The organism is Mesorhizobium sp. M0047, from assembly GCF_040323315.1.
Lineage (GTDB): Bacteria > Pseudomonadota > Alphaproteobacteria > Rhizobiales > Rhizobiaceae > Mesorhizobium.
In genome coordinates, this window is record NZ_JAMYUW010000039.1 from 1 (window position 1) to 56,598 (window position 56,598).

Genomic DNA, 56,598 nt, shown 5'->3' on the forward strand with positions numbered 1-56,598 from the left:
TAAAACTCCGTCTCCCGCGCGGGGCGGGGGGGTTTTGGTGGGGTGTGGTGTTTTTTGGCTGGGTGGTCTCTTTTGTTCGCTTAATCAACTCCCGGGCGGGGTGTTTTCTGCGCCGGGGCCCCCCCAGGGCCGGCTTTTCCAGCTTACTTCCCTGTTTCAGCACGTCTCTTTTGGAGGAGGGTACCATGGCTTCATCTGCCTTGATCGGCATCCTGATCACCTTTCTGGTGATCATCCTGGTTCTCTACCTTGTCCAGCGCTTGCCATTGGATGGCAGGACGCGGCAGATCGTCCGGATCATCGTCACCATCATCGGCATCATTTCGCTGCTCAAATATCTCGCGGTGTTTTAGGCCGAGAATGCGCGATTGTCACCTTTTGAAGGCCGGTGCGGTCCACAGCAACCGGGCGGATTTCCTCGCAGGTTGCAGTTTAATCGATTGATGTTACTATCTTTTCGACAAAACTATTGGCAGGTCTTGCCGTTGTCATGCTCGTTTGACAAAACAGGCCCGCCTCCGGCGGGAGGCTGCATTGCCAACGAGGAAATCACCAGATGAATGTGGCCCAGAACATCGTCGCCGGTCTCGATCGGATACTCACCATGGAACTGGTGCGCGTCACCGAACGGGCAGCAGTCGCCGCCGCCAAGCTACGCGGGCGCGGCGACGAATTGGCGGCTGACCAGGTCGCCGTGGATGCCATGCGCCAGGAGCTCAACCGGCTTGCCATCAAGGGCACGGTGGTGATCGGCGAGGGCGAACGGGATGAGGCGCCGATGCTCTATATCGGCGAGGAGGTCGGCACCGGGAAAGGTCCGGCCGTCGATATCGCGCTCGATCCGCTGGAAGGCACGACGATCTGCGCCAAGAACCTGCCCAATGCGCTCGCCGTTATCGCAATCGCCGAGAAGGGTAGCCTGCTGTTCGCGCCCGACGTCTACATGGAAAAGATCGCTATCGGTCCGGGCTACGCCGACGGCATCATCGACATCGATGCCTCGCCGGCCGAAAACATCGCCAATCTCGCCCGGGCCAAGGGCGTCGCCGTGTCGGACATCACTGCCTGTATCCTCGACCGGCCGCGTCATGCCAAGCTGATCGATGACGTGCGCGCCACGGGTGCTGCGATCCGGCTGATCGGCGACGGCGATGTCGCCGGCGTAATCCACACCACCGATCCCGAGGAAACCGGCATCGACATCTATCTCGGCACTGGCGGCGCACCCGAGGGCGTGCTGGCCGCGGCCGCGCTGCGTTGCACCGGTGGCCAGATGCAGGGCCGGCTGATCCTCGACACGCCGGAAAAGGTCGCACGCGCGGCAAAGATGGGTATTTCCAATCCGAAGCGGGTCTATCGAGCCGAAGAGATGGCGCGCGGCGACGTGTTGTTCGCGGCCACCGGCGTCACCGACGGCAACATGCTGGCAGGCGTCAAGTTTGGCCGCAACTATATCACCACCCACACGGTCGTGCTGCGCTCGTCGTCGCGGACGGTGCGCGAGATCAAGGCCCGCCATCAGGATCTGGACAAGTTCTGACGCCCGCTTACGCAGCCACCTTGCAATTGTTAGCCAGTTGGGCGCATCCGATGCCGGCTGCAAGGATTTGACGATGAACCCGTTCGACTGGCACGCGGATCCGATTTCGCGCGCCACCGCCATCACGAAGTCCTATCGCAGTACCCAGAACGTGCGCCGCTTTCTCATCCGGGAATGCGGCGATGCGTTCAGGTTCGACCGGCCTTTCATGGCCTGGCTCAAGGACGGTGCGGAAAAGACGATGGGCGATGCGGCCGACGAATGGCTGCGGGCGCCAGGCTGAAAAGCGGAAAGCGTAGTTTTCTTGAAATCTCCCGGGACGGCGCATCACCGCGCACCACTTGGCCTTGCCTGTCTTTGGCCTAATGCGCGTCGCGTTCACGCGACGCGCATTAGGTTGTTGTTTATGCATGTCGTTGTCCCAAAACCGCTGCATACTTTTGGGCGACATGCATTATCGTGCGGCCAACCATGAGTTGGCAAAACGTATGACCGGCGAAAAACGCCTCTTCCTCGATGTCAGGCAGTCGGTATCCGGGGTTTCCTGGGAACACCGGCTGACCGAACGCCAGGACATGATCGCGCTTGCCATCGCGCAAGGCCATGGCGTGCCCGACATCGTCGCACGGGTGCTTGCCGGGCGCAGTGTCACCGCCGAGCAGACCGAGCGGTTTCTCGACCCGACGATCCGCGATCTTCTGCCGGATCCGGCATCGCTGACCGACATGGACAGGGCGGCGGCCCGCATCGCCGCTGCGGTGATGGCCAGGGAAAAGGTGGCGATCTTCGGCGACTATGATGTCGACGGCGCCGCTTCGTCGGCCTTGCTGAAGCGGTTCCTTGCGCATTTCTCGGTGCCTTCGGAAATCTACATTCCGGATCGCATTTTCGAGGGCTATGGTCCCAATCCAGACGCCATGCGTGAATTGGTCTCGCGTGGCGCGACACTGATCGTCACGGTCGATTGCGGCACCAACAGCGCCGTTTCCATCGATGCCGCCAACGAGGCTGGCGCCGATGTCGTGGTGCTCGACCATCACCAGGTCGGTGGTGCCTTGCCGGCGGCAATTGCCGTCGTCAATCCCAACCGGGACGACGACCTTTCCGGGCAGGGCCATCTCTGTGCCGCCGGCGTGGTCTTCCTCGCCCTTGTGCAGACGGCCAGGATCCTGCGTGGCCGGATGGCCGATGCCACGCCGCCCGACCTGCTTTCGCTGCTCGATCTCGTCGCCCTTGCCACCGTCTGCGACGTGGTACCGCTGACCGGCGTCAACCGCGCCTTCGTGGTCAAGGGACTGCAGATGGCGCGCCAGCAGAAGAACGAAGGGCTTGCTGCGCTCGCACGGGTCTCGCGTATCGGCGAGCCGGTCAGCACCTTCCATCTGGCCTATCTGATCGGTCCGCGCATCAATGCCGGCGGACGCATCGGCGATGCCGCGCTCGGCAGCCGCCTGCTTGCGACCGACGACCCGGTCGAGGCGCGCAGTATTGCCGAGACGCTCGACCGGCTCAACCAGGAACGGCAGCTGATGGAGCAGGAGATGCTCGCGGCGGCACGTGTCGAGGCCGATGCCGAGCTTGCCGGCGGCAATGGCCCTGCCATCGTCGTCACCGCCAGCAACACCTGGCATCCTGGCATTGTCGGTCTGCTTGCTTCACGGCTGAAGGATCATGCGCGGCGGCCTGCCTTCGCCATTGCCTTCAACGCCAATGGCACCGGCACCGGCTCGGGCCGCTCGGTGTCGGGCTTCGACCTCGGCCGGCTGGTGCGCGAGGCGGCCGATGCCGGGCTGATCGTCAAGGGCGGCGGCCACGGCATGGCGGCGGGTATCACAGTGGAGCGGGCGAAGCTCGGCGAACTCAGGGCGTTTTTCGAAGAGCGGGCGGCCGCCGACGTGTTCCGCCTGCAGGGCGAGGAAAGCCTGGCGATCGACGGTGCGCTTGCCGCCGAAGGCGCGACGCTCGGCCTTCTCGACGCACTGGAAAAGGCCGGACCCTTCGGTGCCGGGCATGTGGCACCCGTTTTCGTGCTGCCGCGTCACCGACTGGCCGATGCGCGGCCGGTAGGCACCAACCACATTCGCGTCGAGCTACAGTCGGAAAGCGGCGGCCGCATCCAGGCGATCGCCTTTCGCGCCGTCGATACCGCACTAGGCGAATTCCTGTTCAAGAACCGCGGCAAGACAATCCACGTCGCCGGTTCGTTGTCGGGCAATTACTGGAACGGCAACCGCACTGTGCAATTTCGCATCACCGATGCGGCGCGGGCATGACGTCGATCAGGCGAGAACCGTTTGCAGCCGGGTCAGTTCGCCGATCTGCGCCATCGTCGCCTGATAGCCGAGGCTGATCGCCTCGTCGGCGCGATGGAATTCGGTCAGGCCGATATGGCTGAGCTTCGGCTGCAGCGACATGTCTGGCGGATCGCCGGCAAGCCTGGCGCGCGAAATCCGGTCCTGGATGATGTTGAAAGCCTCGACCATGACGCCGGTGATGCCGAGCCGCGTCTGGTGCGACTGGCGCTCGGTGTCGACCTGGCCGGGCTTGGGCGCGTCCTTTTCTACGACCAATTCGCCGGCACTATGCTTGATGACGGCGGCGCGACCGAACAGATCGTAGTGAAGGTTGACCGCCACGACGAGCGGCTGCTCATAGGCGCGGCAGACCGAAACCGGAACCGGGTTGACCAGCGCGCCATCGACTAGCACGCGGCCGTTGCAATTCACGGGCTCGAACACGCCGGGCAGCGCATACGAGGCGCGCATGGCGGTGATCAGCGAGCCACTTGAAAGCCAGATTTCATGCCCCGTGCGGATTTCGGATGTGACGGCGACGAATGGCCTGGCCAGGTCCTCGAAACGAATGCCGGCCATGTGCTCGCGCAGCCGGGCGTCGAGCTTCATGCCACCGAAAAGGCCGCTGCCGCGCAGGTTGAGATCGAGCAGGCCGAAGATACGTCGCTTGGTCAGGCTGCGGGCGAATTCTTCGAGTTCGTCCAGTTTGCCGGCGAGATAGCAACCGCCGACCAGCGCGCCAATCGAGGTGCCGGCGATCATCGAGACTTCGATGCCGGCTTCGTCAAGCGCACGCAGCACGCCGATATGCGCCCAGCCGCGGGCGCAACCACCGCCCAAGGCGAGCGAAATGCCGGTTTGACTTGCTGTTTCCGATGCGCCGCCGGAGGAGGACAGGCCGTTGGCCTCCCTGACATCTGGTCTGTTACGCAATGACGCCCACTCGAGCATCAAGATCTCCCTTGTCCCGGGGCTAATATACAGGCGGGCCGTATCGAAATCATGAATTTGTGTCGCTGGTGTCAGGCAGAAGGTTCAAACTGGTGGTTTCCGATATGTGTTTTCCGCATCGAACAGCGGCTTGTTGCCGTCGTCGGCAAGCGTCCCCTTGCCATCGACAAGCCTCACCGTCCGATAAAAGCATGAACGCCGGCCGGTGTGACAAGTTGCGTCGTGGCCCAACACTTTGACGCGCAACCATATGGCGTCCTGGTCACAATCCGTGAGCACGTCGACAACCTGCTGGAAATTGCCTGATGTTTCGCCCTTTTTCCACAGCGCATTGCGCGAGCGCGACCAGTAGTGAGCGATGCCGCTCTCCAGCGTCAGTGCCAGCGCCTGCGCATTCATGTGAGCCACCATCAACAGCATGCCGTCTGCGGCATCGGTGACGACGACGGTGACCAGGCCGGCTGCGTCGAAGCGCGGTGAAAACACCGCGCCTTCCTCCAACGCCTTCTTGTCTGACGGAGCTTTCGGAAATTCCAGTGCCGACATCGCCGGTCCTTGTTCTTGGTGGCCGGCGAGGGCCATTTAGACCCCGCCGCCGCGCACCATGGTGACGAAACGAACCTGCTCCTCGGGCGTGTCCTTGAAGACACCAGTGAAGGTCGAGGTCAGGGTGGTCGAACCTTGCTTGCGGATGCCGCGCATAGCCATGCACATGTGCTCTGCCTCGATCATCACGGCGACGCCGCGCGGATTGAGCACATCCTGGATGACGCCGGCGATCTGGGCCGTTAGGGCCTCCTGCGTCTGCAGGCGATGGGCGAAGATATCGACCACGCGTGCGATCTTGGACAGGCCGACGACCTTGCCGTCCGGCAGATAGCCGACATGCGCTTTGCCGATGATCGGCACCATGTGGTGCTCGCAATGCGAATGGAATGTTATGTCCTTGACGATGACCAGGTCGTCGTAACCGGCGACCTCTTCGAAGGTGCGGCCGAGTTCCTCGGCCGGGCACATGTCGTAGCCACCGAACATTTCGCGAAAGGCCTTGGCCACCCGCTTTGGCGTGTCGACCAGCCCTTCGCGGTCCGGATTGTCGCCGGTCCAACGCAAAAGCGTGCGCACGGCGGCCTCGACTTCGGCTTCGCTCGGCCGGTCGGTAACCGGCTTCTCCATATAGGCCGACTGGGGCATGAGTTTCTTAATAACGGCATCCATAAAGGCGTCTCCCGTAGTCCCTCTCGGCGGAGGAACGAGTTGAACGGACCACGACCTTTCGGTGTCGGAAACTCGCCCCGTTTCCAGCCCCGCAAGTGGCGTGAACTTTCCGGCTAGGACACTGACTTTCGTTGTCTTGTCGATACCGGACTGCCAGCATTATATAAGGTCATGACGAGCGAAAGGAAGACACGGCAGCGGCAATCGCTGTTCGCTTGGCGGCGACGGATTGGAAAATAATGATAAACGACGTCTATAATGCGAAAATTCTCGGTTTTGCCGGAAACATCGCCCGCATCGGTCGCCTGGAACATCCCGACGCGACCGCCAAGGCGCATTCCAAGCTGTGCGGCTCGACCGTCACCGTCGACCTCAAGATGCAAGACGGCGTGGTCACGGATTTCGCACATGACGTGAAGGCCTGCGCGCTCGGCCAGGCATCGTCCTCGATCATGGCGCAGCATGTCGTCGGCGCGAACGCCGAAGAACTGCGTGCGGTGCGTGAGGCCATGCTGAAGATGCTGAAGGAAAATGGCGCGCCGCCTGACGGCCGCTTCGCGGATCTGAAATATCTGGAGCCGGTGCGCGACTACAAGGCGCGGCATGCCTCGACCATGCTGACTTTCGACGCCGTGGTCGATGCGATCGGCCAGATCGAGAGGAAGCGCGCCGAAGAAGCGGCCTCAGGGCCGATAACCGACGAGGAACGAATTATGGTGCGGCCGGCGGAATGAAGCTTGACCCCACCATAACGGGCGGCACATCGAAACCGAATACGGTAAAAGATTGTGCCCCCGGCCAGCAGACCGGCAGCGCACAGTCCTCGGCGGCTGGTCAGGCGACAGTCGACGCGAAGGGCGCCGCCCTTATCCAGATGAAAAAGACAACTGCGGGCTGTTGAATCATCGCCGCCCGCTTCGCCAAGCGGTATCTGAGTCTTGACGCCCCGTCATGTGGAGGGGCGTTAAGCCTTCGCCTTCCGCTTCGCGGGCGCCTTCTCAACAGGTCCAGCCTTGCGGCCGAGACCGCTAGCATCCGTGTCGCGGCGTAGTTTGGCGCCACTATCGGAAAGTCGGAAGGCAGGCTTCACTTAGCGATATTCTTTTGGCGTCATGCCAAGCAAACCAGGTGGCGTTTCAAGTGGAAAGGCCAGGTTTCCGAACACAGTTTTCGATGGGTAGATCACCGGGAACTAGAACACCTGCGCGATGTTACGGTCAGCCGTCCTGACGCGCGTGACATCCCGGTCGCCAAGCACGACACGTCCGTCCGACGGGAACAGCAATCCCGACATGATGTTCAGCATCGTGGCCTTGCCACAGCCGGACGGACCGAGCAACGCGTAGTCTTGCCGTCCTCGAACAGAATGTCCGACTTCTCAAGTGCATAGGGGGCAGCGCCATAGCGGTGGTCGAGGCCATCGAGGTAGACGGGCCATCAGGATTGCCCTCCCATGGACGGCTCCGGCGCGGCCATCAGGACGCCGTCGCTGTCGGCGGCGAAGCATTAGAAGCGATCGGGGTTGATCGCGACTGCAATGTCGTCACCGAGAGTTACGCTGTGCACACCCTCGACTTGGATCACCGCCGACCCGAAAGGCGCATCGAAATAGAGGAAGGTCTCGGAGCCTGAGACCTCGGAGAAAGTCACGCGGCCGGTCGTCCCCGTTACCGCCAAGGAGAGTTCGTTGGCCCGGATACCAAACCGGTAGCGGCCCGGTTTCAAGGTTTCCAAATGACGCGCGCGCAGCACCGCGATGCTACCGGCCAGGCGGATGTGCCACCGGCGCCGCCGAACAGACTGCGCCAACCGACGGATCCGCGTCTGTCGACGGCGCCAGCGATCCAATATCCACGCCGTCGCGGAGTTTGCCGGTATTCTGGCCGCTCCTCTAGGGCGCGCCTCCTTGTCGAGGGAGTGGGCCGCCAGCATTGCCTGCAACGTCGACGGCGTACGGAGAGGCAACTTATGTGACCGATTTTTTTCATTCTTAATTATACCCTTAACTATACATTCTATGCTGCGGTTTAGGCTCAGAACTGGGGCCGGTCCAATAGGCGAGTGAGGGCAACATGAAGGGTATGGTATTCACCGAACTGCTGGGCTTCGTGGAACAGACCTATGGGGCTGATGCGGTGGATGACCTCATAGAGGCTTCCGATCTGCCGAGCGGTGGCGCCTACACCGCGGTGGGAACTTATGACCACAAGGAGATGCAATCTCTCGTCACCACATTGGCCGCGCAAAGCCACACGCCGCCAGACGAGTTGCTGGGTTTATTCGGCCAGCATTTGATCGGGCGTTTCAAGGCTTCGTTCCCCGACTTCTTCAAGACGGCAGCCACCCTCTTTGATTTCCTCGAAAGTATCGATAGGCATATCCACGTGGAGGTGCGTAAGCTCTACCCCGATGCCGAGCTGCCGGAATTTCGGGCCGAGCGCGTCGGTCATGGGGCAATGAACCTTGATTATCGCAGCAGCCGTCCCTTCGAGGCGCTTGCCTCCGGCCTCATTCTTGGAGCGGCTCAGATCTACGCTGAGACTGTGCGAATAGAGCGAAGCTCCCACGAAAACGGCGGCGAGAAATTCGTTCGTTTTTCGATCCAGAAGACAGGTGCGATAGCTTAAATGCTCTCGGAAGCCAGCCATTCCGAGGATCGCGTTGCGCGTCTCGAACGGCGTCTCCAACGCGAACGGCGAGCACGTGAAGCGGCCGAATGGCTGCTCGAGGCGAAGTCGCTTGAGCTCTACAACGCCAACAGCCACCTGACTGTGCTGGCCAACGATCTCGAAATGCGCGTCCTCGATCGCACTCACGAGTTGGAGGTCTCCCGTCAGCAGGCCCTGTTCCTTGCGGAGCGCGATCCTCTGACCACGCTCGCCAATCGGGGCAGTTTCGCTCGCGATCTGGACGCGGCCATCAATGCGGCCCATGTTCAAGGTGGCTGGGTACAACTTCTGTTTGTAGATCTCGACCGGTTCAAGGAAATCAACGACAATTACGGCCATGCCGTAGGAGACGCGGTGCTGCTGGCGGTTGCCGACCGGTTGCGGGCAATTTGCAAGGAGCAGGAGGTGGCAGGCCGGCTGGGTGGTGATGAGTTCGGTGTTATCTGCGTGACGCCAATTCACAGCGAACGTGCCCGCGAGATCGCGGCGAAGGTCATGGAGGCCATGAGCAGGCCTATCGCTTGTGGCCGCCTGCAGTTGATCGTCAGTTGCTCGGTCGGTTTTGCAAGCTTCCCCGGCAATGCCACGGATTCGCCAACGCTGCAGCGCTTCGCCGATATAGCTCTGTACCGCTCCAAGTCGGCGGGGCGCTCGACATGGACGGAATTTGACGAAACGATGGCGGCAGAGCTTGAGCACCTCCAGGGATTGGAAGCAGAATTGCGCAGCGCCGTGGCGGCGCGAGAGATCGAGCCCTGGTATCAGCCGATTATCTCCACCCAGAGCAACAGGATCGTCGGGGTGGAGGCGCTTGCACGATGGCAGCATGCCGAGCGCGGGCTCATTCTTCCCGGGCTGTTCATCCCGCTGGCCGAGGAAAGTTCGTTGATCATCGAACTCGGCCTGGCGATGATCGACCGCTGCTGCCAGGAGATGTATCCGCTCATCCGCGAAGGTCGTCTCAACTATGTGTCGATCAATCTATCGACGCGCCACTTGCGTTCGCCCTCGGTGGTCGAGCAGATCGCCGCGACGTTGGCTCGTCATCGCTTTCCGCCCTCGGCGCTTCAGCTTGAAATCACGGAAAGCCGGCTGCTCATTGATTTCGAACAGGCTGAGGAGCGGCTTTCACACTTTCGCGCGCTCGGCATCCGAATTGCCCTCGACGATTTCGGAGCGGGCTATTCAAGCCTTTCATACATCAGGCGATTGCCGTTGGACGTTATCAAGATCGATCGCTCGTTTGCCAGGGACATCAGCTCCGACGGGCAGGCCGAAGCGGTGGTCAAAGCGATCGTTCAACTCGCACAGGCCCTGGACCTGCATATCATCGCAGAAGGCATTGAAACCGAAAGCCAGGCGCTCCGGCTGACCAGCTGCGGCTGTTTCGTCCAACAGGGATATTTGTTTGGCAGGCCGATGCCCTTGAGGAAAATCACGCAATATCTTGAGGCCGGTGCGAATCCGATGCATGCCACCCAAAGATAGGATGACGTTTTCTTGCGTCCCTGAGGCGGCGCCCACAGGAGTGGCGCGACCACGAATGCGTCCCACAGCACCACGACGAGATATTTCAACGCCTTCATCGGGTGGGGTCCGCGCGGCCAGACCGTGCCAACGACGATGAAGGGCCTCCCAGCTGGTTCATATCCCCCGCGCTGTTACCGAGTGCGGCGTTACACCTCGCACCCCAGTTTGGAACCGCAGGAGGGAAGCGGTCCCCGACAAGAGCAGCGAAACGACGGCCATTCCCGTGCTCTTGCAGCGGCTGGGAGCAAATGAGGGCTTGAAAGGCGCGCTGGTCTCGATCGACGCCATCGCCACCAATGCCACGATCGCCCAAGCCATCCGCGATCAAGGGGGGCGACTATCTGTTGGCCGTCAAGGCCAACCAACCCACACTCAGAGCCGAGATCGAGCACTATTTCGACGACGCTCCCGCCGATTGCCTCGACAGCGCCGTCGATCTCGACAAGGTCCATGGCCGCATCGAGGAGCGCATCGTCACCGTCAGCCACGAGGCCGGCTGGCGCAAGGGCCAGCGTCGCTTTCCCGGTGAACTGCCCGTGATGCTCTGCCGCTGCCGCCGAACCACCCCTGGCGCATCCGCGCAAGCTGCCGGTGGTCCTGAGCCGCGACGAGGTTGCCCCGGCTGCTCAACGCCACCACCTGCCTCAAGCACCAGGCCGCGCTGTCGGTCGCTTATGGCGCCACACACCGTCCGTGACGGCGGGAGGCGCACAAGGAGTGGGATTGCGTTCTCCTGACGAAGCCCACATCTATCGCGTGGGAGCGCGATACGGAGACCGCAGTGGGCGACCAGCATGGACATGCGCATAGCGCCGGACCGCCAAGGCGTGGGCGCAACTGGCCCGGCCCGTGGCGCAAGACGCCCGGCCGTGTCCTAGGCACGACGCTCGTGCGCATTTACCAACTGACACTGTCCGGCTTTGTCGGCAATTCCTGCCGGCATTTGCCGACCTGTTCCGAATACGCGCACGAGGCGATCGCCCGCCATGGCTTGTGGGCCGGCGGCTGGATGGGCTTTTTTCGGGTGCTGCGTTGCGGCCCATTCGGCACGCATGGCATCGACCGCGTGCCGGAAACCCTGGCTAAGCGCTATGTCTGGTTCACGCCCTGGCGCTACTGGCGGATCGGCAGCAAGCCGGGCGAAGAGCAGGGGTGACGGCGCCAGCGAAATCTCGGCCGTATTGCGAGTTTACGATCCGGTAGGGTTAACGCCAGGCTGCACAGAGACTGCGCATTTGAGACAAAATCGAGACAAGAGACCTCGCTAAGCCGCTCGCGAACCCCCTCTGGAGCGAGCATCAAATGCGTAACATAGACCGTCTTCCCTTCATCTTTGCCGGCGGCCTGTTTCTGCTCGCCTGGCTGCTGGGATTTCCGATGCGCGCGCAATCGGCGCCGCTGATGGACGTGCAATGCACGCTGATCGCCGATGCGGCGAGCGGCAAGACGCTCTACCAGAATGGCGTGTGCGATCAGCGGTTCAGCCCGGCCTCGACGTTCAAGGTGCCGGTGTCGCTGATCGGTTATGACAGTGGAATCTTGGGCGACGAGCACACACCGAGCTGGGATTACAAGCCGGAGTTCAAGGCCTTGAAGCGGGACCAGAAGACCGTCGATCCGATGATCTGGGAAAGGGATTCGATCCTCTGGTATTCGCGTGAAATCACCCGCCGGCTTGGGCCGCAAAGCTTTGCCGGCTATGTCTCGAAATTCGACTACGGCAATGCCGATGTTTCCGGCAATCCCGGCAAGAATGATGGCCTGACCCAATCCTGGGTGAGTTCCTCCCTGAAGATCACGCCGGTCGAGCAGGTCGATTTCCTGCGCAGGTTTCTGGCCCGCAAGCTGCCGGTCTCGGCCAAAGCGTACGACATGACATCAGCCATCATCCCGACCTTCCAGGCAGGAGGCTGGACGGTGCGAGGCAAGACCGGCAGCACCACGCTGGCTAACGATGCCGACAAGGTCAGGGATAAGCGCTCGCTAGGCTGGTTCGTCGGCTGGGCGAACAAGGACGGCCGCCAGATCGTCTTTGCGCGGCTGGTCGTCGATACCAACCGCACCGACATGCCCAAGGGCCTCAAGACCCGGGTCGCGTTCCTGAAGGACCTGCCGCTGCTCATCAAATGAACGCCTGACATGAGCCGGGCTTTACGGCGGCGGAATCTGTCCATAAAAGACAGCCGCCGCCGGACGCGTCCGGCTTGACCCACGACCACCCGCGCTCGTTTGCGGGACTGGATAGGAGATACATGATGCTGAATTCCGTTTCCCTGACATTTCCCGATGGCTCCGTCCGCGAATACGACGCGGCGATGACCGGTGCTGGCTTGGCCGAATCGATATCGAAATCGCTGGCCAAGAAGGCCGTCGCTTACGCCATCGATGGCACCGTGCGCGACCTCAGCGATCCGCTCGGCAAGTCCGGCAAGGTCGAGATCGTCACCCGCGACGATCCGCGCGCGCTGGAACTGATTCGCCATGACGCGGCGCATGTGCTTGCGGAAGCCGTGCAGGAATTGTGGCCGGGAACGCAGGTGACCATCGGGCCGGTGATCGAGAACGGCTTCTATTACGACTTTGCTCGCAACGAGCCGTTCACGCCGGATGATTTCCCGGTGATCGAGAAGAAGATGCGCGAGATCATTGCGCGCAACAAGCCGTTCACCAAGGAAGTCTGGTCGCGCGACAAGGCGAAGAAAGTGTTTGCCGACAAGGGCGAGCAGTACAAGCTGGAGCTGATCGACGCCATTCCCGAGGATCAGGATCTCAAGATCTATGCGCAAGGCGACTGGTTCGACCTCTGCCGCGGCCCGCACATGGCTTCGACCGGGCAGATCGGCAGTTCCTTCAAATTGATGAAGGTGGCTGGTGCGTATTGGCGCGGTGACTCGAACAACCCGATGCTGACCCGCATCTATGGCACGGCCTGGGCCGACCAGGCGCAGCTCGAAGCCTATCAGATGATGCTCGACGAGGCAGAGAAGCGCGACCATCGGAAGCTCGGCCGCGAGATGGACCTGTTCCATTTCCAGGAAGAGGGCCCGGGCGTCGTCTTCTGGCACGCCAAGGGCTGGAAGATGTTCCAGAACCTGGTCAACTACATGCGCCGCCGCCTCGACGAGCAGGGCTACCAGGAAGTCAACGCGCCGCAGGTACTCGACAAGAGCCTGTGGGAGACGTCAGGCCACTGGGGCTGGTATCGCGACGCCATGTTCAAGGTGACGGTCGCCGGCGACGATACCGATGACGATCGGGTCTTCGCGCTGAAGCCGATGAACTGTCCGGGCCATGTGCAGATTTTCAAGCATGGGTTGAAGTCTTATCGCGATCTGCCCGTAAAGCTTGCAGAATTCGGCAATGTGCATCGCTATGAGCCATCTGGCGCGCTGCATGGGCTCATGCGCGTGCGCGGCTTCACGCAGGACGATGCGCATATCTTCTGCACCGAGGAGCAGCTGGCGTCGGAGTGCCTGCGCATCAACGACCTAATTCTGTCGACCTATGCCGACTTTGGTTTTGACGAGATCAGCGTCAAGCTGTCGACACGGCCGGACAAGCGTGTCGGCACCGACGAAGCGTGGGACCACGCCGAAGCGATCATGGGCAGCGTGCTGGAAACCATCAGGACGCGGTCCGGCAATCGTATCAAGACCTCGATCAATCCGGGTGAGGGCGCCTTCTACGGGCCGAAATTCGAGTATGTGCTGAAGGACGCCATCGGCCGCGAATGGCAGTGCGGCACGACGCAGGTCGATTTCAACCTGCCGGAACGGTTCGGCGCCTTCTATATCGGCTCGGATTCGGAGAAGAAGCAGCCGGTGATGGTGCACCGCGCCATCTGTGGCTCGATGGAGCGCTTCCTCGGCATCCTGATCGAGAACTATTCCGGCCATTTCCCGCTGTGGTTCGCGCCGCTGCAGGTAGTGGTGGCGACGATCACGTCGGATGCCGACGGCTATGCGACCGAAGTGGTGGCAAAGCTGAAGGCCGCAGGGCTGCTGGCGGAAGCGGATCTGCGCAACGAAAAGATCAACTACAAGGTCCGCGAGCACAGCCTGGCCAAGGTTCCCGTCATCCTCGTCTGCGGTAAGCGCGAGGCGGAGGAGCAGACGGTCAATATGCGCCGGTTGGGCTCACGCGACCAGGAATCGCTTGGCCTTGACCAGGCGATCGCGAAACTGACCGAAGAGGTTGTTACGCCCGACCGCAAGCGCAAACGCGCGGCCTGATCGGCATAGTTCCGGCCAAATGGCGGTGGAGCGATCCACCGCCATTTCATATCCTTGTCACGCCGACCTTGTAACGAGCCCATATGCTCAAGCTGAAATTGCGCGAACGACCCTTTCCCGAGCTTTCCTATGCCAATCCGCGCCAGCCGGCGCTGGCGCGCTGGTTCATCCATTCGGTCGAAGGCCTGTCGGGCCGTGACCGCTACACCGCGCTTTATGATTTCTGGCGCCGTCAGGTCGTGCCGACAGGCGAGCGCGTGTTCGGTCGCATGCGCGACCTGATCGATGTACGCGTGCGGACATCAGACCAATGGCCACCCGCACGATTGCCGGATACGCCGCTGGTGATCGTCGCCAATCATCCGTTCGGCATCGGTGACGGCATTGCCGTGCTGTCATTGGCCGAGCAGCTCGGACGCCCGTTCCGGGTGATGATCCACAAGGATCTGCTCAAGATCCGCGAGATGGAGCCTTACTCGCTGCCGATCGACTTTTCCGAGACCAAGGACGCGCTCAAGAACAACATGGCCGTGCGCCACGAGGCGGTGCGGCTGCTCAAGGAAGGCGTCACCATCGTGGTGTTTCCCGCCGGTGGCGTCGCCACCGCGCCAAAAGGTTTTGGCCAGGCGCGCGACTTGCCGTGGAAGATGTTTCCGGCGCGCCTCATTCAGGAGGCAAAGGCATCGGTCATCCCGATGCATTTTTCCGAGCAGAATGGCAGGCTTTTCCATCTGGTCAGCGGGCCGATGAACATGGCCGAGCGTGACGGCCGCCTGGCGAAGTTCGTCGGCAAGGCGTCGCTGACATTGCGTACGTCCCTGCTCATCCACGAATTCGCGCGGCTGTCCGGCAAGGCTATCGACGTGCGTGTCGGCGAGGTGCTGAGTTGGAGCGAACTGGAGCCATTACGCGACCGCAAGGCATTGCTTCACCGGCTTTATCGCGGCGTGTTCGACCTGGCGCCGACCTTGCCGCGCCGGCGGATACCGTTCTTGCCGGCGCGGACCAAGCTGGCTGCTTGAAGTCAGTTGAAGGTCAGTCCGCACCTTCTTCGGGATCCATCGCCGCCGCTTCGGTGGCCAGAACCTCGATCTCCTGGTTCTGCCCGGCCACGACCGTGAAATCTTTCTGATAGATGCGGTCGCGGTTCTTGGCGATGATGGTGTAGTCGCCCTCGGCCAGGACCATCGAGGCGAAGGCGCCGACGGTTTCCTTGATCGGATCGCCGGATTCGTTGAGCAGCGACCATGACGTGTCGGCGATCGCCTCGCCACCGGTCTCGCGCACCAACTTCATCGTGATCTCGGCGGCGTGGTGCTCGACGGTAGCTTCGGTCAGCTTGCCGGCCTCGACGCGGATGTCGGAGCGGATGACCGCATTGACCGCGCCATAGGTCGAGACGACATGGTAGATGCCGGCGTTGAGCCGTACGACACTGTTGGGCTCGACATCGGGAATGATCAGCGCGCGGTCGCCATTGGCCTCTGCCGTGCCCTCGTAGATCGAAAAGCGCAGCTTCTTCGGCGGAATGCGCACGCCGCCGGACAGCACGGCGTCCAGCTTGAGCCCGCCAGCATCGAGCACGAGGCTTTCGCGCTTGGCGTCCTTGCCGACGGTGATGCGCTTGGTGGCGCCGGCCCGACCGTAGGAGGCATGAACCAGATAGCTGCCGGGTTCGAGCTGGAAGACGGCGGTGCCGCCATGCGCCGAGGCGACCATCGGCAATTTTCCGTTGATGGCTTCGGGCTTGAAGACCCGCCAGACGATGCCGCGGGTGATGTCGGAACCCTTGTCGGTCAACTGCGCGGAAAGCGTGATGGCGCCGCCACCGCTCAGCGCCAGCGACCTCTCGCCTTTCGGCGTCGCATAGCTTGAGATTCCGGGAAGCTTCAGGTCGCTTACGCCATCGACGTTCTGCGCCATGGCGAACGAAACCGGCGCCATGAACAGCAGGGCGCTGAGCCAGACCAGGAAAAGACGGATAGTCCCCTCAAACATGCCTTGCGTTGAAGCCCATGGCGGTGGCAATTTCAAGGCTTAAGAGTCCGATCGATACGACTCTTCCATCCGGCGTATATTCCGCGCCAATGCCCGAGCCGCCCGAATTCCCGATGGTGCGCTTCAGCTCAAGACAGACTGTTCAGGAGACTTGCGCCCATGGCGTCGCCGATCATCGACTTTCTGCTGAGCCGAAACTCCGCACCGATCCCTGATTTGAAGGAGCCGGCGCCGAGCGATGTGGAGATCGCGACGATGATCGCCGCCGCCTCGCGAGTGCCCGATCATGGCCGATTGGAGCCTTGGCGCTTTATCCTCTATCGTGGCGATGCTCGTATCGAGATCGGCAGACAACTGGCAGCACTTGCCGAGCAGCGGGAGGGTCCATTGCCGGAAGGCCGCCGCAACCAGGAACTGGCGCGGTTCTCGCGCGCGCCGCTGGTGATAGGCGTGATATCGATCCCAAGGGAGAACCCAAAAATCCCGCAATGGGAAATGTTCCTGTCGGGCGGTATGGCGGCGATGAACCTGATGATTGCAGCCAACGCGCTGGGTTATGGCACCAATATGATCAGCAACTGGTATTCGGATGTGCCGGAGGGTAGGGCGCTGCTCGGGCTGGCACCGCTGGAGCGCGTCGTCGGTTTCATTCATATCGGCTCTTATGCGGGCCCGGCGCCGGAGCGGCCGCGGCCAGATCCGGCAAAGCTTTACGGTGACTATTCGGGGCCGTGGGCGGGCTGAATGTTCTACGAACCTTCAAAGGGCCACGGCCTGCCGCACGACCCTTCGAAGGCAATCGTCGCGCCGCGCCCGATCGGCTGGATTTCGACGCTGAACGGAGCCGGCGAGGTCAATCTCGCGCCGTACTCCTTCTTCAATGCCGTTTCGACGCGGCCCTTCATCGTCTGGTTCTCCTCAGAGGGCGAGAAGGACAGCGCCTCCTTCGCGCAGGAAACCGGTGAGTTTGTCGCCAATCTGGTCAGCCGCGATCTTGCCGACAAGATGAACCGAACATCGGTCAATGCACCGCGCGGCGTCAATGAGTTCATCTATGCCGATCTTGCGATGGCGCCGTCGCGCCTGGTCGCGCCACCACGTGTGGCGGCAGCGCCGGCAGCACTCGAATGCCGGGTGACGGAGGTCTTTCGGCCAAAGGCGCTGGACGGATCGCCGACAAGCGCTGTCGTTGTCGCCGGCGAAGTGGTCGGCGTATACATCGATGACGCCTTCCTGACAGACGGTCTGTTCGACATCACCAAGGCAGGCAACGTCGCTCGCCTCGGCTATATGGAGTATGCCAGCGTCGACGAGGTGTTTTCGATGCGCCGGCCGCGCTGGGACAAGGACTAATCCTTGGGTCGAACCGCCGTCCGCCGCGTCGGCGGGTTCCCTGGCCGTGGGCACGCGAAAGCGATTCCCCTTTATTTGAACACAGGCTAAGAGAGCGGCTTCGGCGATGCGCTGGAGTCGGCGCATCGACCTTGGGGATATTGCGGGGCATCGGCTAAATGAAGAAACGAGACTCGCTGGGAATCCGGCTGCGCTACGGGTTTGACAAGAGCATGGCCGCCGGCCCGATCGCGCTGATCGGCTGGCTTGCCGTCGTTTCGCTGCTGATCATCGTCGTCGCCGCGAGTTTCCTTGCGGTGACCCGCATCGCGCCCGAAGGCGGCGAGCCGCTGAACTTTGTCGAAGCGTTCTGGGAATCGCTGATGCGCACGCTCGATTCGGGCACGATGGGCGGCGACACTGGCTGGGCCTTTCGTCTCGTCATGCTGTTCGTCACGCTTGCCGGCATCTTCGTCGTTTCGGCGCTCATCGGCGTGCTGAGCGCCGGCGTCGACAGCAAGCTCGATGAATTGCGCAAGGGCCGTTCGCGGGTGCTGGAGACGGATCACACGGTCATCCTCAACTGGTCGCCGTCGATCTTCGACGTCATCTCCGAACTCGTCATTGCCAATGCCAGCCGCCGACGTCCGCGCATTGTGGTCATGGCCAATATGGACAAGGTCGAGATGGAGGACGAGATCGCGGCCAAGGTCGGCAAGCTGGGCAATACGCGCATCATCTGCCGCAGCGGCGACCCGACCGATCTCTACGACCTTGCCATCGTCAATCCGCAGACCTCGCGGTCTGTCATCGTGCTGTCGCCGGACGGCGACGATCCGGATTCACAGGTCATCAAGACGGTGCTGGCGCTGGTCAACGACCCGAACCGGCGCACCGGCCCCTACAACATCGCCGCCGAGATCCGCGATGGCAAGAACGCCGAGGTCGCGCGCGTCGTCGGCGGAGCCGAGGTGCAGCTCGTGCTGGCCGACCAGTTGATCTCGCGCATCGTCGTGCATTCAAGCCGGCAGTCGGGCCTCAGCGGCGTCTATTCGGAGCTGCTCGATTTCGACGGCTGCGAAATCTATACGACCGAGCAGCCGGACCTCACCGGCAAGACCTTCGGCGAGGCGGTGATGGCGTATGAACACTGCGCGCTGATCGGGCTTTGTGACCAAGAGGGACGCGTCAATCTCAACCCGCCGTCGGACCTGGTGATCGGCAAGGACATGCGCGCCATCATCGTCGCCGAGGACGATGCGGCGATAAAGCTGGGGAGCGCTGGCATCAAGATCGACGCGGCGGCGATCCTCGAGCCGCGGCCCGTCGAGACGAAGCCGGAGCGCACGCTTGTCCTAGGCTGGAACCGGCGCGGCCCGATCATAACCTACGAACTGTCGCGCTACGTCGCGCCTGGTTCGATCCTGACCATAGCGGCCGATACGCCCGACCTCGAGCAGGAGGTTGCCGGCCTGCCGGTCGCCAGTGACAATCTGTCGGTCTACTGTCGCGTCACGGACACGTCGAGCAGCTCCGCTCTGGCAAGCCTGGACGTGCCTTCCTACGACCATGTGCTCGTCCTCGGCTATAGCGAGACCATGGCAGCGCAGCCCGCCGATACGCGCACGCTGGTAACGCTGCTGCATCTGCGCAAGATCGCGGTTGACGCCGGTATGCACATCAGCATCGTCAGCGAGATGATCGACGTGCGCAACCGAGATCTTGCGGCAGTCACCAAGGCCGATGATTTCGTCGTCAGCAACAGGCTGGTCAGCCTGATGCTGGCGCAGGCGTCCGAGAACCAGCACCTTGCCGCGATCTTCGACGACCTGCTCGACGAGAAGGGCTCCGAAATCTACATGCGTCCCGTCGCCGACTATGTCGCCGTCGACCAGCCGGTGACCTTCTGGACGATCGCGGAATCGGCGCGGTTGCGCGGCGAGATCGCCTTGGGTTACCGGCGCATTCGCGCCGGAGAAGCCGACCAGCGGGCGCTGGGCGGCGTCACCGTCAACCCGCTAAAGTCCGAGGCGTTGGCCTATCTGCCGGAGGACCGGATCATCGTGCTGGCGCGGGACTGAGAGCAGGGCGATCCACATCGTTTCACGAAAACGCCAAACCGGTCGAATGCCCTGTTTTGACGCAACTCGGAAAGACCGTTTCACACTTTTCCTGAAAATCGCTCTAAGCGGAAACGCCGGCCGCCCTGGCACGCGCCAGAAGCCGCTCGGCCAGCCGCAGATGCGGGCGGTCGTACATCTTGCCGTCGATGCCGACGACGCCGGGATTTCCCGCCGCCTGGAACGCCGCGACGATTGCCGTCGATTGCCTCACCGCCTCGACCGACGGCGTGAAGGCGGCGTTGATGACCGGCACCTGATCGGGGTGGATCGCCATCTTGCCGGTGAAGCCGTCGCGCTCGGCTTCAGTGCATTCCGCTTTGAAGGCGGCCATGTCGCGAAAATTCGGGAAGACGGTGTCGATCGCCGCAACCTCCGCCGCGGCAGCGGCGAGTATGGTCATGACACGAGCGTGGCGGAAAACGTCGGTGTAGCGGCCATGCTCGTCGCGGACCGCACGTGCACCAATCGCCGCCGACAGATCTTCCGCTCCCCAGGTGAGACCGGCAAGCCGCGCGCTGGTTTCGGCATAGGTCGCGGCCGCCAGCACGCCTGCCGGCGTTTCGGTGATGATCGGCAGGATCTTGATCGCGCCATCGGCCAGGCCGTTTTCGGCCTCGTGCACCCTGAGCTTTGCCGAGAGATGCTGCACATCCTGGCCGCTGTTCGACTTGGGCAGCATGATGCCGTCGGGTCTTGCCGGCACCAATGCCGCCAGGTCGTCATCGGTCAGCCCGGTCGACAGATCGTTGACCCTGACATAGATGACCGAGCTGGTTTGCGCCCAGCGTTCGACGATGAAACGCGCCGCCACTTCGCGCGCCAGCGCCTTGTTGTGCGGCGCCACGGAATCCTCAAGGTCGACGATGACCACGTCGGCACCGGCTCCCAAACCCTTTTCCAGCTTCTTCTGGGAATCGCTGGGGACAAATAGCAGCGAACGCATGTTTCAGGTCGCCTTCTTCAGCATCATCGCTTGCCGCGTGCATTTGGCGACGAGATCGCCGTGTTGGTTGTAGGCGCGATGCTCGAATTCGACGATGCCGCGATCGGGTTTCGACCTGGACTCGCGCACCGAGATGACTGTTGTCTCGACCCGGATGGTGTCGCCATGGAAGACCGGATGCGGAAACACGGTTTCCTTCATGCCGAGATTGGCGACCGTTGTGCCGACTGTGATGTCGTTGACCGAAATGCCGATCATCAGGCCGAGCGTGAACAGCGAGTTGACCAGCGGCTTGCCCCACTCGCTCTTGGCAGCAAAATCGAAGTCGATGTGCAGCGGCTGCGGGTTCAGCGTCATGACCGAAAACAGCATGTTGTCGCTTTCGGTGACGGTCTTGCGCAGCGTGTGCTGGAAGACGTGGCCGACAACGAACTCCTGGAGATAAAGCCCGGCCATTTTCTCTCGCCTCCACTAGCTGACGGTTGATATGCGCTGCACCCAGCGCTCGCAAGCCAGTTAATGAACATGGTGAACCGTTCGTAAACCATTTCTGCCTACCGTCTCCACGGGGCCAGGAGCGTTCTGGCAAGGGGCGTAAGCAGGCGGCATGGTTGTTTCGCATTTTTTGAGATGGATTTGCACGGCCAGGGTGACAGAGCGCGCCGCCGCGGCAAGCGCACTTGCCCGAGCCTACGTCAATTCCGATCTGCCGTTCGAGGACCGTTGCGCCGCGGAGGCGGCGCTGACGCTGTTGCTCGACGATGCTTCGTCGAAGGTGCGTCTGGCGATGGCCGAGGCACTGTCGATGAGCCACCACGCGCCATTGCAGATCATCAGTGTGCTGGCCTCCGACCAGCCGGAAGTCGCCGGCATGGTGCTGGCGCGTTCGCCGTTGCTTACCGACGCCGATCTGATCAACCGCGTGGCCTCAAGTCCGAAGGCGACGCAGAAACTGATCGCCGACCGGCCGGTGGTCTCGATGGCGCTGTCGGCGGCCATCGCCGAGATCGGCGAGGCCGAAGCTTGCGCCGTGTTGCTGGCCAACAGCGGTGCGGACATCGCCTCGCTCAGCTTCCGCCGCATGGCTGAACGCTACGGCCATCTGCCTCTGGTTCGTGAGGCGCTGATCTCGGATGCCCGGCTGCCTGCCGACTGTCGGCATATGCTGCTCGTCAAGCTCGGCGAGATGCTGAAAACGTCGCCGTTGGTCATGGCAATGATGGGCGCGGCGCGCGCCGACCGCGTCATGCGCGATGCCTGCGTCAAGGCTTCGGTAACTCTGATCGAGGGCACGCGCCAGGAAGAACATGCCGCACTAATCGAGCATCTCAGGCTGCGCGGCGATCTCACCGCCAGCTTCCTCATCCGCACCATCGCGCATGGCAAGGTCGATTTCTTCGGCTCGGCGCTGGTCGCACTCAGCCAGCAGTCCGAACAAAGGGTGAGGGCGCTGCTTGCGGGCGGGCACGATGTCGCCTTGCAGGCGTTGTTCCGCAGCGCCGGCCTCGCCGCCGCCACACACGCCATCATCCTGCGCGCATTGAAGATCTGGCGCGAGGTCGCCAACGGCAAGCGCGTCGCCGGTGTGCAGGAGGTCAGCTGGCTGATGCTCAAGGAAGTGGGTGGACAGTCGGCGGAAGGCGATCTGGCCGCGCTGGTCAAGTCGATCCATCTCGACGCGCTGCGCGAGAACGCGCGGGGTCATGCGCTGGCGATCGCCGCCGCCTAAAGTGTATCGATATTCAGGTGATGCCGGCCTGACCTGAATATCGATACACTTGAGCACGCTAGCTTCTATTTCTCGTGAAGAAATCCGGGAAATCCTCCATCGCCGCGGCGATGATGCGCAGCGATACCGCTATCTGCAGCAATTCGCCGGTGCCGTTTCGCTGGGCGATGTTTGCCGCATATTGGCGGGCGACGGCGACGGTCGACGTCTGCGGATCGCCGAGGGCGCGAAAGAGCAGTTCGCGCGCCAGCGCCCGCAGGAAGTTGGTGATCGAAACTGCGGTCTCCGATGGGATGGCATGGCTTTGGCTTGCTCCGCGCAGCCGGAGGATCTCCAAGCCGACGGTGACGGCGGCGACGCCGCCGCCTAAGACAGCATCGCCCCTGCTGCCGGCATTCTGCACCAGAGGCATCAACTGGTTGATGCGATCATAGGCGAGGCTCTCGAAGGCCGAGCGCCTCGGCACACGCTCATGCAGGCAAAGCCGCGCCAAATCCTCGCGCATGGCGCGCACGATGCGGTTGGCCGCGAGCCACGGATCGGCGGGCAACACGACGATGAAGACGCCGATCGCCAGCAGAATGCCGACCAGGATCGATGCCGAACCGGCGAAGAAGGGGCCGGGATCGTAGGTCATCGCCTGATGCGGACTGAGGAAGGCGAGGAAGTTGATGGCGAAGGCCGTCGCCACGCCGACATAGCGTGGATTGGCCATCGCCAGCGCCGTGGGCACCAGGATCGGCACGACAAACAGCATGAACCAGCCGAAGCCGGGCAAGGCGGGCAACGCGATCTGGCCGACAAGAAAGGCAAAGGGCAAAGCGAGCAACGTTCCCTTGAAGAACCCCCAGGCGACCTGCACAGGGTCGGGACGGGCCGCAAACAGGCTGGATACGACGGCAACGAGAATGACCGTGCCGGCCGCTTCCGACCATTTCGTCGTCAGCCAGAAGGCGGCGACCAGCAAGGTGGCCAAGGCAGCGCGCACGGCATTGCGCGATGCGCCGGAGTAGTCGCGATGCACCACCAGCGCGGGCTGCCTGCTGCCCCGGACCGGGCGCGTGGCGGGCGCGCGCAAGGCATCGAGGCCGCGCAGCACCTGCTTGAACGCCTCGGCGAAATCGGCGGCGATAGTAAGGCGGGTGATGGTGCCGACCCAGTCGTCGCCCTGATCGGTCGGGGCATCGGGCATTTGCCGGGCCTTGGCTGAAATGGCGTCAAGTCGCGTCATCCAGGGCGCGGTGTCGTCCAGCGCGCCGGGTTTCGCAGCCAGTTCGCTGACAAGGGCGTGCAATTCCGATCGCACCGGGATGAGTGCGGCGTTCTTAGGGGCAGCGTGCGAATGCAGCGCGCGTGCCGCCGAGAGGGCCGAGAGCAGCTGTCCGATGGTGCGTCGGACCGGATGGGAGCGCGGCGCAAAGCTCGGCGCTTCCAGCCTGGCATAGGCGCGCATCTCGCCGAGCGTCTGGGTGTCGGCGACCAGCTTTCGGTGCAGGCCGGACAGCGTTGCCGGATCGCCGCCGGAGAATGCGCCGCCGGCGTAAGTCGCAAGATCGAGAATGCAGCGTTTCAGCCGCGAGACGATGGCGTCGCTGGCCAGTCTTGGCAGGATCAGCCGGCTGGTCAGGCCGGCGCAGATGATGCCGAGCACGATCTCGGCACAGCGCGCGACTGCGAGGTCGACGACGAGGTGCGGCTGTCCGAAGGCGGGCAGGCCGATGATCATCGCGGTGTAGCCGGCAAGGGCGGCACCGTAGGCTTCGGGATTGCGCAGCAGCGACGAGACGAAGGTGCAGATGCCTATCCAGAGGGCAAGCACCGTCACCAATACCCAGGGGCCGGTGCCGAACACCGTCGTGATGCCTATCGCAGCCATGCCGCCGACCAGCGTGCCGAGCAACCGGTAGAAGCCCTTCGCCAGCACCATGCCGGCAACCGGCTGGGCGACGATGAACACCGTCATCATGGCCCATTGCGGGTGGTCGAGCTTCAACGCATAGGCGGCCAGCAGCGCGATCAGGCCGGCCGAAACGGTGCGCAGGGCAAAAATCCAATCCGAGCGCGTAGGTTGCGCCAACCCGGAAAACCTTGCCTCGAAATAGCTCGTCAGCCGCGCCCAGATCACACACTGGTCTCCGTATGAGAAGCGCAGGCTAAACCGGCTGGCGGCTAGATATCCAGCACTTCCGTCTCGGCGAATTCGGCGCGTTCCTGGATGAAGCGGAAGCGCGCTTCCGGCTTGGTGCCCATCAGCGCATCGACGGCATCCTTGGTCGCCGTCTCGGCGTCGATCACATCGATCCGAAGCAGCGTGCGCTTCCTCGGGTCCATGGTGGTTTCCTTGAGCTGCGCGGCCATCATCTCGCCCAGACCCTTGAAACGGCCAAGCTCGACCTTGCCGCGCCCGGTGAATTCGGTGCGCAGCAGTTCGTCCTTGTGCGCGTCGTCCCGAGCATAGGCGACCTTGCCGCCTTGCCTGATCGAGTAAAGCGGTGGCACCGCCAGATAAAGGTGGCCGCCACGCACCAGCGCCGGCATTTCCTGGTAGAAAAAGGTGATCAGCAACGAGGCGATGTGGGCGCCGTCGACGTCGGCGTCCGTCATGATGATGACGCGGTCGTAGCGCAAATCCTCATCGCGGTATTTCGACCGCGTGCCGCAGCCGAGCGCCTGAATCAGGTCCGAGATCTGCTGGTTGCCGGCGAGCTTGTCGTTGCCGGCGCTGGCGACGTTGAGGATCTTGCCGCGCAGTGGCAGCACCGCTTGGCTGGCGCGGTCGCGCGCCTGCTTGGCCGAGCCGCCCGCCGAGTCACCTTCGACGATGAAGAGTTCGGCACCGGCCGCGGCATTCTGCGTGCAGTCGGCGAGCTTGCCGGGCAGCCGCAATTTGCGCACCGCGCTCTTGCGCGAAACTTCCTTTTCCTGGCGCCGGCGCACCCGTTCGTCGGCGCGCGCGATTACCCATTCGAGCAGCTTCGATGCTTCCTGCGGATTGTCGGCCAGCCAATGATCGAACGGATCGCGGATGGCGGTCTCGACAATCCGAATCGCCTCTATCGTCGCCAGCCTGTCCTTTGTCTGGCCGACGAATTCCGGCTCGCGGATGAACACCGACAGCATGCCCGCCGCCGAGATCATGACGTCTTCTGAGGTGACGATGGATGCGCGTTTGTTGCCGACGAGATCGGCATAAGCGCGCAGGCCCCGCGTCAGCACGTTGCGGAAGCCGGCCTCGTGCGTGCCGCCTTCGCCGGTCGGGATTGTGTTGCAGTAGGAATTGATGAAGCCGTCGCCGCCGAACCAGGTCACCGCCCATTCGAGCGAGCCATGGCCGCCTTGCTTCTCGCTCTTGCCGGCAAAGATTTCGCGCGTCACCTGGAAATCGTCGCCGAGCGATGCCTTGAGATAGTCCTTCAGGCCGCCGGGAAAATGGAACTCCGCCTTGGCCGGCGTCTGGTCCTTTTCCTTGATCAGCGACGGGTCGCAGGTCCAGCGGATCTCGACGCCGCCGAACAGATAGGCCTTTGAGCGCGTCATGCGGTAGAGCCGCGCCGGCTCGAATGCCGCGCCCTTGCCGAAAATCTGCTCGTCGGGGTGGAAGCGGATTTTTGTGCCGCGCCGATTGTGGACCTCGCCCAACTGCTCGAGGCCGGTTACCGGGACGCCGCGCGAGAAGCGCTGGCGATAGAGTTGGCGGCCTCGCGCGACTTCGACCTCGAGATGGTCCGACAGCGCGTTGACCACGGAAACGCCGACGCCATGCAGGCCGCCGGATGTTTCGTAGACCTTCGAGTCGAACTTGCCGCCCGAATGCAGCGTCGTCATGATCACTTCGAGCGCTGGCTTCTTGAATTTCGGATGCGGATCGACCGGAATGCCACGGCCATTGTCGGTGACGGCGAGATAACCGTCGGCCGAGAGTTCGACATCGATGAAGGTGGCATGGCCGGCAACCGCTTCGTCCATCGAATTGTCGATGACCTCGGCGAACAGATGGTGCATCGCCTTGTCGTCGGTGCCGCCGATATACATGCCTGGCCGGCGGCGCACCGGCTCCAGCCCTTCCAGCACCTCGATGTCGGCGGCGCTATAGCCCTCGCTGCCGTCCTTTATCGCGGCAGGACGCTTCGTTGCTTGTACCAGCGGATCCGCCGGGCGCGCCGGTGTGCGAACCGGCGGCGGCTGCTTGTCCATATTGCCGAAAAGATCGTTGCTGTCGTCCATGCCTGCCATAGGGTCCGGTGCTGCGAATCACCTCACGATACTGCCACGCTTTTCAGCGCCAAGCGACCGAGGTTCCTGTTCCGTTCGGGGATCCGGCCCCTCTTACCCCAAAACCATTCGATAACCAAGCCGGCGGAAATAGGTCAAATGCCTCCGCGCAAGATTCCTGATTCTTTAACAATGCCGCCTAGCGTGAGCCCAACAAAACAAGAAACTGCGGGCATCAGGGGTTTCGGCGTGAGGGGCAAGGCCATATCGATGATCGGCATCGCCGCCGTTTTCGGCGCGATCTCGATCTTTGCCGCGGATTTCTGGGTCAAGAGTCAAGCCAAGGCCGATTCCGAAAAGACGGCGTCGATCGCAGCACCCGTCGCCCCTAAGGTCGCATTCAAGACCATCGTGGTGGCGAATGCCCCATTGCGCTATGGCATGGAACTCGACCGCACCAAGCTCAGCGAAATCCCCTGGCCGCAGGACTCCCTGCCGCAGGGCGCCTTCGCCACCATAGATGGTTTGCTCGGCGAGGGCAGCCGCGTGGTGCTGTCGCCGATCGAGGTCAACGAACCGTTGCTGCTGACCAAGCTGTCCGGGCCAAACGGCCGCGCGACGCTTTCGAATATGATGACGCCCGGGATGCGGGCTGTGACGATCCGCACCGACGAGATCGCCGGTGTCGGCGGCTTCGTCACGCCGGGCGACCGCGTCGATGTCGTGCTGACGCGCGACGCCGGCGAAATCCAGGAAGTGGCGAAGAATGCACAGGGAGCGGCCGGGTCAACGGTCACCTCCGAGATCGTCGTTGCCGATGCCAAGGTGCTGAGCGTCGGGCAGGGTGCCGATGAGCGCCAGACGACACCGCAAATTTCCAATTCGGTGACCATCGAGGTGACGACTGACGGCGCGCAGAAAGTGGCGCTGGCCCGCACTGTCGGCACGCTGTCGCTGTCGCTGCGCTCGGCCAGCGAAGGTGGCGACGGCAAGGGCGGCGTCACCACCATCTCTTCGTTCGGCGGATCGGTCGCCTCGAACGTGCAGGCTGCTGCCGGTTCGCTGTTCGATGCCGTGGTGAAAGAGCCGGAGAAACCGAAGTTCAAGACCGTCATCGTGACGCGCGGCACAAAGGCCGAGGAATACCAGGTTCCTTCGCGGGACCAAAAATAGAAGCCAGTGGGGACTGGGCGAGGAACGGGACGATGTTGGGGTTGATTACATTTCGGGTCGCGGGGCGGTTGCGCGTTTTGCGCACCATGGCTGTCGCGGCTTCGTTGGCTGCCGCCGCGATGCTGGCCTTCGGCACCTCGGCAAGGGCCGACAACGACATTGTCTATGTGTCGTCGACCAAGAACGCGTCCATCAAGGTTGCCAAGGGCAAGCCGAAGACGATCATGACCAGCGCCGCATTCTACCAGATCGTCATCGGCGATCCGGACATCGCCAACGTCAATCCGTTGACCGATAAATCCTTCTATGTGCTGGGCAACAATCTCGGCACCACGGGCATCGCACTGTTCGACGAAAAGAAGCAGCTTGTCGGCACCGTCGACATCGAGGTGACGCTCGACACCGACCAACTGGCCAGCACCATTCGCGCCAGCGTGCCGGATGCCAGGATCAAGGTCGGCTCGGCCAATGGCCGTGTCGTGCTGTCGGGCGAGGCGGATGACGCGGTCGCCGCCGACAAGGCAAACAAGATCGCGACGCGCTTTTCCGGTGCCGAAGAGGTGATCAACTCGGTCAACATCTCGTCGTCGCAGCAGGTCCAGCTCAATGTCCGCTTCGTCGAGATCAACCGCCAGGCGGGCCAGGATCTGGGCGCCAAATACGCAGCCAATTTTGCCTATGGCCTTGGTGGGCGTGATGTGACGATCGATCCGGGTACTGTGCCGGCCGCCGGCACAGGCGAGATCATCGGACGGCTGTTGTCGAACGGCGTGTCGATCGATATCGCCATCAAGGCGCTGGAAGAGCGCGGCCTGGCGCGGCGGTTGGCCGAGCCGAATTTGATCGCCCGTTCCGGCCAGACCGCGAGCTTCCTCGCCGGCGGCGAATTCCCGATCCCGGTCTCCGAGGACAACGGCAAGATATCGGTCAGCTACAAGAAATACGGCGTCAGCCTGGATTTCACACCGACCGTGCTGAAGGACGGGCTGGTCAGCCTAGACATCGCGCCGGAAGTCTCCTCGATCGACGCGTCCGCGTCCTACAACATAGGCAACATTGCAGTGCCTGGTTTCATCGTGCGCCGCGCCAGGACGTCGGTCGACCTGAAGAACGGCCAGAGCTTCATGATCGCCGGATTGCTGCAGTCGCAGAACGACATCACCACGTCGCGCATTCCGGGCCTCGGCAAGATGCCAGTGCTTGGGGCTCTGTTCTCGTCGAAATCCTATCAGCGGCGCGAGACCGACCTGGTCATCATCGTCACTCCCTATCTGGTCAAGCCGGTCGATCCGTCGAAGAAGCTCGTGGAACCGACCGACGGCACGCAGCCGGCCAGCAACGCCGATTATTTTCTTAACAACACCGAAGAAGTGAAGGGCTCCGATACCGGCCGCACCGTGGCGCTGGCCGACGGCCGTGTCACCCAACCTGCCGCGTCCGCTTCGGCGGGGCATTTCCTCGACCTGCCGAAGGACTGAAGCCATGCGTCTGGTCTTGAGATCGAGCGTCGCCTTGCTGCTGGCCGGCCTTGCCGCTGGCTGCACCAGCGACGACTATGTGCGCAGCGAGGGGCCGACGACGGGCGCCGGGGAGGCGCAGGCCGCCAACACTGTCATGCAGATGGTCGATCCCTGGAAATATGGGGTCCAGAACACCAGGCTTAAGGTGCCCGCCCAGCGAGGCAACGTCGACCCCCCCGCTACACCCGATCAGGCGGCCGATGCGAAAGGGTCGCAGAGCGGCACAACCAACTGACCCAACGCGACGACCTGACAGGCTGACAGAATGGCAAACGGCATCAAGACCAGGAAGATCCTGCTCGTATCGACCGACAGGACCTTTGTGCAGGACACCCGAACCGCATTCGCGGCCTCCGAGGTCATCCAGCTCTCGACAGTGGAGAAGCACGTCACCGAGCTGCGCGGCGAGATCCAGGAAGCCGACTTCGGCGCCATCATCGTCGACATGGACGCGGCAAGGCTGGAGGAGGTCGAGTCGCTGCAGCGCATCATGCGCCGGCTGGAAGACAAGGTGCCGGTCGTCGTCGTCACGCAGGAGTTCAACGCGGCCGCGGTGCGCATTCTGGTGCAGCTCAAGGTCGCGGATTTTCTGGTCAAGCCGATCACCACCGCCGATCTCGTGCGATCCGTGGTGCGGGCGCTGCAAGGCCCCGGGCGCGAGGAAAACACCGAATCGCAGATCTACACCTTCATGCCGGCAGCCGGCGGCGTCGGCACCACGACGCTGGCGCTGCAAACCGCCTTCCAGCTGCATCACTCGGTCACGCGGGGCGCGTCGACCTGCGTGGTGGACCTCAATTTTCAGCAGGGTGCCTGTGCCGAATATCTCGACCTTGAACCGCGTTTCGACATCACCGAGATCGAAAACCAGCCCGAACGCCTCGACCGCCAACTGCTCGACGTGATGCTGTCGAAACACGCCAGCGGGCTCTGCGTGCTGGCTGCCCCCACACATCCATCGGAAATGCGCTCGTTCAAGACCGATGTCGTGGTGCGCATGCTCGATCTCGTCTCGGCCTATTTCGACAATGTCGTCATCGATATGCCGCGCACCTGGTTTCCATGGACGGAGACCGTGCTGCTCGGTTCCAACAAGCTCTACATCGTAGCCGAAATGACGGTGCCGTGCCTGCGCCACACGCAGCGGCTGATCCAGGCGGTCTACGAGACCGCCGGTAAGGAAGTGAAGCCGAATGTCATCGTCAACCGTTTCGAACAGAAGATGTTCGACAACGGCATCAAGCAGGCGGACGTCCAGGAAATCCTGGGTGAGCATTTCGTCGGCGGCATAGCCAACAACTACCGGCTGGTGCGCGAGGCGGTCGATCGCGGCGTGCCGCTGCACGAGATCGATCCGAACGCCAATGTCATCAACGATCTGAAGAAGATCATCCTGCCGGAGGAGGCAATCCCAACCCGGGCAAAATCGCGCTCGCTGTTTGGCATGGGCCGTGGATTGCTGAAGAGGAAGGCCGGATGACCAGCCGCTTTTCCACCCTGCAGAACCGCGATTCACGTCCGCAGCGCGCGCCTGAGCCGATGCCCGTCGCCCATCATGCCGTCGTCATTCCGACGAGCCGAAAGGCGTTGCCGGCCAAGCCTGAAGCAGCGCCCGCAAAGAATGCCAACAAGGTGCTCGATGCGCGCGTGCGTATCCACAGGCTGCTGCTCGAGGAGATCAATCTTGTCGCGCTGGAGCGTTTGCCCAAGGGTGAGATGCGCCGGCAAGTGCATGATTTCGTGTCGGAAAAGATCAAACAGGAGCGGATGGCGATCAATACCGTCGAGCTTGACGCGCTGGTTGACGACATCGTCGACGAGATGGTCGGCCTCGGTCCGCTCGAGCCACTGCTCAAGGACCCCGACATCAACGACATCCTGATCAACGGTCACCTGAACTGCTTTGTCGAAAAGAAGGGCAAGCTGCAGCCGGTCCACATTCCGTTCAAGGATGAGGCGCATCTCTTGCGCATCGTCAACAAGATCGTCGCCGCGGTCGGGCGTCGCGTCGACGAATCGCAGCCGATGGTCGATGCACGCATGCTGGACGGCTCGCGTTTCAACGCGGCCATTCGTCCGGTTGCGGTCGACGGGCCGCTGGTCTCGATCCGAAAATTCTCCAAGAACAAGCTCGGCCTGCACAAACTGGTCGAATTCGGCGCCATCACACAGAACATGGCCGAAGTGCTGGCGGCGGCCGTGCATGCCCGCAAGACGACGATCATTTCGGGCGGCACCGGCACCGGCAAGACGACCATGCTCAATGCGTTGTCAGCCTTCATACCGGAAGATGAGCGCCTGATCACCATCGAGGATGCGGCCGAACTCCAGCTGCAGCAACCGCATGTCGCGCGCATGGAGACGCGTCCTGCCAACATCGAAGGCCATGGCGAGTTGAAGCAGCGCGACCTGGTCAAGAACGCGCTGCGCATGCGTCCCGACCGCGTCATCCTCGGCGAGTGCCGCGGCGAGGAGGCCTTCGACATGCTGCAGGCGATGAACACCGGCCACGAAGGCTCGATGGCGACCATCCATGCCAACACGCCGCGCGACGCCATTTCGCGGCTTGAGCAGATGCTTGGCATGACCGGCATGCCGATGACGGTGCAGTCGATCCGCAGCCAGATCGCCAGCGCGCTCGACCTGATCGTCCAGCTGACGCGCCTGTCTGACGGCAAGCGCAAGGTGACCAGTGTCGCCGAGGTGACCGGCATGGAAGGCGACGTCATCCAGATGCAGGAGATATTCCGCTTCGTGCGCACCGGCATGGAGGCCGACGGCAGGATCCTCGGCCATTACGAGGCGACCGGCATCCGGCCGCGATTCCTCGAGGATTTGCGGGCCATGGGCATCGAGTTCCCCGGACGATATTTCGAACCCGGCCGGCCGCAGGAGTAGCCAAATGTTCGACGGATTCAGCGCGATTTATGTCGTCTATGCCGCGGCAGCCCTGACCGGCATCCTGATCGCCGAGGCCTGCTACCTGCTTTATGCCGGCCGCAGCGACAAGCGCACAGCCATCAACCGGCGCATGAAACTGCAGGAAAACAAGATCAGCCAGGAGCAGGTGCTCGTCCAACTGCGCAAGGAGCGCGGCCTTGACGCGGGCACGCCGCTGTTTTCACCGGACCGGTTCCGCGCGTTGCGAATCCAGTCGGGCATGATCATGCCGGTCCCGAAATTCCTGATGATTACCTGCGGTGTGGCGATGGCCATGGCCTTGGTCGCCATCTGGTACGGCTTGCCGCCGCTGATGGGGCTTGTGCTGTTTGTGATGCTTGTGCCGATTCTGCCGGTGCTGACGCTGCGTTTCAAGCGCAAGCGGCGGCTGAAGCGGTTCGGCGTACAGCTGCCGGAGGCACTGGAGCTGATCACGCGTGGTCTGAAGGCCGGCCACCCGGTGCCGGTGGCGATCGCCATGGTGGCGCGCGAGATGCCGGACCCGATCGGCTCCGAATTCGGCGTCATCGCCGACGAAGTGACTTATGGCTCCGATCTGGTGTCGGCGCTGAACTCGCTCTTCGACCGGGTCGGTCAGGAGGATCTGCCGCTGTTCGTCACCGCCGTCTCGATCCAGACCAGTTCGGGCGGCAATCTGCGCGAGATCCTCGACGGCCTGGCGACGACGATCCGCGAGCGCGGCAAGCTGCGCCGCAAGGTGCGCGCCATCGCGACAGAGGGCCGGATGTCGGCCTACATCCTGACGGCGGTCCCGGTATTGCTGTTTACCGCCATCATGGCGCTGATGCCGGGCTTCTACCGCGACGTCTGGGACGTGCCAAAGACATGGTACCTGATGGGGGGCTCGATCACCTGGCTGATGCTCGGCAATCTGATGATGTTCAAGATGTCGAATTTCAAGTTCTGACATGCAGGGCTTTGTCGAATTCCTCGCCTCGCTTGCGCCGACCTCGTTGATGCCGGTGGCCGTCCTGCTGCTGGCCGCGGGTGCTGCCGCGTTCGCCTGGCCGATGATGGCGGCGAAGGGCGATCGCAACGAGGTCAAGCGCCGGCTCAAGGTCGATGACGGTCCCGTCGCCGCGAAACCCGAGCCGGTGCAGAAGAAGAATACCGGCGTCGTGCGCGAGAAGGCGGTTAAGAGGGCGCAGGAATTCTACGCCAGGAGCGATCCGGAAAATGTCGCCCGGCTGCGCATGAAGCTTATCCAGGCGGGATATATGGAGCCGCGCGCTGTCGGCATGTTCTTCCTGATCCGGTTCACCGCGATGGTCGGCACGGCAATCGGCGTGTTCGTGCTCAACCGGTGGATGGCGAGCCCCGACGCGACGATGGCCAGCCGCTGGACATTCGTCATCCTGTCAGGAGCGGCCGGCTATTTCCTGCCCGGCCTGGTGCTGAGCCAGAAAGTGCGCGAACGCAGGCGTGAGTACCGCAACGGCTTTCCCGATTTCATGGACCTGATGATCGTCTGCTCCGATGCCGGCATGAGCATGGAGGCCGGCATCGAGCGCGTCTCGAAGGAACTCGCCAAGACCTACCCCGCGCTTAGCCAAAACCTGCAGCTGGTGTCGCTGGAGCTGCGGGCCGGGCGCAGCCTTGACGATGCGCTGAAGGCACTCGCCGATCGCCTCAGCCTGGACGAGGTGCGTTCCTTCGCCACGCTGCTGCAACAGTCCAAGGAACTCGGCACCAGCCTGTCGGGGGCGCTGCGCGTCTTTTCCGACGACATGCGCCACAAGCGCATGTCGCTGGCCGAGGAAAAGGCGCACGCTTTGCCGGCCAAGATGTCGGTGCCGGTGGTGGTGTGCATCCTGCCGGTGGTGTTGATGATCGCGGCCATTCCAGTCATCGTCAAAATGACGGCGCACTAGCGAGTGCCCACGGGAGCCCTAGCGAGGGGCTGATCACCGGTTACTCTGCCGAACTCGACGCCGCAACGTGAGAAGCCCATGCGAATTCTGCTGCGCACCCTCTTTCTCGGTCTTGTCGCCGCCGGCTTGTCGCCCGCCTTGGCCTTCGCCGGCGATTGCGGCGATGCCGCCGCACTGGTGCAGCAGGCCTATCCCAAGGCTCAAAAGAGCGCCGACGGCGCCTCGTTCACGCTCGAGCCCCATATCAGCATCGCCCTGACGGATAGCGATGCGCCATTTGGCCTGGTCTGCAAAATCTGGCCCGCCCGTGACGACCTGCTCTTGGTCGCGGTGCCGCTTACCGACAGCGCCCAGTCCCGCGACGACGGGCATGTCGGCGATATCGAGCTTCTGGTCGTCGACAGGAACAGCCTGGAGGTGCGCCAGCGCTTGCTCCAGCCAGGGCTGATCACCGATGATGCCATCGACATCCGCAAGATCGAATTCGATACCGGCCGCTACAGGCTGGCGCCCGATGTCGGCGCCTTCGGCCTGCGCATCGAAATGGCAAACCGTTCGCAGCCCAATCCCTTCAGGGAAACCGACCTGCGGCTCTATGCCCTCGCCGGCGATGCCCTGCGCCTGGTGCTCGACGGCATCGACGTGGCCGGCTTTGGCGGCGAAGGCGACGGCAGTTGCGCGGGATCCTTTCAGTCGAGCCAGGTCAGCCTGGCGATGAGCCCGGCAAGCCACCATGGCTATCACGACATCACCGTGGTCGAGCGGGTGGATACGGACAATTGGTCCGCCGATGAGAATGGTGAGTGCCAGTCTCACCCCGGCAAGTCCGTGAAGCGCACCTACCGGCTGCGCTATGACGGCAGTCGCTACCAGTTTCCCGAGGGGCTCAAAGCCTTGGAGCCGTGAAGCCTTCCACTCATGCCTGGGTGGTTAATGGCTGGTGTGCGCGAAATCAAATTTTAGCGGCATTTCGGCACCGAAGTTTAATTGCCGCTAATGTAGTTTGTTTCCTGGAGAACGACCCGGCAAATCGGGCGATGAGGCAGGGGCATGCGTCGCAATAACTTCACGGCAATGGCCGCCATGGCGGCCGTCTTGATGATGTCTGGCTGCACGACGGGTGGCGTCGATACCACCAAGACCACCGCTATCCAACCGGCGGCAAAGGACATCGACACCTCCGATCTGGCGCAAGGCAAGGCGCAGTTTCGTGACGCTAATTACGGCCTCGCCGAAAAGCACTTCCGCAAGGCCGTCGAGTTGAAGGCGGACGATGCGGAGGCCTGGATGGGGCTCGCTGCTTCCTATGATGAACTCGGCCGCTTCGACTTCGCCGATCGCGCCTACGGCCAGCTTTTGAAAGTCGCAGGCCGCAAGCCACAGATCGTCAATAACATGGGCTATTCGCAACTGCTGCGCGGCAATCGCAAGATGGCCAAGGCGTTGCTGCTCGAAGCGAAGGCGGGCATGACGGATACCACGGTCGTCAACGCCAATCTGGCCTTGCTGAACAAGGGTTGATCTGGTCGTTGCTTCCTACTCCTTGTCTTGACGCAATTCCCGAGGGAAAGCGCTATACGCTTTTCCCGGGAAAACCGTTTCACACTTTTCCTGGAATTGCTGTAGGGGTCCGGTTTCGGGACATAAGGCATCGACGCTTTGTAAACCCTATCGGCAGGTTGCGTCGAAAGATCGGCTGAAAACCATGTCTGAGAGCTGCGGCTAACCTAGAATACAGCGCAACCCGCCGACGCTCGAGAGGCCTTCGCCCAATATGCTGGACTTCAGTTCGCTCCTGCTCGCAGCCGCGCTGTCGGGCATCTGCCTTAGCGTCACCATGTTTGCGATCTGGTTCACCGCGCCCAAGGCAGGCTTCGTGCTGACGGTGGCGTGCGGCATTCTGGTGCTCGTCGCGCATGTGGTCCTGTTCTGGCAATACACCAAGGATCCCGATCCACTGCTTTGCCAGATCGTGCTTGCGTTGCTCAGCCTGGGTTTCCTGATTATTTGCGTGTCGGCCATGCAATATCTGGGCGTGCCCGGCTACAGACGTGCCGTTGCGCCGGCGGTTGCCGCCATGGCTGTCTGTGCCGCCGTCAGCTTCCTGGGCCTTGACGGCGTCGGCTTCATCGTCACCTACACCACGGTGACGGCGCTGCTGTCGGCGATCGGCGCCATGTTCTGGATCAACGGCAGCCATGATCGCCGGATCCTGCTTATGGTTTCGTTTCTGAGCGGAACCTGCGCGGTTTCGTTTGCGCTTTGTGGCGTGGTTCTGCTGACCAAAGGGCAATGGACGCTCGCGGTCGCGCCCGACAACTGGGCCGAACGGCTGAATTCCGTCGTGGCCGTGGCCTGCATGACCGGGCTCGGTGCCTTGACGCTCTCGCTCCACCATCTGCAGGCGCAGATCGAGCTGAAGGCCGAGACCATGACCGATCCGCTGACGGGGTTGATGAACCGCCGGGCGTTGACGTCACTCTACGGTGAGCGGAGTTTCGGTCCGTTCATGTCCGTCGTCATGTTCGACCTCGATCATTTCAAGCGGACGAACGATGTCTATGGTCACCCGGTCGGGGACCAGGTCCTGTGCCGCTTCGCCGCGGTCATCAAGAAATATGCCAGGACCGGCGTCGACGCCTTTCGCCTGGGTGGCGAGGAATTCGCCGTCGTCATGTCGCGAATGACGGAAGAGAAGGCGCATGATCTCGCCAGCAAGATCTGTGTGGCCTTCGGCACCGAGATCGTCTCCACCCAACTCGGCAAGTTGCGCAGCACGGTCAGCGGCGGCCTCGGCTTTGGCGAGGTAAGCGGCCGCACCCTCGATGACGTACTTGCCGAAGCCGACGCGGCGCTCTATTCCGCCAAGCGCGCCGGTCGAAATTGCGTCATCGGTCGGGCGGCACTAGGCAAGGCCGACCCGGTCGAGCCGGCCTTGCGCTCCGCTTAATTATTCCGCCGCGCCCAGATAATCCGACAGAGGTGGGCACGAGCAGACCAGGTTGCGGTCGCCGGCGACATTGTCGATGCGTGACACCGGCGGCCAGTATTTGGCCGCCGTATCGGCGTCACCGGCAGGATAGGCCGCTTCCAGGCGCGAATAGGGATGGGTCCACTGGCCGGCCAGCGCCTCGGCGGCGGTGTGCGGCGCGTTGACCAGCGGATTGTCCGTCAAAGGCCATTCGCCCCTGGCCACTTTCGCTGCCTCGCCAGAAATGGCGATCATCGCCTCGCAGAAGCGGTCGAGTTCGCGTTTGGGCTCGGACTCGGTTGGCTCCACCATCAGCGTGCCGGCGACGGGGAACGACATGGTCGGCGCGTGAAAACCATAGTCGATCAAGCGTTTGGCGATGTCATCGACACTGATGCCGGCGCTGTCCTTGAGCACGCGGGTGTCGAGGATGCATTCATGCGCGACGCGCCCCTGGCTGCCTTTGTAGAGCACCGGGAAATGCGCATCGAGCCGCGTCGCGATATAGTTGGCGGACAAAATCGCCGTTTCAGTCGCTTGCTTGAGGCCCGACGCGCCCATCATGCGGATATACATCCAGGTGATCGGCAGGATCGAGGCGCTGCCGAAGGGAGCAGCGGAAACGGCATGGCCCGAGCCTTCGGTGACATGGCCCGGCAAATACGGCTTCAGATGCGCCTTGACGCCGATCGGGCCGACGCCGGGCCCGCCGCCGCCATGCGGAATGCAGAAGGTCTTATGCAGGTTCATGTGGCAGACGTCGGCGCCGATGTCGCCTGGACGGGCAAGCCCAACCAGCGCATTGAGGTTGGCGCCGTCGAAATAGACCTGGCCGCCATGCTCATGGATCAGCGCGCAGAGATCACGCGCGCCTTCCTCGAACACACCGTGCGTCGAGGGATAGGTGAACATCAGCGCGGCAAGATTTGGCGCGTGCTCGGCCGCCTTGGCCTTCATGTCGTCCATGTCGATGTTGCCATCATCGGTGCAGCGCACGACGACGACGCTCATGCCGGCCATCGCAGCACTTGCCGGGTTGGTGCCATGCGCCGACGAGGGGATCAGGCAGACGGTGCGGTGATTGTCGCCGCGTGAGCGGTGATAGCCGCGAATGGCGAGCAGGCCGGCATATTCGCCCTGGCTGCCGGCATTGGGCTGCAAGGTGACGGCGTCGAAGCCGGTGATCTCCGACAGCCAGGCTTCCAGTTCGGTGATCATGGCGCGATAGCCGGCCGAGTGCGCGGCCGGCGCGAAGGGATGCAAATTGGCGATGCTTGGCCAACTCACCGGCATCATCTCCGCGGCAGCGTTGAGCTTCATGGTGCAGGAGCCCAGCGGGATCATGGCGCGATCAAGCGCCAGATCCTTGTCGGCCAGTCTGCGCAGGAAGCGCATCATCTCGGTTTCAGACTTGTTTTCATGGAAAACAGGTTGGGTCAGAAACTCCTTGCCGCGCGGCTTGCCCGGCACCGTGCGGTCGGCGGAGGCGCCGGCCTTGGCGCCGAACAGGGCCGCGATCGCGTCGAGATCGGCATCGGTCGAGGTTTCGTCGAAGCTGATGCCGACATGGTCGGCATCGATAACGCGCAGCAGCCGGCCGGTCTTTTCAGCCGCAGTGGCGATCTGCGCCGCCTTGCCCTTGGTCTTCACGGTCACAGTGTCGAAACGGCTCGCACCGATCACCGACACGCCTGCCGCATTGAGGCCGCTTGCGAGACGGTTGGTCAGCGCATGGATGCGCCCGGCAATCGCCTGCAGCCCGACGGGGCCGTGCCAGATGGCGTAAGCGGTCGCCATGTTGGCGAGCAGCGCCTGAGCAGTGCAGATGTTGGAAGTCGCCTTGTCGCGGCGGATATGCTGCTCGCGTGTCTGCAAGGCAAGCCGGTAGCCGGGCCGGCCCTTGCTATCGGTGGACTGGCCGACAAGGCGGCCGGGCATCAGCCGCGTCAACTTGTCGGAGACTGCGCAATAGGCGGCGTGCGGACCGCCAAAGCCCATCGGCACGCCAAAGCGCTGCATCGGACCGACTGCAATGTCGGCGCCAAGCTTGGCCGGCGCATCGGTCAGCGTCAGGCCGAGCGGGTCGGCGATGAAGACGACGATGGCGCCAGTGGCGCGCGCCTTGTCGATCGCTGCCTTGTGGTCGCCATAGACCCCAAACGTATCCGGCCAGGAGACGAGCAGGGCGGCGGTGTTGTCGTCGATCGTGTCGCCATTGATCTCGATGCCGAGCGGCTCGGCGCGCGTGCGCACCACGTCCAGCGTCTGCGGATGCGGCGTGCCGGCAAATGCGATCTTGGTGCGCTTGTCGCGGTGGTGGCGCAAGGCGATGCCGACGGCTTCAGCCACCGCCGTCGCTTCGTCGAGCAGCGATGCCGATGCCACCGGCAGACCAGTCAATTCGGTGACCAGCGTCTGGAAGTTGAACAGCATTTCCAGACGGCCCTGGCTGATCTCGGCCTGATAGGGTGTGTAGGCCGTATACCAGGCCGGGTTCTCGAACAGGTTGCGCTGGATCACGGGCGGCACATGAACGCCGTGGTAGCCGGCGCCGATGAAGCTCTTCAGCACCGTATTCCCTGCCATGACAGCCGAAAGCTCGGCCAGCGCCTCCGCCTCGCTTGCAGGTGCCGGCAGAGCGAGCGGCCGGTCGAGCCGGATCGACCTCGGCACCGACTGGCTGATCAGCGTCTCGACGGAGGGCACGCCGATAGTGGCCAGCATCGCTCTGGTGTCGTTGAGGCCGGGGCCGATATGGCGGGCCGAGAAGGGGTAGGGTGCTGCGGTCATGTCTTTCGAGTCCTGATGTCAGCCGATATGGGCTTTGTAAGCGGCTTCGTCCATGAGGCCGGCGAGCTGGCTTTCGTCGGCGAGCTTCATCTTCCACAGCCAGCCGGCCCCGGTTGCCGCCGAGTTGACCAGCGACGGATCCGACGACAGCGTGCCGTTGGCTTCGGTGATCTCGCCGTCGACTGGTGCATAGACATCGGAAGCCGCCTTGACGGATTCGACGACGACGGCGGTATCGCCCTTGCTCAGCTTCTTTCCGGTTTCGGGCAGTTCGACGAAGACGAGATCGCCGAGTTGTTCCTGCGCGTAATCGGTGATGCCGACGGTGGCGATGCCGCCCTCGACGCGGAGCCATTCGTGATCTGATGTGAAATAGGTCTTTGCCATTGAAATTATCCTTTGCGGTAGCGATGCGGCGTGAAGGGCAGGGAGCTGATATCGACGGGGATCTTCGTGCCGCGAACATCGGCGAAAACCCGTGTTCCGGGCTTGGCCAGGGGTGTCATGACATAGCCCATGGCGACCGGATGGCCGGCCGACGGGCCAAACCCGCCCGACGTGACATGGCCGGCGGGCTTGCCGTCGGCGTCAAAGAGCGCAGCACCGGCGCGCACCGGCTGGCGGCCTTCCGGCTTCAGCCCGACGCGCTTCTGCGCGGGCCCCCGTTCCACGGCAGCGCGGAGCGCATCGGCGCCGATGAAAGTGCCGGAAGCGCGAACCTCCTTTGGGATCGCCCACATCAGTGCGGCGCTGGCCGGGTCGATCTCGGGCGTGATGTCCTGGCCGTGCAGGCAGAGTCCTGCCTCCAGCCGCAGGCTGTCGCGAGCGGCCAGCCCGATCCACAGCACGCGTTCATCGCCAAGCAACTTCGCAACGAGATCGCGCGCATCGGCCTCCGGCAGCCCGATTTCGAAGCCGTCCTCGCCGGTATAGCCGGAGCGGCTCAGGAACCAGTTCCTGCGCGGTTCGACACCATGCATGAACAGCAGCGAGCCGGTCTCGATGCCGGCTCGGCAAAGGGCCGCCCAGGCTTCAGGACCCTGGATGGCCAGGAAGACGCGGTCGAGCGCCTCGACCCGGACGTCGAAATCCGCGGCAAGCGCATGCAAATGCTTTTCGTCGGCGACGGCATTGCCGGCGTTAGCGACCACCATGAACCTGATATCGCCGAGCCTGGTGACGATCAGATCGTCCAGAATGCCGCCTGCTTCGTTGAGGAAAAAGGACAGTTTGGATTGTGAGATTTCGAGAGCGCCGGCGTCCAGCGGGCAGGCGCGATTAAGCAGTGAAACCGCCTCCGGCCCGCTGACCTCGAACAGTTTCATATGCGAGATGTCGAACAGGCCGGCCTGTTCGCGGGTGTGAAGGTGTTCCTTCATGACGCCGGCCGGATAGGTCAGCGGCATCGACCAGCCGGCAAAGGCGCCAAAGCGCGCACCAGCGGCCACATGGATATCTTCGAGGGGAAGGTGTTTGCTGTCGTCGCCCGTCATGTCATCTCCAGAGTCGCACGCAATCGGTCGCGAATGGCGACCAGTCCGTGCCCCTCTGTCTGAAGCCTGAGAGACTTGCGCAGCCGGAACTCTGTCAGCGGCGCTTACACCTTCGGCGCGGGGGCAAGCCCCGACTTTCCAGAGTGTCTTTCCCGTCTACGGTTCTTTTGCCTGAGAGATTTCGGGCGATTTCCCCTTCGGCGGCAGCTTTCGCTGCTCTCTCCCGCAAACAGGTAGGACTCAGACCCTGAGTCCTCGACGCGCCATCCATAGCTTGTGCGCGACGGCTTGTCACCTGTCAGCGACATCTAAAGTGCGCCGCGCTGGCGATGCGCTTTAGGTCCTTGTGTTGACGCATGTCGTTCTCTCAAACCCGCGGCACACCTTGGGCGACATGCATTCGCCGACAAGTCTTCGCTAACCACGCCGTTTGCCGGTTTTTCAAGACACTGCTGATGTCTTGGCAGCCATGACGCTTTGGGCCGGCATTGGACGGCGGCGGACGGAGACGACAAATGGGCGAATTGATCATGAGTGCGCCGGTGGCGGGGCTGACCTCGAAAAGCCGCATCGCCGCGGAGGACGTGACGATGTTGCGCCGCGAGGTGTTCGGCGACGGTGTGGTGACGCGCGGCGAGGCCGAGGCGCTGTTTGCGCTCGATGCCACGGCGAAGGACAAATGCCCGGAATGGCCGCTTTTCTTCATCGAGGCGGTCACCGACTACATCGTCCACCAGGAGAAACCGTCGGGCTATATCTCGCAGGACAATGCCGACTGGCTGATCCGCACGATCTCGCGCGATGGCATGGTCGACAGCCGCACCGAACTCGAATTGCTGGTGCACGTGCTGGAAGAGGCGAGATCGTCGCCGGGCCAGCTTTGTGTCTATGCGCTGCAACAGGTCGCCCACGCCGTCATCGATGGCAAGGGGCCGCTGATGCTCGGCGGCGCACTGGTTCCCGGGCTGATCGCCAAAGCGGAGGTCGAACTGCTGCGCCGTATCCTCTATGCGCACGGTGGCGACGGCAACATTGCCGTCACGCGCGCCGAGGCAGAAGTGCTGTTCAAGATCAACGAGCGGACCGCCCATGCTAGCAACGATCCGTCCTGGAACGAGCTGTTCGTCAAGGCGATCGCCAATTTCGTCATGTGTTCCGCCGGTTATGAAGCGCCGACGCGCGATGTGGCACTACGCCGTGACACCTTCCTCGAACACGCCGATCCGGAAATCGGCGGCTTCTTCAGCCGCATGATCTCCGGCGGCCTCGCCGGCATCATGGAGGCCTACCGGTCCCCCGATGACATCGAGGCCGATTGGGAAGCCAAGAACAGGGCGGCAGAGGCGCTTGCTCGCCGCGCCGAGACGATCGATGCCGGCGAAGCCGGCTGGCTGGTCGAGCATATCGGCCTGGACCGGCCTCTATACGAGAATGAACGCGCCTTGCTCACCCTGATCAAGCAGGCCTCGCCGGAAATCCATCCGGCGCTCAGGCCGCTGCTCGACAAGGTTGCCTGACGTGCTGAGGGTTAAACCGCTGATCTCAGGGCATTATTTCCCCAGGTGTCAGATGCCGCCATACCAGTCGTAGCCATTGTCTTCCCAATAGCCGCCGCGACCGCCGCCGATACTGGCGAAGCCGTCGACCAACTCGATCTTGTAGAGATATTTCGGCATCTTGTAGCCGAGCTGCCGCTCGACACGGACGCGCAGCGGCGCGCCGTTCTCAACCGGCAGCGGCTTGCCGTTCACGCCATAGGCAAGGATCGTCTGCGGGTGACGGGCATCGATCAGGTCGATCGAGCCGTAATATTTGATGTCGCCCGACAGGCTGCGGTCGATCGTGTCGAGGCAATGGAACATTGCGTAGCGCGCCTGCGGCTTGACCACCGCCTGGTCCAGCACCAGCGACAGCGGCGTGCCGGTCCATTTGGCGATGCAACTCCAGCCTTCGACGCAGTCATGGCGGGTGATCTGGGTGCGGCTCGGCATGTTCTGAAGCTGCTCACGGCTGAGCGACAGCGGCTTTTCGACCAGGCCTGAAACTTCCAGCCGCCAGTCGGCGAAGTTGTTGGCAAGCAGACCCTTGTAGACATCGTCGTCCGGCGCAGTCACACCATTCGGCCGCTGCGGCTGGCGGATGTCGGCCTCGGTGAATTCCGGCGCCAGCGCGTCGCGTCCCGCGAGCAGGCGCTGTGCCCGGTATGTCAGGTCATTGGCGTTTTCGAGAAAACTGCGCAAGCCACTGCCAACGCTTAGCTGGCTGTCGAAGGCGTCGCAGCCCGACAGCATGATACCGGAGGCACCGAGACTGGCACCCGTCAGGAATTTGCGGCGGCTTATCTCAAACTTCGCCATGTCACGCACTCCTCTCGGTTGTCTTGTCGTCCTGTGCGGATGGGTCGGTGCGGTACCAGCCGGTGATGATCGAACGCAGTTCGTTTATCGGGCCGGCGGCCAGGATCATCAGGATATGGACGACGAAGAAAACGACCAGCAGCACCATGACGGTAAAATGGATGGTGCGTGCCGTCTGCCGTCCGCCGAGCAGATCGTTGAGGAACGGCAGCACCGAATTCATGCTGGGAGACATGGCCAGGCCGGTGATGATCATCAGCGGCAGGAGCACGAACAGCACGCCGCCATAAGCCATCTTCTGCAACGTGTTGTATTCACGGGTATGATGGAATTTCAGCTTCGCGTGGTCGACGATGTCCCGCGGCAGGCGCTTGAGGTCATCGAGGCCTGGCGCGAGATCGCGGCGCAAATGGCCGTTCACAGTGCTGGCGACGAGCCAGACGATCAAGGTCGTGGTCAGTATCCAGGCGAAGAAGAAGTGGATGACGCGGGCGGTGCCGAGGTCATAGTAAGACGGTATGGTCGCCCAGGATGGAAAGGCGCGGGACGTCTCCTGGCCTGCCGGACCCGACCAGCCAAGTACGCCTGTGGTGTCGAAGCGACGCCCAAGGATCTCGGTGTAGCCGCGCGGACCGGCGTTGGTATTTTCCGCGCCAATGGCGAAGATGGTGTTGTTGTAGCCAAAACCCGACTGCTTGCCGATGTAGAGCTGCGGACGGGCATTGAAGATCTGCAAGCCTGACAGCAGCATGAAGAACAGCGAGATGGCCCAGAGCCAATGTGTCAGCCGCGTCCAGCGCGACTGACGGTAGATCAGCGTTTTGTCGCTCGAAGCGGAAATGTCCGGTTCGGTGGTGGATTGGCTTCTGGCAATCGTTTCCATCTTGTCTCGTCTCCCGGCCTCGCGGCGTGGCCAGCGCGCCTATTGTCCTCCTGATACGTCGTCAGCCACAGCGATGTTTCATCCGATCACGGATTTATTACGACTAGCGTAGATTGATGGCGAGATTGACGGCGGCGGCGACGATGACCGTATTGAAGAAGAACGAAAGGATCGAATGGATAAGCACGACACGTCGCATATGCGAGGTCGTGACGTTGGTGTCGGCGGTTTGTGCGGTCATGCCAATGACCGCCGAGAAGTAGAGGAAATCCCAACCTTCCGGCCGTTTGCCGCCCGGAAACAGCAGCCCGCCGACCGGCATCTTCTTCTTGGTCTCGGCATCGACCGCATCGCCGTCCATCCAGTAGACATGGGCATAATGGAGCGCCGCCATGGCATGGATCGTGAACCAGCCAAGCGGGATCGACAGCAGCGCGAAGATCAATTCGATAGGGTGGGTGCTGTCTTTCTCATTGATCAGCTGAAACAACGAGAAGGTGGCAACGCCGACGACGACCAAAGTCACCGCGAAGATGACCAGCATCGGCTGGTCAGTGGCGCGCGCATTCTTGCTCAGATACCTGCCGGTGAATTTCGGCATCTGGGTGACGACAAGAATGACGTAGGTAGCAAAGAATGCGTTGGCGCCGATCGAATAGGCGAGCGAGGCATGCAGCAGCAACGCCACGGCAAGCGCCACAACGCCGAAGCAGGCCGACACCGCAAACAGCATGTGGCGCTGCAAGGGAGGCTTCATCGGGGTTTCGGCAGCCATGGCGGTTCCAACCTTGATGGCGTTCGGTTTCTACTGCGGTGTGGCGGATTTGAGCGCCCGTCGCAAGATGCGGTCGAGTTCGCCGAGAAACCGCGAACGGTCCTGCGGCGCGAAGCTGGCGTTGTAGCCCTTGCTTTCGCCAGTCTCGCGCAAATGCTGTTTCAGGTCGCGCATCGCCACCGCCATGCCGATCGTTTCCGGCGTGAACGGACGTCCGGTCGGCCCAAGCACGTGCGCGCCAAGGGCAACCGCACGAGCGGCGAGCGGAATGTCTGCGGTGATCACGATGTCGTTGGATTTCGCGTTGTCGACGATCCAGTCGTCGGCGGCATCGGCGCCCTTTGAGACAACGACATTGCGGATCATCGGATCGCGCGACGGCCGCAGGCCACCATTGGAGACGTAGGTGACGACGACGCCATGGCGCTCGGCGACCTTTTCGACCTCGGCCTTGACCGGGCAGGCGTCTGCATCGACGTAAATGGCAGGTGCCGGCATTGTCTCTCCAAAATGGACAGGGGCCGGAAACGTGTCCGGCCCCGACCCTGAAATCTTACAGCTGTCAGGCCAGCAAGGCCCCGGACTTCTTGGCGGTCCAGGTGGCGATATAGTCCATCAGGCCGGGATTGAGGCAGTCATAGGGTTCCAGCCCGATCCCCTTCAACTGGGCACGAATGCCCTCCATTCGCTTCGGATCGACACCCGATTCGATGATCGACGAGACGAAAGCGGTGAAGCCCGGAGGTGACCAGCCATCCTCGACGAAACGCTCGGGGTGGATGAAGGACAGGCCCTTGAACGCGTGGTCGCGCTCGACCGGTCCGTGCATGTGCACACCGCAGCCGGTGCAGGCATGACGCTGGATCAGCGCTGATGGGTCGACCACCTTGAGCTTGTCGCCGTTCTCGGTCACGGTGACGTCGCCCGTCCCTGCCACGGCAACGACCGAGAACAGGGCGCCTTCCGGCTTCCAGCATTTGGTGCAGCCGCAGGCGTGGTTGTGGGCGATCTGGCCCTTGACCTTGACCTTGACCGGCCTGCTGGTGCAGGCGCAGACCAGCGTGCCGCCGGCAAAGCTTGCGCTTTCCCTGGGCAAGCCATTGTCGATTTTCGGATGCAGTTTCTCCGCCATGTTTTTCTCCTCCCAGTTGTGAACCACAGAGGTCGCAGGCCGGTTGGTCGGCGGCTTGTGGTCTTCTTCAGTAAACGACGACGCTTCGGATCGACTTGCCCTCATGCATGAGGTCGAAGCCCTTGTTGATGTCCTCGAGCTTCAGCGTGTGGGTGATCATCGGGTCGATCTGGATCTTGCCGTCCATGTACCAGTCGACGATCCTCGGCACGTCGGTGCGGCCGCGCGCGCCGCCAAAGGCGGTGCCCATCCAGGTGCGTCCGGTGACCAGCTGGAACGGCCGCGTCGAAATCTCCTGGCCGGCGCCGGCAACGCCGATGACGACGGACTTGCCCCAGCCGCGATGCGAGGCTTCGAGCGCCTGGCGCATCACCTTGGTGTTGCCGGTGCAGTCGAACGTGTAGTCGGCGCCGCCGATCTGGTCGGCGCCGCGCTTGGTCATGTTGACGAGGTGGGGCACGACATCGCCGTCGATCTCCTTCGGATTGACGAAATGCGTCATGCCGAATTTCTCGCCCCACGCCTTCTTGTCGTTGTTCAAATCGACGCCGATGATCATGTCGGCGCCGGCGAGCTTCAGGCCCTGGATGACGTTCAGGCCAATGCCTCCGAGGCCGAAGACGACGGCGGTCGCGCCGATCTCGACCTTGGCCGTGTTGATGACAGCACCAATGCCGGTGGTGACGCCACAGCCGATGTAGCAGATCTTGTCGAAGGGGGCGTCCGGGTTGACCTTGGCCAGCGCGATCTCGGGCAGCACAGTGAAATTCGAGAAGGTCGAGCAGCCCATATAGTGGAAGATCTTGTCCTTGCCGATCGAGAAGCGCGACGAACCATCGGGCATCAGCCCTTGGCCCTGCGTGGCGCGGATCGCCGTGCATAGATTGGTCTTGCGCGACAGGCAGGACGGGCACTGCCGGCATTCGGGCGTGTAGAGCGGGATGACGTGATCGCCCTTCTTGACCGAGGTGACGCCCTTGCCAACATCGACGACGACGCCGGCGCCCTCGTGGCCGAGGATGGCCGGGAACAGGCCTTCGGGATCGGCGCCGGAAAGCGTGAACTCATCGGTGTGGCAGATGCCGGTCGCCTTGATCTCGACCAGCACCTCGCCCTCGCGCGGACCATCGAGGTCGACCTCCATGATCTCCAGCGGCTTTCCGGCGGCGACAGCGACTGCGGCGCGGGTTTTCATCAGGCGTCCTCCAATACGAATTTTTTTCCAAGGTTTCAGGTTTTATCGACGCGATCAACTGGAAGCTGATGCCAGGACTGGGCCACAGCGCTGAATTGGAATCGCAAATCGATTGAAAGGCAGCGATTTGCATGGTCGGCTTGACCCTGCAAGCACAGGCCATAAAAGGAACAGCCGACCGAGGGATGACATTCCGCATGTTCACCAAAATCCTGATCGCCAATCGCGGCGAGATCGCCTGCCGCGTCATCAGGACGGCGCGCAAGATGGGCATCGCCACGGTTGCCGTCTATTCCGATGCCGATCGCGATGCCGTGCATGTCGAAATGGCCGACGAGGCGGTGCATATCGGACCTTCGCCCGCGGCGCAGAGTTATCTCGTCCCCGAAAAGATCATCGCCGCCTGCAAGGAGACGGGCGCCCAGGCCGTGCACCCCGGCTACGGGTTCCTGTCCGAGCGGGCGGCCTTCTGCGAGGCGCTGGAAGCGGAAGGGATCATTTTCATCGGCCCGAAGCCCAAAGCGATCAAGGCGATGGGCGACAAGATCGAATCTAAGAAGTTCGCCAACGCCGCCAAGGTTTCCACTGTGCCCGGCTGGCTCGGCGTCATCGAAAATGCCGACCATGCCGAAAGGATCGCCGGCGAGATCGGCTATCCCGTGATGATCAAGGCCTCGGCAGGTGGCGGCGGCAAGGGCATGCGCATCGCCTGGAGCCAGGCGGAAGTGCGCGACGGCTTCGATCGTGCGCGCTCGGAAGCCAAGGGCTCGTTTGGCGACGACCGCGTCTTCATCGAGAAATTCATCGTTGATCCACGCCATATCGAAATCCAGGTGCTGGCCGACGCGCATGGTAACGCGCTCTATCTCGGCGAGCGCGAATGCTCGATCCAGCGCCGCAACCAGAAGGTCGCCGAAGAGGCGCCGTCGCCGTTCCTTGATGCCAATACGCGCAAGGCCATGGGCGAGCAGTCGGTGGCGCTGGCCAGGGCAGTCGACTACCAGAGCGCCGGCACGGTCGAGTTCATCGTCGACAAGGACAAGAACTTCTATTTCCTTGAAATGAATACACGATTGCAGGTCGAGCATCCGGTGACCGAGCTGATCACCGGCATCGATCTGGTCGAGCAGATGATCCGCGTTGCCGCCGGCGAAAAGCTTGGCCTGAAGCAAGGCGATATCAAGCTGAACGGCTGGGCGATGGAAAGCCGGCTTTATGCCGAGGACCCGTACCGCAATTTCCTGCCCTCGATCGGCCGGCTGACGCGCTATCGGCCGCCGGAGGAAGGACAATTCGGCGATGTCGTCATCCGCAACGACACCGGCGTCACCGAAGGCTCGGAAATCTCGATGTTCTACGATCCAATGCTCGCCAAGCTGTGCACCTGGGCGCCCACGCGGCTCGCCGCTATCGATGCAATGTCGGAAGCGCTCGACAGCTTTGTCGTCGACGGCATCGAGCACAACATTCCGTTTCTTGCCGCCTTGATGCAGCATCCGCGCTGGCGGCAAGGGCTGATATCGACCGCTTTCATATCGGAGGAATATCCCGACGGTTTTGCGCCCGTCGTGCCGAACGACGACGAGAAAGCCGTGCTGGCGTCGATTGCGACCGCGGTTGAACTGCTGCGCCGCGACCGGCTCGACCGGCTTGGCGGGCGACTGGCGCCGCATTCGGGAGCGCTGAAGCGCGACTGGGTGGTGAAGGTCGGCGACGACTATCTGTCGGCGTCGATCGTCGAGGGCATAATTTCCATTCCGATGGAAGTCGATCTGGCGATCGAGGGCGGCAAGCCGTTGACCGTCGCATCCGACTGGCGGCCGGGCGACCTGATCTGGCGCGGCACGGTCGGTAAGCGCAAGGTTACTGCCCAGATCAGGCCTGTTGCCAACGGCTTTCGCATTGCCTGGAAGGGCATGTCGGTGACCGCGCGCGCCATGCTGCCGCGCATCGCCGAGCTTGAAAGGCTGATGCCGGAAAAAATGGCGCCGGACACGTCGAAGATGCTGCTTTGCCCGATGCCTGGCCTTGTCGTGTCGATTGCCGTTGCCGAGGGCCAGGAGGTCAAGGCCGGCGAGACGCTGGCGGTGGTCGAGGCGATGAAGATGGAAAACGTGCTGCGTGCCGAACGCGACCTTGTCGTGTCGAAACTCAACGCCAGGCCGGGCGACAGCCTGGCGGTGGACGCGGTGATCATGGAGTTTGCGTAAGACTAGCCGGGCAGGCAGCCGGTGATCAGCAGTGGTTTGTGCTGGACTGGCAGCGCGCGGTCCCGGACAATACATCTCCATCGACTCAAGGACCTTCACGCAGCACCATGGCCGACGAAAAACTTCCCCGCGATCCCCTGAAGCGCGAAGCAGCGATTGCGGCGGCGCGGCCGGAGGCGCCCGCACGGCCCTTTGTCCATCTGCGTGTGCATTCGGCCTATTCGCTGCTGGAGGGCGCCTTACAGATCGGCACGGTGGTGGCTCACGCGGTCAAGGACGGAGCACCCGCCATTGCCGTAACCGACACCAACAATCTGTTCGGCGCGCTGGAATTCGCGCAGAAGGCAGTGAAGGACGGTATCCAGCCGATCATCGGCTGCCAGGCTGCGCTCGCATTTTCCGGCGAAAGCAATGATGGCCAGCGCGACCGCAGGCGGCAAGGGCCGGACATGCGGCCGGTCGTCCTGCTTGCCGCGACCGAGGCCGGCTATTCCAATCTGGTCAGGCTGGTCAGCCGCGTCTACCTCGAAACGCCGCCGGGCGAGGCGGTGCACCTGACCACTGAAATGATGCAAGGCTATTGTGACGGGTTGATCTGCCTCAGTGGCGGGCCGCGCGGACCGATCGGCACTGCGCTCAAGGAAGATCGCCGCGATCTGGCCGAAACACGGCTCTTGACCCTCAAGTCGATGTTCGGCGACCGGCTCTATGTCGAACTGGACCGGGTTTCGGGTTATGATCGGACGATCGAGAAATCCTCGATCGATCTTGCCTATGCCCATGAATTGCCGCTGGTCGCCACCAACGAGGCGTTCTTCTTGGCGCGCGACGATTATGACGCCCATGATGCGCTGATCGCCATCGCCGAGGGCTCTGTCGTCGCTGTCGACAATCGCCGCCGCCTGTCGCCGGACAATTTCCTGCGCAGCCAGGCCGATATGGCGCGGCTGTTCGCCGATCTGCCGGAAGCGATCGACAACACCGTCGAGATCGCACTGCGCTGCTCCTACTATCCCAGGAATCGCAACCCGATCCTGCCGCGCTTCACCGGCGGCGATGTCGCCGACAACGATGCCGCCTTGCAGGCGGAAGCCGACGAATTGGCCCGCCAGGCGCATGAGGGGCTTGAGGCGCGGCTGGCCGCGCATGGCCCGACTGCCGGCTACACCGTAGAGCAATATCGCGAGCGGTTGAATTTCGAGCTCGGCATCATCACCAAGATGAAGTTTCCGGGGTATTTCCTGATCGTTGCCGACTTCATCAAATGGGCGAAGGCGCAGGGCATTCCGGTCGGGCCGGGACGCGGTTCGGGCGCAGGCTCGCTGGTCGCCTATTCGACGACCATCACCGACATCGACCCGTTGCGCTTTTCCCTGCTGTTCGAACGCTTCCTCAACCCCGACCGCGTGTCGATGCCCGACTTCGACATCGACTTCTGCCAGGATCGCCGCGAGGAAGTCATCCGTTACGTCCAGCAGAAATACGGCCGCGACCAGGTCGGCCAGATCATCACCTTCGGTACGCTGCAGGCACGCGCCGTGCTGCGCGACGTCGGTCGCGTGCTGCAGATGCCCTATGGCCAGGTCGACAAGCTCTCGAAGATGGTGCCGCAGAATCCGGCCAATCCGGTCAAGCTCGCCGATGCCATCGCCAATGAGCCGCGCTTTGCCGAAGAGGCCGAAAGGGAGCCGATCGTCCAGACGCTGCTCGACATGGCGCAGAAGCTGGAGGGCCTCTACCGTCACGCCTCGACCCACGCAGCCGGCATCGTCATCGGCGACCGGCCGCTGTCGGAACTGGTGCCGATGTACCGCGATCCGCGCTCGGACATGCCGGTTACCCAGTTCAACATGAAATATGTCGAGCAGGCCGGGCTGGTGAAATTCGACTTCCTCGGCCTGAAAACACTGACCGTACTCGAAACGGCAGTGAAATTGATCCGCCGGCGCGGCATCGAGATCGACCTGGCGACGATCCCGCTCGATGATCCCGAGACCTACGCCATGCTGTCGCGAGGCGAAGTGGTCGGCGTGTTCCAGGTGGAAAGTGCCGGTATGCGCAAGGCGCTGATCGGTATGCGGCCCGACTGCATCGAGGACATCATCGCGCTGGTGGCGCTGTACCGGCCGGGACCGATGGAGAACATCCCGACCTACAATGCCAGAAAGCATGGCGAGGAGGAGATGGCGTCGATCCATCCCAAGATCGACCATCTGGTGAAAGAGACGCAAGGCGTCATCGTCTACCAGGAACAGGTGATGCAGATCGCGCAGGAGCTTGCCGGCTATTCGCTCGGCGAAGCCGATTTGCTGCGCCGCGCCATGGGCAAGAAGATCCGCGCCGAGATGGACAAGCAGCGCGAACGCTTCGTTTCGGGCGCGGTCGAGCGCGGCGTCGGCAAGCCGCAAGCCGACTTCATTTTCGACCTGCTGGCCAAGTTCGCCGACTATGGTTTCAACAAATCGCACGCCGCCGCCTATGCGGTGGTGTCGTACCAGACCGCCTACCTCAAGGCGCATTATCCGGTCGAGTTCCTGGCGGCGTCGATGACGCTCGACATGGGCAACACCGACAAGCTCGCCGATTTCCGCCAGGATGCGCTGCGCCTCGGCATCGAGGTTCTGGCGCCGTCGGTAATATCGAGCTTTCGTCCCTTCGAGGTCGGCGAAAACCGCATCTTCTATTCGCTGGCCGCACTCAAGGGCGTCGGCGACGCGGCGGTGGAGCACATCGTTGCCCAGCGTGGCGAAAAGCCGTTCAAGAATCTCGCCGATTTCTGCGAGCGGGTCGATCCCAAGATCGTCGGCAAGCGCGTCTTCGAAAGCCTGATCATGGCCGGCGCGCTCGACTGCTTCGGCCATGATCGCGCCTCGATGATGGCAGGCGTGGAACGCATGATGGGGCTGGCATCGCTGGCGCAGCAGAACGCGGTTTCCGGTCAGCACGACATTTTCGGCGCCTCGCTCGGCGCCCAGTCGCAGGCACTCAATCTGCCGACGACGGAACCGTGGCTTGCCGCCGACCGGCTGCACCGCGAATTCCAGGTGGTCGGCTTCTATCTCTCGGCGCACCCGCTCGACGAATACAAGGCGGCCCTGCAGAAGATGCGGGTGCAGACGTGGGCCGAGTTTTCGGCGGCCGTCAAGCGTGGTGCCGCCGCCGGCCGCCTGGCTGGCACGGTGACGTCCAAGCAGGAGCGCAAGACGCGCACCGGCAACAAGATGGGCGTCATCGCCTTTTCCGATACATCCGGCCAGTACGAAGCCGTGCTATTTTCGGAAGGACTGGCGCAGTATCGCGACCTGCTCGAGGCCGGCCGCTCCGTCGTCATCACCGTTGCGGCCGAGGACAGGCCGGAAGGCGTCAATTTGCGCATCAACTCGGTGCAATCGCTGGAGGACGAGGCAAGCCGCGTCCAAAAGGCACTGCGCATCTTCGTGCGCAACGCCGCGCCGATCAACACGCTCGCCGGCCAACTGACCGTCAAGGGCGAGGGCCAAGTCAGCTTCGTGCTGATCAAGGAAGAAGGCGAGGGGGAAATCGAGATCGAGTTGCCGAACCGCTACCGGATCTCGCCACAGATCGCCTCGGCGATGCGGGCTGTTCCGGGCGTGGTCGAAGTGGAGCTGGTGTGATCACGGCATATCGCTGTAATGCCGGCGGCACCTCCTCAAGATATCCGATGACGGCAATTGGCGGCGGGACCATCCCGCCGCAGTCCAATTCGCTCAGAACTGCGGACTGCCTATCTGACTGTAGCTGATACCGTCGAAAATGATGTCCGACGGGCCGGGAGCCGCCATCTTGCGCTTGTGGCCATCGCGGCAGTCGAACACCGGCCACTCCGTCTGTTGGCAATAGACCTCCTGGCACATTCGGCTAAGGCAATCGCCCTGCGTAAGCAGGAACAGCCTATCGCCGATGCGCCGAACCGTGCTTCCATCGTCTGAACGCCAAGCCCAGGGGATGCGCATCGAGGAAACGAAATCGCCGATAAGACCATTCTGCAAATGCGTGCTCAGGCTTGTTCGATAATGCAGCATGGACGCGGAATAGTCGGCTACGATCTTCGGACCAAAGGCAGAAGCGGTAAGATTGTCCGGCACGTCAAGATGCGTTGCCGCTTCGGCTTGCGCCTTGCTGGTGGCCAGCACCGTCGACACCAATAAAATAGCGACGATCACGACACGCATCGTTGCACGATCTCACGCTGGCACTTTCTTGCTCTTCGTCTCCGGACCATCTCACCCCGCCGCTGCGGCGGCAAGGCGACAATCTCAGGTCAGCGCATAAATTTGCGCAGCCAAGATCTTCACCGGAGGCGTCACCAGGCCAGACCAATGCATCGGGCTAAGACGCGGCGATGTCCGCCGGCTGCGGCGCTTTTCGCTGAAGATTGAGCAGATTGCCCATCAGGATCAACAACGCGCCGCCGGCGGTGAAGGCGTCGATCTGCTCGCTATAGAGCAGCCAGCCGATCAGCGCCGATAGTGGCACGCGCAGGAAATCCATCGGCGAGATGACTGTCGCATCGGCATAGCCAAGTGCGCGCGCCATGCAAAAATGCGACGACATGCCGGTGAAGGCGATCAGCACGATCCATGGCCACAGCTCCGGCGGCGGATTGCGCCAGTCATAGAGTGCCGGAACCAGACCGACCACCGACTGGATGATCAGCATCCAGAAGATGATGCGCACGACGCTGTCCGTTCGCGTCAGCGATTTGACCGTGACCACGGAGATACCGAAGCAGACCGCGGCACCGAGCACGACGAGATGTCCCGGATCGACCCAGCCGACACCGGGGCGCACAATGATCATGACGCCGACCAGCCCCAGCACGATCGCCGCAAGTTTTGGCCGCGAGAGCCTTTCGCCGAGAAAAGCCACCGCCAGGATTGCCGTCCAGATCGGTGTGGTGAATTCGATCGAGATCAACACGGCCAGCGGGATCAGCGTCAGCGCGTAGAGCCAGGCCGCCTGGCCGGTATAGTGGATGACATTGCGGGCGAGGTGGGCGACGGGGCGTTGCGTGCGCATGGCTGGAAAGCCGCCGCTCATCATCACCAGCGGCAGAAGTATGAAAAAGCCGATCACCGAGCGCAGTTCCAGCACCTGGAAGACGTTGAGCTCGGCCGTCGTGGCGCGGCCGGCGACCGACATCGCCAGGAACGAGGCGATCGATAACGCCATCCAGAACGCGGCCTTTGAAATCGAAGGGGTAGGTACCATGCGGGCTGTGTCGCAGGCCGCAGCTTTTGCCGCAATCACTAGTCGCTGCATTCTTCTGGGCCAGTCGCAACGGACGGATGTTGTCAGACAGGCGGAACCTGAAACGGCAAGGGGCGTTGAGCCCGGGTAGCCGACCGTGCCTGTGTCGTGAACTGTCCCACTTTTGCGAGATCGACAAGGAGAGTTCGATGAGATTATTCGCGCAATTCGGCCTTGCTGGATGTCTGTTGGTTGCGGCAGGCGCCGCGCATGCCGACGAGACCAGATTTCTCCAGTCGTTCAATGGCGATTTTACCGGCAAGGGTATCGTCAAGGTGACCACAGACACGCCAACGGTCAATGTGTCCTGTAACTTCAAGTCGAACGCGACGTCGACCTCGTTGTCGCTCGACGGCAATTGCCGCGGACTGATTGTGGTGACGCGCGCCATCAGCGCGGACCTGAAAGCCAGTGGTGCCAAGTATAGCGGCACCTATGTCGGTTCTCGTACCGGGCCGGCGCAACTCAACGGCAGCCGCTCCGGCAACGCGATCAATCTCGGCATCCGCTGGGCCAAGGAGGTCAATGGTGACCGAAGGGCACAGATGACGGTGGAGAAACGCGGCGAGAACGGCATGCGGCTGACTGTCATCGACACCGATCCGAAAACCGGCAAGAGCGTAGTGACAAGCAGGATAGACCTGCAGCGCAGTTGAATTTCAACACGGCGATATGCAGCGTCACTCCTCAAGGGGCTCAGGCGGGTGGGCATCGCGGCCTTTACCGAATGTGTAGCCGGTTTCCACTGCCTTGCGGCCGAACTTGTCGCGCAGGGCGTCGATGGCGCCTTCGGCCATGGCACGCTTGCGCGACCGGACATCGACCAGATCGGGCGGGTCGGCCTTGTCGTCGTCCGAGAGGTCGCTGACGCCTATCCCGAGCAGCCGGTATTTCGTGCCATCGGTTTCCTTTCGCAGAAGCTCTACCCCGGTTTGAAAGATGCGATCGGCGAGCCGGGTCGGGTCGCCGAGCTGGCGGTTGCGCGTGCGCAGCTTGAAATCCTGGGTTTTCAGCTTCAGCACCACGGTGCGCCCGGCAATGCCGGATTTCTTCAGCCGTGCCGAAACCTTTTCCGAAAGCCCTCTCAGCACCGCGACCAGCTCTTCCAGCGACGCGATGTCGGTGTCGAAGGTGGTTTCGGCCGATACGCTCTTGGCATCCTGATCCGGATCGACGCGGCGGACGTCCTCGCCACGCGAAAGCCGGTAGAGCCGGTCGCCCATGG

General features: G+C 62.6%; 51 protein-coding genes, 1 pseudogene and 1 riboswitch (1 of these 53 only partly in view). Of the genes and pseudogenes, 30 read left to right on the top strand and 22 right to left on the bottom strand.

Annotated features, from left to right (window positions below; translation table 11 throughout):
• Positions 1–185: 185 nt before the first annotated feature.
• The 4 genes from NKJ89_RS27695 to recJ all read left to right on the top strand — a co-directional run bounded on the left by NKJ89_RS27695 (position 186) and on the right by recJ (position 3,813).
• Positions 186–353, top strand: coding sequence for a Thivi_2564 family membrane protein (locus NKJ89_RS27695; RefSeq protein WP_352607197.1), 168 nt, complete (start codon positions 186–188; stop codon positions 351–353).
• Positions 354–556: 203 nt separating this feature from the next.
• Positions 557–1,540 carry a class II fructose-bisphosphatase gene (gene glpX / locus NKJ89_RS27700; protein ID WP_352607199.1) on the top strand — a complete coding sequence of 328 codons (984 nt, stop codon included), beginning with the start codon at positions 557–559 and terminating at the stop codon, positions 1,538–1,540.
• A 73-nt stretch (positions 1,541–1,613) separates the two neighbouring features.
• Positions 1,614–1,823: a DUF6434 domain-containing protein gene (locus NKJ89_RS27705; protein ID WP_352607201.1), complete on the top strand. Its 210-nt coding sequence runs from the start codon at positions 1,614–1,616 to the stop codon at positions 1,821–1,823.
• Positions 1,824–2,028: 205 nt separating this feature from the next.
• A complete protein-coding gene (gene recJ, locus NKJ89_RS27710) occupies positions 2,029–3,813 on the top strand; it encodes a single-stranded-DNA-specific exonuclease RecJ (protein WP_352607203.1) in 1,785 nt (594 codons plus the stop codon).
• Positions 3,814–3,819: 6 nt separating this feature from the next.
• Here recJ and NKJ89_RS27715 read toward each other — a convergent pair whose 3' ends face one another.
• The 3 genes from NKJ89_RS27715 to folE form a co-directional block, all read right to left on the bottom strand.
• Positions 3,820–4,785, bottom strand: coding sequence for a patatin family protein (locus NKJ89_RS27715; protein ID WP_023757566.1), 966 nt, complete (start codon positions 4,783–4,785; stop codon positions 3,820–3,822).
• Between the two features lie 84 nt (positions 4,786–4,869).
• Positions 4,870–5,331 (bottom strand): phosphoribosyl-AMP cyclohydrolase, encoded by a 462-nt coding sequence (gene hisI, locus NKJ89_RS27720; RefSeq protein WP_352607205.1) that lies wholly within the window; start codon positions 5,329–5,331, stop codon positions 4,870–4,872.
• A 36-nt stretch (positions 5,332–5,367) separates the two neighbouring features.
• A complete protein-coding gene (gene folE, locus NKJ89_RS27725; protein WP_352607207.1) occupies positions 5,368–6,003 on the bottom strand; it encodes a GTP cyclohydrolase I FolE in 636 nt (211 codons plus the stop codon).
• A 239-nt stretch (positions 6,004–6,242) separates the two neighbouring features.
• On the opposite strand from folE, the gene NKJ89_RS27730 reads away from it, so the two are divergent.
• Positions 6,243–6,737, top strand: a complete 495-nt coding sequence (locus NKJ89_RS27730; protein WP_023757563.1) for an iron-sulfur cluster assembly scaffold protein — start codon at positions 6,243–6,245, stop codon at positions 6,735–6,737.
• A 458-nt stretch (positions 6,738–7,195) separates the two neighbouring features.
• Here NKJ89_RS27730 and NKJ89_RS27735 read toward each other — a convergent pair whose 3' ends face one another.
• On the bottom strand, positions 7,196–7,309 hold the full coding sequence (locus NKJ89_RS27735; protein WP_198032176.1) for a hypothetical protein: 114 nt from the start codon (positions 7,307–7,309) through the stop codon (positions 7,196–7,198).
• A gap of 200 nt (positions 7,310–7,509) precedes the next feature.
• Entirely contained in the window at positions 7,510–7,812 is a 303-nt protein-coding gene (locus NKJ89_RS27740) for a hypothetical protein (RefSeq protein ID WP_023757561.1), read from the bottom strand.
• A gap of 263 nt (positions 7,813–8,075) precedes the next feature.
• On the opposite strand from NKJ89_RS27740, the gene NKJ89_RS27745 reads away from it, so the two are divergent.
• From NKJ89_RS27745 to NKJ89_RS27775, 7 genes and pseudogenes are all read left to right on the top strand, one after another.
• Positions 8,076–8,630, top strand: a complete 555-nt coding sequence (locus NKJ89_RS27745) for a heme NO-binding domain-containing protein (RefSeq protein WP_352607209.1) — start codon at positions 8,076–8,078, stop codon at positions 8,628–8,630.
• A 165-nt stretch (positions 8,631–8,795) separates the two neighbouring features.
• Positions 8,796–10,160, top strand: coding sequence for a putative bifunctional diguanylate cyclase/phosphodiesterase (locus NKJ89_RS27750; protein ID WP_352607211.1), 1,365 nt, complete (start codon positions 8,796–8,798; stop codon positions 10,158–10,160).
• A gap of 220 nt (positions 10,161–10,380) precedes the next feature.
• Positions 10,381–10,735: pseudogene (locus NKJ89_RS27755) on the top strand (ISAs1 family transposase); the annotation flags it as partial.
• 248 nt (positions 10,736–10,983) lie between these two features.
• Entirely contained in the window at positions 10,984–11,358 is a 375-nt protein-coding gene (gene yidD, locus NKJ89_RS27760) for a membrane protein insertion efficiency factor YidD (protein WP_023757557.1), read from the top strand.
• A gap of 146 nt (positions 11,359–11,504) precedes the next feature.
• Positions 11,505–12,332: a class D beta-lactamase gene (gene blaOXA, locus NKJ89_RS27765; protein ID WP_352607213.1), complete on the top strand. Its 828-nt coding sequence runs from the start codon at positions 11,505–11,507 to the stop codon at positions 12,330–12,332.
• Between the two features lie 125 nt (positions 12,333–12,457).
• On the top strand, positions 12,458–14,434 hold the full coding sequence (gene thrS, locus NKJ89_RS27770; protein WP_352607215.1) for a threonine--tRNA ligase: 1,977 nt from the start codon (positions 12,458–12,460) through the stop codon (positions 14,432–14,434).
• An 83-nt stretch (positions 14,435–14,517) separates the two neighbouring features.
• Complete coding sequence (locus tag NKJ89_RS27775; protein ID WP_352607217.1) at positions 14,518–15,456, top strand: lysophospholipid acyltransferase family protein; 939 nt, start codon at positions 14,518–14,520, stop codon at positions 15,454–15,456.
• Positions 15,457–15,469: 13 nt separating this feature from the next.
• Here the strand turns inward: NKJ89_RS27775 and NKJ89_RS27780 are convergent, their stop codons facing one another.
• The gene (locus NKJ89_RS27780) at positions 15,470–16,432 is read right to left on the bottom strand and encodes an RgsD C-terminal domain-containing protein (RefSeq protein WP_023757553.1); all 963 of its coding nucleotides are present in this window, start codon (positions 16,430–16,432) and stop codon (positions 15,470–15,472) included.
• A gap of 159 nt (positions 16,433–16,591) precedes the next feature.
• Here NKJ89_RS27780 and NKJ89_RS27785 point away from each other — a divergent pair, with 159 nt between their 5' ends.
• The 3 genes from NKJ89_RS27785 to NKJ89_RS27795 all read left to right on the top strand — a co-directional run bounded on the left by NKJ89_RS27785 (position 16,592) and on the right by NKJ89_RS27795 (position 19,845).
• Positions 16,592–17,176, top strand: coding sequence for a nitroreductase family protein (locus NKJ89_RS27785; protein WP_023757552.1), 585 nt, complete (start codon positions 16,592–16,594; stop codon positions 17,174–17,176).
• Positions 17,177–17,785, top strand: coding sequence for a flavin reductase family protein (locus NKJ89_RS27790; protein WP_023757551.1), 609 nt, complete (start codon positions 17,177–17,179; stop codon positions 17,783–17,785). It abuts the gene before it with no gap.
• A 158-nt stretch (positions 17,786–17,943) separates the two neighbouring features.
• Positions 17,944–19,845, top strand: coding sequence for a CASTOR/POLLUX-related putative ion channel (locus NKJ89_RS27795; protein ID WP_352607219.1), 1,902 nt, complete (start codon positions 17,944–17,946; stop codon positions 19,843–19,845).
• Positions 19,846–19,948: 103 nt separating this feature from the next.
• On the opposite strand, the gene NKJ89_RS27800 is transcribed toward NKJ89_RS27795, so the two are convergent.
• Entirely contained in the window at positions 19,949–20,830 is an 882-nt protein-coding gene (locus NKJ89_RS27800; protein WP_352607221.1) for an HpcH/HpaI aldolase/citrate lyase family protein, read from the bottom strand.
• A gap of 3 nt (positions 20,831–20,833) precedes the next feature.
• Complete coding sequence (locus tag NKJ89_RS27805) at positions 20,834–21,286, bottom strand: MaoC family dehydratase (RefSeq protein WP_023757548.1); 453 nt, start codon at positions 21,284–21,286, stop codon at positions 20,834–20,836.
• A 151-nt stretch (positions 21,287–21,437) separates the two neighbouring features.
• Between NKJ89_RS27805 and NKJ89_RS27810 the strand changes: the two genes are divergently transcribed.
• The gene (locus NKJ89_RS27810; RefSeq protein WP_352607223.1) at positions 21,438–22,559 is read left to right on the top strand and encodes a DUF2336 domain-containing protein; all 1,122 of its coding nucleotides are present in this window, start codon (positions 21,438–21,440) and stop codon (positions 22,557–22,559) included.
• A 58-nt stretch (positions 22,560–22,617) separates the two neighbouring features.
• On the opposite strand, the gene NKJ89_RS27815 is transcribed toward NKJ89_RS27810, so the two are convergent.
• Positions 22,618–24,684, bottom strand: coding sequence for an FUSC family protein (locus NKJ89_RS27815; protein ID WP_352607225.1), 2,067 nt, complete (start codon positions 24,682–24,684; stop codon positions 22,618–22,620).
• A gap of 44 nt (positions 24,685–24,728) precedes the next feature.
• A complete protein-coding gene (gene parE / locus NKJ89_RS27820) occupies positions 24,729–26,783 on the bottom strand; it encodes a DNA topoisomerase IV subunit B (RefSeq protein WP_352607227.1) in 2,055 nt (684 codons plus the stop codon).
• A gap of 237 nt (positions 26,784–27,020) precedes the next feature.
• Between parE and cpaB the strand changes: the two genes are divergently transcribed.
• The 10 genes from cpaB (at position 27,021) to NKJ89_RS27870 (ending at position 37,246) form a co-directional block, all read left to right on the top strand.
• Positions 27,021–27,944, top strand: coding sequence for a Flp pilus assembly protein CpaB (gene cpaB / locus NKJ89_RS27825; RefSeq protein ID WP_245266429.1), 924 nt, complete (start codon positions 27,021–27,023; stop codon positions 27,942–27,944).
• A gap of 86 nt (positions 27,945–28,030) precedes the next feature.
• The gene (locus tag NKJ89_RS27830) at positions 28,031–29,422 is read left to right on the top strand and encodes a type II and III secretion system protein family protein (protein WP_352607286.1); all 1,392 of its coding nucleotides are present in this window, start codon (positions 28,031–28,033) and stop codon (positions 29,420–29,422) included.
• A 4-nt stretch (positions 29,423–29,426) separates the two neighbouring features.
• On the top strand, positions 29,427–29,699 hold the full coding sequence (locus NKJ89_RS27835) for a hypothetical protein (protein ID WP_352607229.1): 273 nt from the start codon (positions 29,427–29,429) through the stop codon (positions 29,697–29,699).
• A gap of 30 nt (positions 29,700–29,729) precedes the next feature.
• Complete coding sequence (locus NKJ89_RS27840) at positions 29,730–30,944, top strand: CpaE/TadZ family protein (RefSeq protein WP_352607231.1); 1,215 nt, start codon at positions 29,730–29,732, stop codon at positions 30,942–30,944.
• On the top strand, positions 30,941–32,362 hold the full coding sequence (locus tag NKJ89_RS27845; RefSeq protein ID WP_352607233.1) for a TadA family conjugal transfer-associated ATPase: 1,422 nt from the start codon (positions 30,941–30,943) through the stop codon (positions 32,360–32,362). Before NKJ89_RS27840 ends, NKJ89_RS27845 begins: the two co-directional genes overlap by 4 nt.
• Before the next feature lie 4 nt (positions 32,363–32,366).
• Positions 32,367–33,332 carry a type II secretion system F family protein gene (locus tag NKJ89_RS27850; protein WP_352607235.1) on the top strand — a complete coding sequence of 322 codons (966 nt, stop codon included), beginning with the start codon at positions 32,367–32,369 and terminating at the stop codon, positions 33,330–33,332.
• 1 nt (position 33,333) lies between these two features.
• Positions 33,334–34,296, top strand: coding sequence for a type II secretion system F family protein (locus tag NKJ89_RS27855; RefSeq protein ID WP_023757538.1), 963 nt, complete (start codon positions 33,334–33,336; stop codon positions 34,294–34,296).
• 78 nt (positions 34,297–34,374) lie between these two features.
• Complete coding sequence (locus NKJ89_RS27860; RefSeq protein WP_352607236.1) at positions 34,375–35,202, top strand: PA3715 family protein; 828 nt, start codon at positions 34,375–34,377, stop codon at positions 35,200–35,202.
• 144 nt (positions 35,203–35,346) lie between these two features.
• Entirely contained in the window at positions 35,347–35,817 is a 471-nt protein-coding gene (locus tag NKJ89_RS27865; RefSeq protein WP_023757536.1) for a hypothetical protein, read from the top strand.
• A 253-nt stretch (positions 35,818–36,070) separates the two neighbouring features.
• Positions 36,071–37,246, top strand: a complete 1,176-nt coding sequence (locus NKJ89_RS27870) for a GGDEF domain-containing protein (RefSeq protein WP_352607238.1) — start codon at positions 36,071–36,073, stop codon at positions 37,244–37,246.
• Here the strand turns inward: NKJ89_RS27870 and gcvP are convergent, their stop codons facing one another.
• From gcvP to gcvT, 3 genes are read right to left on the bottom strand one after another with little or no spacing between them, the layout of a single operon-like run.
• Positions 37,247–40,057 (bottom strand): aminomethyl-transferring glycine dehydrogenase, encoded by a 2,811-nt coding sequence (gcvP, locus tag NKJ89_RS27875; RefSeq protein ID WP_352607240.1) that lies wholly within the window; start codon positions 40,055–40,057, stop codon positions 37,247–37,249.
• 18 nt (positions 40,058–40,075) lie between these two features.
• Entirely contained in the window at positions 40,076–40,444 is a 369-nt protein-coding gene (gcvH, locus tag NKJ89_RS27880) for a glycine cleavage system protein GcvH (protein WP_352607242.1), read from the bottom strand.
• 5 nt (positions 40,445–40,449) lie between these two features.
• A complete protein-coding gene (gene gcvT, locus NKJ89_RS27885; RefSeq protein WP_352607244.1) occupies positions 40,450–41,550 on the bottom strand; it encodes a glycine cleavage system aminomethyltransferase GcvT in 1,101 nt (366 codons plus the stop codon).
• A 149-nt stretch (positions 41,551–41,699) separates the two neighbouring features.
• Positions 41,700–41,786, bottom strand: a riboswitch (glycine riboswitch).
• 279 nt (positions 41,787–42,065) lie between these two features.
• On the opposite strand from gcvT, the gene NKJ89_RS27890 reads away from it, so the two are divergent.
• Positions 42,066–43,067 (top strand): hypothetical protein, encoded by a 1,002-nt coding sequence (locus NKJ89_RS27890; RefSeq protein ID WP_352607246.1) that lies wholly within the window; start codon positions 42,066–42,068, stop codon positions 43,065–43,067.
• A gap of 48 nt (positions 43,068–43,115) precedes the next feature.
• Here the strand turns inward: NKJ89_RS27890 and NKJ89_RS27895 are convergent, their stop codons facing one another.
• From NKJ89_RS27895 to NKJ89_RS27920, 6 genes are all read right to left on the bottom strand, one after another.
• On the bottom strand, positions 43,116–43,907 hold the full coding sequence (locus tag NKJ89_RS27895; RefSeq protein WP_352607248.1) for a molybdopterin-binding protein: 792 nt from the start codon (positions 43,905–43,907) through the stop codon (positions 43,116–43,118).
• Between the two features lies 1 nt (position 43,908).
• A complete protein-coding gene (locus NKJ89_RS27900) occupies positions 43,909–44,790 on the bottom strand; it encodes a cytochrome b/b6 domain-containing protein (protein WP_352607250.1) in 882 nt (293 codons plus the stop codon).
• A 103-nt stretch (positions 44,791–44,893) separates the two neighbouring features.
• Positions 44,894–45,565 (bottom strand): DUF1345 domain-containing protein, encoded by a 672-nt coding sequence (locus tag NKJ89_RS27905; RefSeq protein WP_352607252.1) that lies wholly within the window; start codon positions 45,563–45,565, stop codon positions 44,894–44,896.
• Positions 45,566–45,595: 30 nt separating this feature from the next.
• Positions 45,596–46,063 (bottom strand): YaiI/YqxD family protein, encoded by a 468-nt coding sequence (locus tag NKJ89_RS27910; RefSeq protein WP_352607254.1) that lies wholly within the window; start codon positions 46,061–46,063, stop codon positions 45,596–45,598.
• A 64-nt stretch (positions 46,064–46,127) separates the two neighbouring features.
• Complete coding sequence (gene gfa, locus NKJ89_RS27915; protein ID WP_352607256.1) at positions 46,128–46,697, bottom strand: S-(hydroxymethyl)glutathione synthase; 570 nt, start codon at positions 46,695–46,697, stop codon at positions 46,128–46,130.
• A 67-nt stretch (positions 46,698–46,764) separates the two neighbouring features.
• The gene (locus tag NKJ89_RS27920) at positions 46,765–47,892 is read right to left on the bottom strand and encodes an S-(hydroxymethyl)glutathione dehydrogenase/class III alcohol dehydrogenase (protein ID WP_352607258.1); all 1,128 of its coding nucleotides are present in this window, start codon (positions 47,890–47,892) and stop codon (positions 46,765–46,767) included.
• 197 nt (positions 47,893–48,089) lie between these two features.
• Here NKJ89_RS27920 and NKJ89_RS27925 point away from each other — a divergent pair, with 197 nt between their 5' ends.
• Both NKJ89_RS27925 and dnaE read left to right on the top strand, forming a co-directional pair.
• The gene (locus NKJ89_RS27925) at positions 48,090–50,102 is read left to right on the top strand and encodes an acetyl-CoA carboxylase biotin carboxylase subunit (RefSeq protein ID WP_352607260.1); all 2,013 of its coding nucleotides are present in this window, start codon (positions 48,090–48,092) and stop codon (positions 50,100–50,102) included.
• A gap of 107 nt (positions 50,103–50,209) precedes the next feature.
• Positions 50,210–53,737, top strand: coding sequence for a DNA polymerase III subunit alpha (dnaE, locus tag NKJ89_RS27930; protein ID WP_352607262.1), 3,528 nt, complete (start codon positions 50,210–50,212; stop codon positions 53,735–53,737).
• Positions 53,738–53,830: 93 nt separating this feature from the next.
• On the opposite strand, the gene NKJ89_RS27935 is transcribed toward dnaE, so the two are convergent.
• Together NKJ89_RS27935 and NKJ89_RS27940 are read right to left on the bottom strand one after the other, a co-directional pair.
• Positions 53,831–54,295: a hypothetical protein gene (locus NKJ89_RS27935; RefSeq protein ID WP_352607264.1), complete on the bottom strand. Its 465-nt coding sequence runs from the start codon at positions 54,293–54,295 to the stop codon at positions 53,831–53,833.
• Between the two features lie 157 nt (positions 54,296–54,452).
• A complete protein-coding gene (locus NKJ89_RS27940) occupies positions 54,453–55,334 on the bottom strand; it encodes a DMT family transporter (protein ID WP_352607266.1) in 882 nt (293 codons plus the stop codon).
• A 188-nt stretch (positions 55,335–55,522) separates the two neighbouring features.
• Between NKJ89_RS27940 and NKJ89_RS27945 the strand changes: the two genes are divergently transcribed.
• Entirely contained in the window at positions 55,523–56,029 is a 507-nt protein-coding gene (locus NKJ89_RS27945; RefSeq protein ID WP_023757519.1) for a hypothetical protein, read from the top strand.
• A gap of 24 nt (positions 56,030–56,053) precedes the next feature.
• Here NKJ89_RS27945 and NKJ89_RS27950 read toward each other — a convergent pair whose 3' ends face one another.
• Positions 56,054–56,598, bottom strand: the end of a protein-coding gene (locus NKJ89_RS27950) for a DNA polymerase IV (protein WP_352607268.1). The gene runs 784 nt beyond the window's last position; 545 of the gene's 1,329 nt are visible here — the last part of the coding sequence; its start codon lies off the right edge, out of view — the gene reads right to left on this strand; it ends in the stop codon at positions 56,054–56,056.

Bases quoted from the DNA above. Each gene is read 5' to 3' on its own strand.
- NKJ89_RS27860 (WP_352607236.1), top strand. From the start codon at position 34,375: ATGCGAATTCTGCTGCGCACCCTCTTTCTCGGTCTTGTCGCCGCCGGC.
- NKJ89_RS27705 (WP_352607201.1), top strand. From the start codon at position 1,614: ATGAACCCGTTCGACTGGCACGCGGATCCGATTTCGCGCGCCACCGCC.
- NKJ89_RS27945 (WP_023757519.1), top strand. From the start codon at position 55,523: ATGAGATTATTCGCGCAATTCGGCCTTGCTGGATGTCTGTTGGTTGCG.
- NKJ89_RS27845 (WP_352607233.1), top strand. From the start codon at position 30,941: ATGACCAGCCGCTTTTCCACCCTGCAGAACCGCGATTCACGTCCGCAG.
- gfa (WP_352607256.1), bottom strand. From the start codon at position 46,697: ATGGCGGAGAAACTGCATCCGAAAATCGACAATGGCTTGCCCAGGGAA.
- NKJ89_RS27850 (WP_352607235.1), top strand. From the start codon at position 32,367: ATGTTCGACGGATTCAGCGCGATTTATGTCGTCTATGCCGCGGCAGCC.
- NKJ89_RS27855 (WP_023757538.1), top strand. From the start codon at position 33,334: ATGCAGGGCTTTGTCGAATTCCTCGCCTCGCTTGCGCCGACCTCGTTG.
- NKJ89_RS27730 (WP_023757563.1), top strand. From the start codon at position 6,243: ATGATAAACGACGTCTATAATGCGAAAATTCTCGGTTTTGCCGGAAAC.
- NKJ89_RS27745 (WP_352607209.1), top strand. From the start codon at position 8,076: ATGAAGGGTATGGTATTCACCGAACTGCTGGGCTTCGTGGAACAGACC.
- NKJ89_RS27890 (WP_352607246.1), top strand. From the start codon at position 42,066: ATGGGCGAATTGATCATGAGTGCGCCGGTGGCGGGGCTGACCTCGAAA.
- NKJ89_RS27870 (WP_352607238.1), top strand. From the start codon at position 36,071: ATGCTGGACTTCAGTTCGCTCCTGCTCGCAGCCGCGCTGTCGGGCATC.
- recJ (WP_352607203.1), top strand. From the start codon at position 2,029: ATGACCGGCGAAAAACGCCTCTTCCTCGATGTCAGGCAGTCGGTATCC.
- NKJ89_RS27900 (WP_352607250.1), bottom strand. From the start codon at position 44,790: ATGGAAACGATTGCCAGAAGCCAATCCACCACCGAACCGGACATTTCC.
- NKJ89_RS27905 (WP_352607252.1), bottom strand. From the start codon at position 45,565: ATGGCTGCCGAAACCCCGATGAAGCCTCCCTTGCAGCGCCACATGCTG.
- NKJ89_RS27805 (WP_023757548.1), bottom strand. From the start codon at position 21,286: ATGGCCGGGCTTTATCTCCAGGAGTTCGTTGTCGGCCACGTCTTCCAG.
- NKJ89_RS27835 (WP_352607229.1), top strand. From the start codon at position 29,427: ATGCGTCTGGTCTTGAGATCGAGCGTCGCCTTGCTGCTGGCCGGCCTT.
- NKJ89_RS27940 (WP_352607266.1), bottom strand. From the start codon at position 55,334: ATGGTACCTACCCCTTCGATTTCAAAGGCCGCGTTCTGGATGGCGTTA.
- parE (WP_352607227.1), bottom strand. From the start codon at position 26,783: ATGGACGACAGCAACGATCTTTTCGGCAATATGGACAAGCAGCCGCCG.
- NKJ89_RS27895 (WP_352607248.1), bottom strand. From the start codon at position 43,907: ATGGCGAAGTTTGAGATAAGCCGCCGCAAATTCCTGACGGGTGCCAGT.
- NKJ89_RS27830 (WP_352607286.1), top strand. From the start codon at position 28,031: ATGGCTGTCGCGGCTTCGTTGGCTGCCGCCGCGATGCTGGCCTTCGGC.
- NKJ89_RS27780 (WP_023757553.1), bottom strand. From the start codon at position 16,432: ATGTTTGAGGGGACTATCCGTCTTTTCCTGGTCTGGCTCAGCGCCCTG.
- NKJ89_RS27925 (WP_352607260.1), top strand. From the start codon at position 48,090: ATGTTCACCAAAATCCTGATCGCCAATCGCGGCGAGATCGCCTGCCGC.
- NKJ89_RS27785 (WP_023757552.1), top strand. From the start codon at position 16,592: ATGGCGTCGCCGATCATCGACTTTCTGCTGAGCCGAAACTCCGCACCG.
- thrS (WP_352607215.1), top strand. From the start codon at position 12,458: ATGCTGAATTCCGTTTCCCTGACATTTCCCGATGGCTCCGTCCGCGAA.
- NKJ89_RS27935 (WP_352607264.1), bottom strand. From the start codon at position 54,295: ATGCGTGTCGTGATCGTCGCTATTTTATTGGTGTCGACGGTGCTGGCC.
- NKJ89_RS27810 (WP_352607223.1), top strand. From the start codon at position 21,438: ATGGTTGTTTCGCATTTTTTGAGATGGATTTGCACGGCCAGGGTGACA.
- NKJ89_RS27735 (WP_198032176.1), bottom strand. From the start codon at position 7,309: ATGCTGAACATCATGTCGGGATTGCTGTTCCCGTCGGACGGACGTGTC.
- glpX (WP_352607199.1), top strand. From the start codon at position 557: ATGAATGTGGCCCAGAACATCGTCGCCGGTCTCGATCGGATACTCACC.
- gcvT (WP_352607244.1), bottom strand. From the start codon at position 41,550: ATGACGGGCGACGACAGCAAACACCTTCCCCTCGAAGATATCCATGTG.
- NKJ89_RS27910 (WP_352607254.1), bottom strand. From the start codon at position 46,063: ATGCCGGCACCTGCCATTTACGTCGATGCAGACGCCTGCCCGGTCAAG.
- NKJ89_RS27750 (WP_352607211.1), top strand. From the start codon at position 8,796: ATGCGCGTCCTCGATCGCACTCACGAGTTGGAGGTCTCCCGTCAGCAG.
- NKJ89_RS27695 (WP_352607197.1), top strand. From the start codon at position 186: ATGGCTTCATCTGCCTTGATCGGCATCCTGATCACCTTTCTGGTGATC.
- NKJ89_RS27800 (WP_352607221.1), bottom strand. From the start codon at position 20,830: ATGCGTTCGCTGCTATTTGTCCCCAGCGATTCCCAGAAGAAGCTGGAA.
- NKJ89_RS27795 (WP_352607219.1), top strand. From the start codon at position 17,944: ATGAAGAAACGAGACTCGCTGGGAATCCGGCTGCGCTACGGGTTTGAC.
- dnaE (WP_352607262.1), top strand. From the start codon at position 50,210: ATGGCCGACGAAAAACTTCCCCGCGATCCCCTGAAGCGCGAAGCAGCG.
- blaOXA (WP_352607213.1), top strand. From the start codon at position 11,505: ATGCGTAACATAGACCGTCTTCCCTTCATCTTTGCCGGCGGCCTGTTT.
- NKJ89_RS27775 (WP_352607217.1), top strand. From the start codon at position 14,518: ATGCTCAAGCTGAAATTGCGCGAACGACCCTTTCCCGAGCTTTCCTAT.
- folE (WP_352607207.1), bottom strand. From the start codon at position 6,003: ATGGATGCCGTTATTAAGAAACTCATGCCCCAGTCGGCCTATATGGAG.
- NKJ89_RS27920 (WP_352607258.1), bottom strand. From the start codon at position 47,892: ATGAAAACCCGCGCCGCAGTCGCTGTCGCCGCCGGAAAGCCGCTGGAG.
- NKJ89_RS27790 (WP_023757551.1), top strand. From the start codon at position 17,177: ATGTTCTACGAACCTTCAAAGGGCCACGGCCTGCCGCACGACCCTTCG.
- NKJ89_RS27840 (WP_352607231.1), top strand. From the start codon at position 29,730: ATGGCAAACGGCATCAAGACCAGGAAGATCCTGCTCGTATCGACCGAC.
- NKJ89_RS27865 (WP_023757536.1), top strand. From the start codon at position 35,347: ATGCGTCGCAATAACTTCACGGCAATGGCCGCCATGGCGGCCGTCTTG.
- hisI (WP_352607205.1), bottom strand. From the start codon at position 5,331: ATGTCGGCACTGGAATTTCCGAAAGCTCCGTCAGACAAGAAGGCGTTG.
- gcvP (WP_352607240.1), bottom strand. From the start codon at position 40,057: ATGACCGCAGCACCCTACCCCTTCTCGGCCCGCCATATCGGCCCCGGC.
- gcvH (WP_352607242.1), bottom strand. From the start codon at position 40,444: ATGGCAAAGACCTATTTCACATCAGATCACGAATGGCTCCGCGTCGAG.
- NKJ89_RS27715 (WP_023757566.1), bottom strand. From the start codon at position 4,785: ATGCTCGAGTGGGCGTCATTGCGTAACAGACCAGATGTCAGGGAGGCC.